Consider the following 57,671-nt stretch of genomic DNA (forward strand, 5'->3'; position numbering starts at 1 on the left):
ACTTCATTCACATCAGAAACAAATCCTTCTTTCAGCTGGGAGATGTGAACCAACCCGCTTTCTTTGATTCCTAAATCTACGAAACATCCGAAAGCCGTGATATTATTCACTATTCCCGGTAAAATCATTCCGATTTTTAAGTCTTTGATGCTTTTTACATTCGGATCAAATTCGAATACTTTTGCAGCTTTTCTTGGATCCAGCCCCGGTTTTTCAAGCTCTTTTAAAATATCTTTAATTCCTAAAATCCCGATATCTTCAGTCGTATATTTTTCAGGGTTGATCTGAGTGATTTTTTCTTTATTGGCAATTAATTCATGGGGTTTAATTCCTAAATCTTTCGCCATTTTTTCAACAATTCCGTATGCTTCCGGATGTACCGCAGAATTGTCCAGCGGATTTTTAGCATTATTAATTCTCACAAATGCCGCTGCCTGCTGAAAGGCTTTTTCGCCCAATCTGGGAACTTTTTTCAATTGTTTCCTGTCTTCAAAAGCTCCGTTTTCAGCACGGTAATTCACGATGTTTTCAGCCATTTTTTCACCGATTCCCGAGACATAACTTAATAAAGATTTACTAGCTGTGTTTAGATTAATTCCAACAGAATTTACGCATTTCATGACTGTCGAATCAAGCTCATTTTTCAGTTGACCCTGATCTACATCGTGCTGATATTGCCCCACACCAATGGATTTTGGATCGATTTTCACCAGTTCCGCCAAGGGATCGGATAATCTTCGCCCGATAGAAACCGCGCCACGAACCGTCACATCATACGTCGGGAACTCGTCTCTCGCTATTTTACTCGCAGAATAGACTGAAGCTCCGGCCTCTGAAACTACAAAAACCTGCAAAGGCTTGTCAAACGCAATTTTTTTAATAAAAAACTCAGTTTCACGGCTGGCTGTACCGTTTCCGATCGAGATGGCTTCGATTTGATAAGCGTTGACCATCGAACGGATTTTTTTCATCGCCATTCCGGTATCGTTCTGCGGAGCGTGAGGATAGAGGGTTTCATTATGCAGAAGGTCACCTTTTTCATCCAGACAAACCACCTTGCAGCCACTTTTATAGCCGGGGTCGATCGCCAGAATTCTTTTTTCTCCCAAAGGCGGCGCCAGCAATAATTGGGTAAGGTTTTCAGAGAAAATTTCGATGGCTTTTTTATCTGCTTTTTGTTTGGCTTCCTGTAAAGTTTCATTCGAAATGGCGGGTTCCAGTAATCTTTTGTAGCTGTCTTTTATGGCTAAAGAAATTTGTTCTGCCGTTTCGTTGTTTGACTTAATAATGGCATTTTCTATAAAATCAATGGCTTCCTCTTTGTCAATTCCGACATTGGTTTTCACAAAACCTTCGGCTTCAGCGCGCAGCATCGCCAAAAGTCGGTGAGAAGGAGTTCTGTTGAGGTTTTCTTCCCATTCAAAATACTGCGAAAATTTTTGGGCGTCTTCTTCGTCTTTTTTTGCTTTTACTACTTTTGAAGTCACGACAGCTTTTCGTTGAAATAATCGGCGGAGGTTTTTTCGGACATACATATTCTCATTGATCCATTCTGCCATGATGTCTCGCGCGCCCTGGAGAGCTTCTTCTTCAGAACTTACCTGTTCATTTACATATTTTGAAGCCAAAAATTCTAAATCCTGAACTTTCTGGCTCATGATCATTTTAGCCAAAGGTTCCAATCCTTTTTCTTTTGCAGCATCGGCTTTGGTTTTCTTTCTTTTTTTGAAAGGCAAATACAAGTCTTCAAGCTCCTGGATATCGAAGCTTTCTTCTATTCTTTGTCGAAACTCCGGAGTTAGGGCATTTTGTTCTTCAACAGACTTTAAAATGGTTTCTTTCCTTTTTAAAATTTCCTCAAACTGTTTACTTATTTTTGAAATTTGTTCGATTTGTGTTTCATCCAGATTTCCGGTTTTATCTTTCCGGTAACGGGAAATGAAGGGGATCGTACAGTCTTCGGCCAGCAACTGAAGGGTTGCATTGATGCTTTTTTCCGATATATTGAGGGTTTGTTGTATATAATTAATGGTATTCATTCTGATTTTTTGAATGGCTAAAATAGGGATTTTTGATTTCGGTTAAATAATAGAGTGGTGCCATATTTTGTTTTAATTAAACTAAAAGTATTTTCATTCTTGATCTATGGTAAGATCACAACTGATATAATTTTCCTATATTTGGTTTTTTGATATTTAAAAATATTGAAATTTATCAAACTTCACTTCGCTTTAAATAAGAATAATAAACTTTTTAAACAATTAGCATAATTATGAAAAAACTTAGTGTAATTGCATTAGTAGCTGTAGGATTATTGGCTGCATCTTGTAACAAAGAAAAATCGGCTGATAAAGCTGCTACAACTACTGAACAGACGGTTGCAGAAGGGAAAGGTGAAGTATTGGCTGTAGATGCCGCAACTTCTGTGGTAAACTGGAAAGCGTTCCATAAAGGTGGTTTTGCGCCGCGTTGGGGAACAATCAGTGTAAAATCTGGTGAATTAAACGTAGAAAACGGACAGGTTGCTGCGGGTAATTTCATTATTGATATGAATTCTATTAAAGTAGATCCAGCTTCTGTAACTGAAAAAGACAAGAAGCCGGCAGATCTTGAAGCGCACTTAAAGAATCCTGATTTCTTTGATACCGCAAAAAATCCTACTTCAGATTTCAAAATCACAAGTGTAGCAGATCTAAAAGAAGCTCCTAAAGATGCTGTTGCCGGAGCTAATAAAACAGTAAGCGGAAACCTTACCTTATCTGGAAAAACAGTAAACGTAACTTTCCCTGCGAAAGTAGATGTTGTGGATAATTCGGCTTCTATTCAGGCTAAATTTACTGTAAACAGAGCAGATTGGGGAATCAAATTCGGTACTTCTGAAGCAGATCCTGCAGAATGGGGAATCAGCAAAGACATCGAAATTGCGGTTGATGTAAAAGCTAAAAAATAATTGTTAGACCATAAAATCAAGCGAAGCTGCCTTTTTACCAGGGCAGCTTTTTTTTATGCTAAATATTTTATTGGAAAAAATTAATTCAAAATACTGGAATTCTTGATCCTCACACAATATTCGCTTCCCAGATACAAAGGATTTCCATGTTTTTCAGACCAAAATCCGTCCAATACATCCTTGCTGAGACAACGGTAGACTGCAACTCCTTTGTAGATTTTGTGATCGTCACCTTCATAGTTAAAATTAATAACCAAAATTTCATCTTTATAGAATCCTGTACCGTTTTGTATATGATCGCCGATCATCCATTGAGCCATAATACGGTTGTTTTCGTCGATGGATAACGTTAAAATGCCATGATAGGAAATATGATCCGTTTCTTCCTGATTGCTTCCCTGAACCGAATAACTTCCCGCCAGATCTTGTATTGTCATTGATTTTTAATTAATGGATCTGCAAAGTTAAAGAATCTTGTTGTAATCACTTTTTATGTTAGATTTGCAATGATGTTTTACTTACTGTTAATCACAAATCTTATCACATTTGCCACTTTCGCTATCGACAAATGGAAAGCGGTCAAGCACAAAAGGAGAATCTCAGAATTGTTTCTTTTGACATTGACATTTCTGGGAGGAACTGTTGGTGCTGTCTTGGCAATGTTGATTTTCAAACATAAAATTTCAAAGAAATCTTTTTTATTGAAATTTGTCTTGATCGTTTCGATTCAACTGATTATAATTTACTTTTTTCAAAAATATTATCATTATTAATAGGTAAAAATCTAATTTATTATTCTAAATATTCCCTTCGTATTATATTCTAAATTGTTAAGATTTAATCGGTTAATGTCTTTGCTTGTTTTAATCTGCTCATTATGAATTTGTTAATTAACAAAACTTCTTGATGAATATTTCATTAAAAATCACTATTTTTGCACCCGTAAAAATCTTATATGCAAAACATTAGAAATATTGCGATTATCGCACACGTTGACCACGGTAAGACTACTTTGGTCGACAAGATCATCCACGCTACCAATATTTTCAGAGAAAATCAGGAGAGTGGGGAATTAATTATGGATAACAACGATCTTGAAAGAGAAAGAGGGATCACGATCTTATCCAAGAATATTTCTGTTACTTATAAAGACACTAAAATTAACGTAATTGACACTCCTGGTCACGCCGATTTCGGTGGGGAAGTAGAAAGGGTTTTGAAGATGGCAGATGGAGTTATTTTGTTGGTGGATGCCTTCGAAGGGCCAATGCCACAGACAAGATTCGTACTTCAGAAGGCTTTGGAATTGGGATTAAGACCATTGGTAGTTATCAATAAAGTAGATAAGCCAAACTGTCGTCCGGATGAGGTTCATGATCAGGTATTCGATTTATTCTTCAATCTTGATGCGACTGAAGAGCAATTGGATTTCCCAACGTTCTACGGTTCTTCAAAACAAGGATGGTTCAACACTTCATTAGAGCAAACTGAAAATATTTTCCCATTATTAGACGGGATTTTACAATATGTTCCTGAACCGAAAATCACGGAAGGTAACCTTCAGATGCAGATCACTTCTCTAGATTATTCTTCTTTCTTAGGAAGAATCGCGATCGGAAAAGTAACGAGAGGGGAGCTTAAAGAATCTCAGTGGATCGGTCTTGCTCAGGCAGACGGTAAAATTGCAAAAGGAAAAATTAAAGAATTATACGTTTTCGAAGGATTAGGAAAGAAAAAAGTAACTGAAGTACAAGCCGGAGATATCTGTGCCGTGGTAGGTTTTGATGCTTTCCAGATCGGAGATTCTTTCGTAGATCTTGAAAATCCTGAACCATTGCCAAGAACTGCAATTGATGAGCCTACGTTGAACATGACCTTCTCGATCAACAACTCACCTTTCTTCGGTAAAGATGGTAAATACGTGACTTCAAACCACTTGAAAGAAAGATTAACGAAAGAATTAGAGAAAAACTTAGCATTAAGAGTTCAGCAGACTGATGATGCCAACACTTTCTTAGTTTTCGGTAGAGGTATTCTTCACTTGTCAGTTCTTATTGAAACGATGAGAAGAGAAGGGTACGAAATGACCATCGGTCAGCCACAGGTTATCTTAAGAGAAATCGACGGGGTAAATTGTGAGCCTTACGAATCTTTGGTTGTAGACGTTCCTGAAGAGTATGCATCAAGAGTAATCGACTTGGCAACGCAGAGAAAAGGTGACCTTCACATTATGGAAACGAAAGGTGAAATGCAGCACATGGAATTCGAAATTCCTTCAAGAGGGTTGATCGGATTGCGTTCTCAGATGTTGACAGCTACTGCAGGTGAAGCTATTATGGCACACCGTTTCACAGAATACAAGCCTTTCAAAGGTGCTATTCCGGGAAGAAACAACGGGGTATTGATCAGCAAAACTCAAGGTCCTGCTACAGAATATTCAATCAATAAATTACAGGATAGAGGTAAGTTCTTCGTAGATCCGGGAGAGGAAATCTATGCAGGGATGATCATCGGTGAACAAAACAAGCCGGGTGACTTGGTGGTAAACATCGTAGAAGCTAAGCAGCTGAACAACATGAGAGCTGCCGGTAAAGATAAAGATACGGGTGTTGCTCCGAAAATCTTGTTCTCTCTTGAAGAGTGTATGGAATATATCCAGGGTGATGAAGCGATCGAGGTAACTCCAAACTTCATCCGTATGAGAAAGAAAATCCTTTCTGAAGAAGATAGAAAAAGAGTGGAAAGACAAGCAAAAGCTTAATAATTTTCCGATTAAAAATAAGTTTAATGAAAAGCTTCGATTATTTCGAAGCTTTTCTTGTATAATTTAAACATAATGCATTAAATATCAGTTAGTTGCATAATTAATGGGATTGTTTTTGTATATTCATAATAATTAAAAAAATGCTAATTGAATTAATAGAATTACATCAAACTATTAATTTAAAAATCGTCAAATTAAAATAGTATGAATCTCACAATTATGAAAAAATTATTTCGTCAGTGTTTAAATAATTACAAATTGTTTTTATTAACACTTCTCCTATGGCTCCCATTTACGGTACAGGCAACGATGAGCATTGTAGCCGTTGATCCTGTAACAGGCAAAGTCGGCAGCGCGGGCTTTACATGTATATGCAATTTTAATTTGAGAAATTATATTGCATTAGTAGTACCGGGAAAAGGAACATTCAATGCTCAGGCAAGTACAAGTTTAGGTACATATCCAAATACGCAAACCTATCTTACTTCAGGTTATAATGCTTTCGAATTGCTTAATGCAAATATTGCCTATAAAGGAGATATAAATGTTACTCAGATTCTCGCGGCAACATTAAATCCCGGAACAGGGCTGAATACAGGAAGCTCTCCCAATGCTTTTGCATTTACAGGAAATGGAAACGGAAACGTAAACTATTATAGATACGGACAGAATTTTGCAATCGCTGGAAATATTTTAATATCCAAAGCTGTATTGGATGATGCTTATAATGCATTTTTGAATACACCCGGTGAGCTTGAAGACAAGCTTATGGCAGCTCTGTTGGCAGCCAAAAGACCCGGAGCAGATTCTCGTTGTTTATCCGCTGATACATCATCACATGTTGCCTATATTTCTGTAGCAAAGCCAAATGATCCTATTGATCACGGTTTTTTAGAGCTTCAATATATAAATCCTTGTGGAGTAAATAAAGAACCGGTCGATATTCTTAATACCATGTTTATCAATTGGAAAAGAGCTAACGCAGGACTTCCGCCTATAAGCATTCCTGTTCTCAATATTACAAGTATCACTACAAACAGACAGCCTTCAGGTGATAGGGGATACACATTAGATGGTGATAGAATGATCGATGCAAGAGCAAAACTTTTGAATGCAGATAATTTCGGAATGTATGGATATACACAAGCCAAAGTTAATATTACCGATGCTTTTGCTGTTCAAGGCTCTATGACACAGGCTGCTCTTAATAATTTATCAACAGATATGCTGTTTATAGGAAGTTTTAATAAAACCATTTTAGGTGCTGCCAATGGTTTTACACCCAATGAAATCAACGAAGTATATAACTGGTCTTTAGGAAATAATAAAACCGTTTTTTTATTTGAAAGCGGTGCAGATTGGAGTTCTTTCTTTTCAAAATGGGGGTATGAAGTAACTCCCGAAGTATCAAACCCCAACAAGCAATTTGCGGCAAACAGCACTCTGGATGTAAGCAAAAAAATATTTAACGGACCTTTTAGAAATGTCGCCGGTTTTAATCAGGGGGGTGGTCTTCAGGGATATTTTTCCAAAATGCCATCCAATGCGATTGTTTTGGCGGTTAACAATTCCAACAAGCCGGTTTTGGTATTTGACTGTAATACAAAGGATATTATTTGTGCAGACACAGATGCAGTGACAGCATTAGGAGGGATTACTGCAGGAAACGTTGTTACTAATGATAACGACAGGTTTTTGGCAAATTTAATTAATCTTGCTCTGGAAATTAAAAATAATCAAATTACGCTGCCTGCCTGTGGAAGCGCTGCAAAACAAGCACAAATACCTGATGAGAAGCCGACTTCTGCTATTTTATCGGATAATAGTGAAGAGATGAAAGTATATCCTAATCCGGCAGGAAATTCATTCACCATCGATCTGCATATATTTAAAAATCAAAAATTAAATATTGACCTCTACAACCAAAATTATATTCTTCTGCGTACAAAATCAGTGCTGAAAAAAGAAGATAAACAAACGGTGAAAATTGATGCACACGACCTTCCGGAAGGCGTATTGTATGTAGTAGTTTCGGATCAGGAAAATAAAAAAGTTACCCAAAAACTTATCATTAAACATTAAGGGAACAATTTCAAAAGAAACTTCCATTTTTCTGAATTAATAATTAAATAAATATTTTTTAAATTAAATATTTTGATAGTATATTATAAAATAAGATTAGCATTTTAAAATAATTTATTATTGAGAACCTTAAAAAATTAAGGTTCTTTTTTTATTTCACTAGGTGCTGCAAATTTTCACATAGATTATTAATTGTACATTTGTCGCTGGAAAAAATACAAATAAAAAAATCTTATCGGTTTAATAGCTTACTTATGAATTTTCAGCCCTTAAAATTAACTCTAATATCAAGTTTTTTAATCGCTTCAGTCGCTTCATGTACGGTTCAGAAAACCAGCCAGCCATCAGTTTCGAAAAAAACGACAGTAAAAGCACCTGTAAATATATCTAAAACTAAAGATTCTGTTACTGTAAAATCAGCAAAACCTCCTATAGAGGAAATTTTCAGAACCAATCTTCCCGAAATCAAAAGAGAATTTCGCGGAGCATGGGTTGCAAGTGTGGCAAACATCAACTGGCCTTCAAGAAATAACTTAACCGTTGATGAGCAAAAAGCGGAAGCCATCAATATGCTGAATATGTTGAAAAACAACAATTTCAACGCAGTGATTTTTCAGGTACGTCCATCTGCAGATGCTTTGTACACGAGTAATCTCGAGCCGTGGTCATATTTTTTAACAGGCGAAACGGGAAGATCTCCTTACCCAAACTATGATCCGTTGCAATTTTGGATCGATGAGGCTCACAAAAGAGGGTTGGAGCTTCATGTCTGGTTAAATCCTTACCGTGCCCATCACACCAACGGTGGTTCACCGAACAGCTTGTCTATGGCAAACAAACTTTCAGATATCGTGGTAAGGCTTAAAAACGGCATGTATTGGTTTGATCCCTCAAATCCTAAAACACAGGGTCACGTCTCGAATGTAGTAAAAGATATTGTAAAAAGATATGATATTGATGCGGTGCATTTTGATGATTATTTTTATCCGTATGCAACGTACAACAAAGGAGCAGATTTCCCTGATAATGCAAGCTGGAACGAATATGTAAGAAACGGAGGAACATTAACGAGGGCAGACTGGAGAAGAGACAATGTGAATAAATTTGTCGAAAGAATCTACAAAGAAATCCACGCAGAAAAAAATTATGTGAAATTCGGAATCAGTCCGTTCGGAATCTGGAAACCTGGTTATCCTGCAGGTATTGTGGGATCTTCTCAATATGACGAGCTGTTTGCAGATGCTAAATTATGGTTAAATAAAGGTTGGGTAGATTATTTTTCTCCTCAATTATACTGGCCGATTGACTCTCAGGGACAAGGATTTGCCGCTTTGTTGAACTGGTGGGAATCGGAAAATACCATAAAACGCCATCTTTGGCCGGGATTAAATACCGTTGAAATTAAAGTTTCAGACCGTCCGACGGAGATTAAAAACCAGATTGATCTTTCAAGACAGATTTTAGGAAAAGATGCAGGGGAAATTCACTGGAGTATTGCAGGATTAACGAAAAATGCAAACATGCTTCCTACTTTGAAAAACGGACCTTATAAAGAGAAAGCCTTAGTTCCGAAAACTCCCTGGCTGAAGGCGATTCCTTTGCAGACACCGACTTTATTCATCACAGATAACGGAAGTTTTGCCAAAACAAATTGGAGTGTAAAAAATATCGGCGATGTTTTCCAATGGGTACTTTTCACCCAATACAACGGTATTTGGGAAACAGAAATCTTGACACTGGATCAGCTGTCTAAAGATATTCCGAAGTTTAAAGATGGTAAAACATTGAATGCCATTGCCATCAAAGCCATCGACAGACTTGGAAATGAAAGCGATTATTTAGCTAAAAAAGTGAAATAATATAATGCTAATCGCAAAATATTAGCTTAAAAATAAATAGAAACCGGTTCAGAATGAGCTGGTTTTTATTTTAGAATAGCTATAAATTATTAACTTAAAATAAAGTATTTCAATAAATTATAAAGCGTATTATTTAATTTGATTTAAAACAAAATCTTCTCGGAATCATTTTTGCATCTGTATATCCATAACCACACAAAAAATATGAATTATGAATACTAACCGACTTTCCGCAACAATGGAAAAAGCATTGAGTGATCAGATGAATAAAGAAATTCTTGCATCACACGTTTTCTTATCTTATGGAATTTGGGCAGATGACAAGGGCTATCAGGGAATCGCAAATTTCCTTTACAGACATGCCCAGGAAGAAAGAAATCACTCCATCAAGTTTATGGAATATGTTTTAAACAGAGGCGGAAAACCAAAAGTAGATGCAATTCCTGCTCCTCCGGCAGACCCGGAATCATTATCGGCCTGTTTCGAAGGGGTTTTCAAGCATGAGGTGGATAATACAACATCCATTTACAGACTGGTAGATCTGGCGATGGAAGAAAAAGACTGGGCAACCTGGAATTTTATGCAATGGTTCGTTCAGGAGCAGATCGAAGAAGAAACGCTGGCTCAGAATTTACTTGATAAGCTGAAAATTGCCGGCGGCGACAGAGCTACAGACGAGTCATTATTTACTTTAGATAAAACGTTACAGGAGGCACCGAACGATGTTCCCCTGGCTCAGGAAGCAACAGGCGATAATCCATAATGGTTGCAAACGGTGAGTAAAATTTATTAAAATCTGTCAGAATATTGGCAGATTTTTTTATTATGAAACTCTCTTTAAAATCACTATCTTTGCACACTCATAATTCAAGGATTAAAGTTCATCAGTTCATGTAAAGCTTGCTTTAATCTTAAACCCAGAACGCAAAACCTTGAATTTTAAATTTAAACTTTGAATTTTACAATATGAAATGTGGAATCGTAGGCTTACCAAACGTAGGTAAATCAACTCTTTTTAACTGTTTGAGCAATGCAAAAGCTCAATCTGCAAACTATCCTTTCTGTACAATCGAACCCAATTTGGGAACGGTTTCTGTACCGGATCACAGATTGTTTGAATTGGAAAAAATAGTAAAGCCGGAAAGAGTTTTGCCAGCTGTTGTGGAGATCGTAGATATCGCAGGTCTTGTGAAAGGAGCGAGCAAAGGGGAAGGTTTAGGAAACCAGTTCCTGGCAAATATCCGTGAGTGCGAAGCGATTATTCACGTTTTAAGATGTTTTGATAATGGAAATATCGTTCACGTAGAAGGTTCGGTAGATCCATTGAGAGATAAAGAAATTATCGATATTGAACTTCAGTTAAAAGATTTGGAAACTGTTGGAAAAGCAGTGGAAAAAGCGAAAAAGTTCATCAAATCTGGAAAAAAAGAAGATATTTTGACGTATGAAACACTTCAGAATCTTCAAAAATTCCTGGAAGACGGTAAAAATGCAAGAGAATTTGCAACTGATGATTTCACAAAAACGATCATTGGTGATGTTCAGTTATTGACCAATAAACCTGTTCTTTACGTTTGTAATGTGGATGAAAATTCAATTAAAAACGGAAATGAATGGATCGGCAAAATTGAGGAGATGGCTAAAAATGAAGGCGCTGAAGTTGTTGTTTTGGCTGCTCAGATCGAAGCTGATATCAATGAACTGGAAACTTATGAAGAAAGAGAAATTTTCCTTGAAGAATTGGGTCTTACAGAGCCGGGAGTTAACCGTCTCATCAGAAAAGCTTACGACCTGTTGAAGCTTCAGACGTATTTTACAGCTGGTGTGAAAGAGGTGAGAGCCTGGACAATCGGTCAAGGTTGGACGGCACCTCAGGCTGCAGGAGTAATTCACACAGATTTCGAAAAAGGGTTCATCCGTGCAGAAGTAATCAAGTATGCCGATTATATGAACTACGGTTCTGAAGCGAAAGTAAAAGAAGCCGGAAAACTTTCTGTGGAAGGCAAAGAATATGTGGTTCAGGATGGTGACATCATGCATTTCAGATTCAACGTATAAGAAAAATATTAAAGTTAGTTATAATTAAAAAGCGCTTTCAATGAATTTTGAGAGCGCTTTTTGCTGCGATTTATTTAAAATTAAATTATATCAGTTTGAATTAAGAAAAATAAAACTTTAGACTTACTCAGCTAAGATTTCCGCTATCATTAGCTGAACAGAGTGCCCTTGCGAACAGAAATAAAAACATTCATTTTAATTATAACCTTGCGGTCGTCACGTTTAAAACTTAATACTTTGTAAAACTAATCTTAACCTAAACCTAAACTAAATAAGTTCGTATATTTGATTTTTACAAATCATCATCATGGAAAAAACGGCTCATACTTCATACACATCCCTGGAAGATTTCTACCAGGAAATGACCGAAAAGCTGGGAAAAGACCTGGAAAGCATTTTTCCCAAAGGACTTCACAAAGATATCGGACATTTTAATGTCTTTGATATTGCCCAAACTATTGAGAAAGCCAGACTGACTTCCGAGATGCCCTACAACAGGAGAAAATATTATAAAATCAGCCTGATAAGAGGGAAAAACAGAGCAGAATATGCCGATAAAATAATTTCTGTAAAAAAGAATGCTTTATTGTTTGCCACACCTAAAGTTCCATACCATTGGGTTCCCGAAGATCCCAATCAGTCGGGGAGTTTTTGTGTGTTTACGGAAGATTTTTTTATTAAAAATAAATCACATAATACGCTGGAAGATCTGCCGATATTTCAGCCGGGAAATATTCCGATTTTTGAGATTGATGATGAGTTGGCAGATGAAATCGAACAGCTTTTTACCAAGATTAAAAAAGAAATAGAATCCGAGTATATTTTTAAATATGACCTGATCAGAAATTATGTTCTGGAGCTGATTCATTACGGACAGAAATTACAGCCTGCTGCAACGCTTTCCACGTCCAATGATGCTTCTCTGCGCGTCGTTTCTTTGTTCATCGAATTGCTGGAAAGGCAGTTCCCGATTGAGTCCACAGAAAACAGGCTTCAGCTGAAAACAGCGAAAGATTATGCCGACAGACTGGCGGTTCATGTGAATTATTTAAATAAAAAATTAAAGGAAAGTACCGGAAAAACCACAACAGAATTCATTGCAGACCGGTTGATTCAGGAAGCGAAAATCCTTTTAAGGCAAACAAAATGGAATGTCTCCGAAATTTCCTATGCCTTAGGTTTTGAGGAAATCGCTCATTTTTCAAACTTTTTTAAAAAGAAAACAACGTTCACTCCACTGGAATTTCGTTCATGATTTGAATTTTGCAAATTTCAGATTGATTCAAGCAAACAAACAGATTGAAAATTGCCGCAACTTTGTATCATCAAAATAACAAAACAAATGAGTACAAAAACAAAAATCGCATTAGTAACCGGTGGAAGCCGCGGATTGGGAAGAAATTCAGCTATTAAAATCGCTCAGAAAGGCTTAGACGTTATCATCACTTACAGAAGCAACAAGGAAGAAGCCGATAAAGTGGTGGAAGAAATTCAAAGGTTGGGGCAGAAAGCAATTGCTTATCAATTAGATACTAAAGATATTAAAAACTTTGATGCTTTTGTAAAGCAGGTGGGTGATCATCTTGAAGAAAATACGGGAAGCAGAAACATCGATTACCTGATCAATAATGCAGGAACTTCTCTGCACGCTTCAATTTCAGACGTTACGGAAGAGCAGCTTGATGATGTGGTAGATATTCACTTCAAAGGAATATTTTTCTTGACGCAGAAATTTTTACCATTCATTAACAACGGTGGAGGAATTGTGAATATTTCATCAGGATTGGCAAGATTTGCTACACCGGGATATGCTGTATACGGTGGCATTAAAGCCGGAATTGAAATGCTTACAAAATATATGGCTAAAGAATTGGGATCAAGACAGATCAAAGCCAACGTTGTTGCTCCGGGTGCTATTGAAACGGATTTCGGAGGCGGAGCGGTGAGAGACCTGAAAGAAGTAAATAATACCATTGCAAGTGTAACCGCTTTAGGCAGAGCTGGTGTTCCAGACGATATCGGTGGAGTGGTAGCGTTTTTGTGTACTGAAGATGCAAGATGGATCAACGGACAGAGAATCGAGGTTTCCGGTGGGATGTTTTTATAAGATTTCTGGAAATTTCCAATAAATTTTTCTCTCGCAGATTTTGCAGATTATTGTGTTAAAAAAAATCTGCTCAATCTGCAAAATCTGCGAGAGTATAAAATATTTTAAAGTTTGCTCAAATTCTCGATCGCCCTTTCCAACGTCTCCTGTTTTTTAGCAAAACAAAGCCTTATCACATTTTCATTCAATTTATTTTTATAAAAAGATGAAAACGGAACACTCGCAACTTTATGAGTAATAGTGAGTTCACTCGCGAAATCAAAATCATTTTTATCAGAAATTTTATCATATTTCAGCGCCTGAAAATAGGTTCCTTCACAATCCAGCAATTCAAAAGAAGTTGAGGCTAAACCTTGTCTCAAAAAATTTCTTTTTTCCTGGAAAAACTGGTTGAGATAGTTGTAATGATCAGGATTTTTCATGTATTCGGCTAATGCCATCTGAATCGGAGTATTCACCGAAAAAACATTGAATTGATGCACTTTTCTGAATTCATCTGTCAACATTTTCGGAGCCGCACAATAGCCCACTTTCCAGCCGGTAACATGGAATAATTTTCCGAAAGAAGCGACTAAAAGACTCCTGTTTTTCAGTTCGGGATATTTGCAGATGCTTAAATGCTGTTTTCCATCAAAAACAATATTTTCATAGACTTCATCACTTAAAATAAGAATTGAAGTTCCTTCTACAATTTTTATCAATTCCTGAATATCATTTTCTTTTAAAATCTTCCCGGAAGGGTTATTCGGATTGTTCAGAATGATCATTTTTGTCTTATCCGAAACGAGATTTTTTACAACATTCCAGTCGATTTCGTAGTCGGGAGCTTTCATTTCAAAACGCTTTACAATTCCTCCGAAAAGCTCTACCGTAGGCTCATAGCAATCATAAGCCGGTTCAAAAATAATGACTTCATCATCTTTTTTCACAAAAGTAGCGATCGCGGTAAAAATAGCCTGGGTTCCACCTGCAGTTACCGTTATTTCCGTGTCGGGATGATAGATCGCCTGATGAGAATTTTCTATTTTTCGGGCAATTTCTTCCTTTAAAACCATCATTCCGCCCATGGGAGCATATTGATTAAAGCCTTTTTTAATGAAATGATCTACATGATCCAACAGCTCAGCATCAGGCATAAAATCGGGGAATCCCTGTGAAAGGTTGATGGCTTCGTTTTCGTTGGCCAATTGAGTCATTTGACTGAAAATAGTCGTTCCTACATTGGAAAGCTTCGATAAAGGAAGTTGTATCATTAAAACAAATTTTTAATTGTTTCGAATTTAATTTATTTTTTTAAAATAAAGATTAATTTGTCTGAACTTTATTTCCTTTTTTGAGCATTGGTTTAAGGTTTAAGATTTTTTAATAAAACGTTTACAAACTAAAAACTACACTTACTCAGTGATCTGTTACACTTATTAAGTCTAGTTTATTTTTAAAGGCTCCATATTCTCACATTTGCAAATAAATAAATTAAAAATACAAAAAATGAAAAAAGTTATTTTATCATTAATAACAATCTCAATTGCTCTTTCTTCTTGTCGTAATGAATCAGATTTATCATCAATGGAAGATCAGAAAGCGATGATTAAACCCAATCTTTCCAGTATGTCGTTGAAAGATAAAAGAATTTATCTTGAATCTATCTTAATGAATACCGCTAAGGACATTATTTCTGAATCTCAGAAAGATGCAAAATCAAGAAGTGTAGTATATGCTGAATTGGAAAAAAATATCGATGGTGATGATAATGCTTTAATTGATGTTTTTTATAAGCAAATACCTGCTTTAAACAATGATGCTGATTTTAAAAATAGTTTGTTAGCCTTTAATGATTTAGAAGGCAGTAAATATTTTCCACAAATTTTTGTTTACAATTATAATCGATTAAAAGCTGCAGGTAAAATAGGTAAGTCAAATCCAATTTTAGCAGTTTTCTATACGGGTGATGAAAAATCTGCATCAGCAAAGGCATATAAACTTAATGCAGCCGGCAATTGGGAATTTGTAAAAATGGTAGATGAAAAAGCCGTAGAAAATGAAGAAGTTTGGGTGTTTTCATTAAATGAAACTTTTGTAAATACCATTGATTTATCTATTTTACCAAAAGAAGCGGTACCTCCTCGTACTTCAAAAACTTTACCAGTTGAGCAGAAAGGGGATGATCGTTGCAAAGATGGAACCCACTATTGGCCATATTTTGAATATATGACCATAAGAGAACATAATGAATCATTCTTAGCTGGGAAAAGTGATATTTGGACGAAAACTTATACAGGATGGAATACACCAAACAGTGTAAATCCCTGTAACTCTTCTTTACCTAAGTTAATGTGGACGAATAATCCTGATGGCGAAGTGTTCATTTGGAAGTACATGAGGTATATGATTCCTAATACAGCAGTAAAGGTCGTTTGTGGTTATGCAGGATCATGGGATCCAGGACCAGCTAATGTAGGTGGATGGCAAGGGGATGCACTTAACTATGTAATTTTTGAAAAAGATACATGGCCGACCGGAGAAAAATCTGCAGACATCAATAATAATGGATTCAATGCATCATACCGATATCGTTCTGCCGATAATTATTATGATAAAGGAATTATTTTACATTGGAGCAGTACGGGACCTCATATGAATGGCTATTCAAGAGATATTAGCGGTCAGATTAAATTCAATTCCAGATTATAATCATGAGTATGCTTTTCTGAAGTAACCTTTTCTGGAAAATCTTGTATTAAAATCAAGAAAAATGATAAAAAAAAAGTCCGTTTCACGAGTTGTGAGACGGACTCTTCTTTTAATTCTACATCAACCACTATTTCGAAATCAAAAGTTTTTGAGAAGAAGTTTTGCTCTCTGATTTTATTTCAACAATATAAGTCCCCTGAATTAATTTTTCAGTATTCAGTTTTATACTTTGGCGACCGCTTTCTACCGTTTCAGAAACGTGCATTACTACTTTTCCGGAAACATCGATGATTTTTACGGAAACATTTCCTTTTTTTGCCAGATTGGTCTGTACATCCACATAGTTTTGCGCCGGATTGGGAACCAGAGAATACTCTTTCACCTCATTCGGAGTTCCGGTTTCTGCTTTTGCAATGGCAGCAATTTCTTTTAAAGGTGAAGTTAATCCTGAATTACCAGCCATTTTACTTGCCTGAAAAGGCTTAGGAATACAGATTTCAACACAGGTTGTACATTTCGGTTTGTCGTTTTCATACTGAGTTACGCAAACTTTGTAAGATCCCGGTGAAACGTACGTATGGGAAGTCATTACATCACCGATGGTTCCATCACCCCAATCCACTTTGTATAAGCTTGGTGAATTTATGCTTTCAAGGAAAATCTGAGCAATGGTAAAGTTTCCTGAAGTACTGGTTGTTGTCTGGATTTTGAAGTTTGAATTACATTCGTTGCAGCCTTCACACGGTTTTACGCAGATATTGTCAAAATATACGATTTCCTGCTGAGTGGAAGTCATATCAGGAGAGATTCCCAACACTTGAGAATTCATGATGATATTGTCAAAAACAGCCGCATTTACAGGGCTCATCGTCCACGCTCCGTCAGAATTGCTCGGAAGAACACCACCGCTGGAAAGCTGGATCGGAGCTTTTATACGAACCCACCCGCTTCCCGGAGTTACCGTAATATTTGCTACGAAAGTCGCACTGTTTGTTCCGTCAGAAAGCGTGATGTTTGGGTGATAAGGCATGCCGTAACCGCTGTCGTTTTCTATATAAAAATCAAAATAAAGGCATTGTCCTAAAAATCTTTTTCCTAAATATTGATAATCTTTCCAGTTTTGATACCATGATCCGCCCGAAAGATCCTTTAAAATTAAAAATTGTGATCCGTCAAAGGTATTTGCCGTACCTACTCCCACACTTACATTTCCGTTTGGAGCTGCTGCGGGAGCCCAATTTCCGTAAGGGTTTGAAGTGTCATTAAAATCTGAACAAGGAGGGATGTCCTGTGCCTGGAACATAAAGCTTCCCAGGAAAAGATACAGGGATAAAAAATACATTCTTACCATAGTGTATGTTGATTTTATGAATCAAAAACCAACAAAAACTTTAATTAATACTCATTTTAAGTGATTTTGGTTTTCACCGTTTTTAGTTTGTCCAGATAAAAGTATCAGATAAAATAATCTCACACCAGAGTGAGTAAGCAAGTGCAATCAGGTTTTTATTAAGTGTTAATTTTTTATTAATAAATGTTTACATCAAAGAAAAAAGGCCGCCCGAAAGCAGCCTCAAGATTAATATTAAATTTGTGTTTTATCCTAATTTTGGATCAGCATTTTTTTACTCTCAATATTTTTTCCGTCAACGGTAAGGTTGTAGACATAAGAACCACCCTGGATTCCCGAAAGGCTGATGCTTCCGTTTCCTTTGTCTTTTAAAAGGATGGTCTTTATTAATTGTCCTGAAATATTGTAAATCCCGATAGACGCTTCTTTGGAAATGTTGGGAAGATAATATTTGATCACCGTTTCTCCGCCTCTTGCAGGATTGGGAGCATTTTGAAATAATTTAGGTTCATTTGAGTCTGAGCTTAGATCAACACTCATTTTATTTTGTTTTAATAAATCTTTCAACTCTTTAATTTCATTTTTAAGCTCATCAATCTGATGCTGAAGATCGGCTTCATTGTTGGCCTGTCTCGTGATGATGCTTGTTGCCACCATTACATTTCCGTCATTGTCAACAACCAAAGCCCGTCCTGTTCCGCTCGGAAGTCCCTGGTGACGGACAGTTCCTACCGTATGGAAGTTGGCGGTCGGAGCATTTGTTCTCACGCCCACCGACTGATCTACGATAAGCATTGTAGAAGTAGGGGACATCCCAAACATGATTGATCTCGGTACGTTGTTAGTCAGTTTTACTCCTCCTGTTCCGGATCCGATAACGAAAGAACGGTCGCCTGTAGCCGCAAGATCAACCCCGAAACCTCCTGAATAGAAATTGGCTAAATCAATTCCCACCCCGATGGCAAACTGATTGGCGTTTCTGATAATGTTTTTCCAGCCCAGTGCTACGGATTTTCCGGCTCCGTTTAATACCGTATTCTGTTGCCCTACCACAATATTTGCACCTCCTGATGCCGACAGATTGTTTTCCCAGCCGGCAACTAACGAGCTTTCGGCACTTGTTCCCAAAACATGGCCCAAACCTGCTACCAGACTTCCTTTAGAATTGATCGTGTTGGAGTTGTTGGCTCCGTCTACCACGAAAGACCCGGAACCCGTAAGTGAAGCCTGTCCCGGATTTGAAGATGAGCCGTTTACTCTTAAAAATAAAGGGGCAACTCCCGTAGTTCCTACATAATTCAAGTTACTGGTCCCGGAATTTCCTGTTATCAGCCATTGTTGTGCATTTACCAATCCTGTTGAGAAGATCATAGCTGCTGCGATAAGGTTTTTCGCATGTAATAGACTTTTTTTCATAATGATACTATTTATTGTTTGATTTGTTTCCCAAAAGTATCAAAGTAGTATGCATCAGCCTATCATGAGTGATCAACTGCCTTTAAGAATTGAGCAGATGCGATTGTTTTTCATTTATGTGTGAAATATTAAGCTATTTTATGTAAAAAATCATTCTTTTTCCGGATAGACACATCCAGAACAGAGTTGTCTGCCATCACAACCTGGCCGCCCTTTCCTTTAATATACTCTTTTAAATGCTCCAGATTAATCAAATGCTTATGATGGATCCTGAAAAAATTATATCCCGAAAGGTTTTTCTCAAAATCATATAAAGTTTTGGAAACCATTACTTTACTTTTATCCAGCAAATAAATGAATGTGTAATTGGAATAAGCTTCACAGCGGATAATTTCATCAACATTTACCCTTTTAAAGCCCTGAAGCGTAGGAAGATTGATCTTATTCTGAACGGGATTGTTAGCCAACGAAAAATTATTTTTCCTGAAATTTTCTATGGCTTTATTAACGGTAAGAACGAAATCCAACTCGTTGATCGGCTTTAATAAATAATCGGGAATTCCATTTTTAATGGCCTGAATAGCAGATTTTTCAGAATCTGTAATGAAAATAATCTGGGAAGAGTTTTTTTTAATTTTTAAAAGAAGTTCAAAGGCAGTTTTATCCACCAGCTGAAAATCTACAAACAAAAGATCGGGAACATTTTTACTGAGGTAATCGGAAGCATGCTCCATGTTGTCGGTCTGAAAAGAGATCTCAAATTCCGGGAACTGATTTTTGAGAAGCAGGGAAATGTAATCGCCGTCATCATGGGCATTGATGATACAGGCGTTTAGGTTATTTTTCATGTGTGAGTTTGGTTTTTAGTTTTTTATTGTTTCGTTAATGGTGTTTAATCATGTTTCTTATTTTTATGGTTTTAAATTAATTTATTATTTGATGATTGATTTTTTTAACTAAAATTTCAAAAAAAAGTAATATTGTTTTTCACTTGCTCTTGAATAATGTAAATATAGAATTTCATTAACAATAATACAAGACTTGCAGATAATATTGATAAAAAATAAACCAAAACATTCGGATAATTTTGTCCAATTTCGTACTTTTGTATGTTTGCTGAAATTATATATGTCACAAGAAATAAACCCAATCTACTCCGAAGATAATATTAGAACCCTCGATTGGCAGGAACATATCCGTCTGCGCCCCGGCATGTATATCGGGAAGCTGGGAGATGGCTCTTCTGCTGATGATGGTATTTATATTTTGCTTAAAGAAATCCTGGACAACTCCATCGATGAGTTCAGAATGAAGGCAGGAAAAAGAATTGAAATAAAAGTAGACGACGGTAAAGTTACCATTCGTGACTTTGGTCGTGGCATCCCGCTCGGAAAGGTGGTAGATGCCGTTTCAAAAATGAATACCGGAGGGAAGTATGACAGCAAGGCCTTCAAAAAATCCGTAGGTCTGAACGGGGTTGGTACCAAAGCTGTAAATGCTCTGTCAGATTATTTCCGTGTGAGGTCTTTCCGTGACGGGAAGATGAAAATGGCGGAGTTTTCAAGAGGGTTGATTACAGAAAATTTTGATGAAAAGGAGACTTCAGACAGAAACGGTACTGAAATTTCTTTCATTCCGGATGCTGAAATTTTCCTTCATTTCAAATTCAGGAAAGAGTATATCGAAAGAATGCTCCGCAATTATGCCTACCTTAATCCCGGGTTGAAAATCCTATTCAATGGCGAAACTTTCTTTTCCGAAAACGGACTTAAAGATTTGCTTGATGAAGAACTGGAAAATGAAACGCTGTATCCGATCGTTCATTTGAGAGACAACGATATAGAAGTTGCCATCACGCATACCGATAAGTCACAGACTGAAACGTATTTCTCCTTCGTAAACGGACAAAATACAACGCAGGGGGGAACACACCTTAATGCCTTCCGTGAAGCGTATGTGAAAACGATTCGTGAGTTTTTCAACAAAAATTTTGATGCTTCAGACGTTAGAAAGTCTATCGTTGCGGCGGTTTCCATCAACGTGGAAGAACCCGTTTTCGAATCTCAGACAAAAACTAAATTAGGGTCAAACGATATCGGACCCAACGGACCGACGGTAAGAACTTTTATCATTGATTTCTTAAAAAGCAAATTGGATAATTTCTTACACCAGAATCCGGAAGTTGCAGAAGCGATTCAAAGAAAAATTTTAATTTCAGAAAGAGAACGAAAAGAGCTTTCCGGAATCCAGAAACTGGCGAGGGAAAGGGCAAAAAAGGTTTCTCTTCACAATAAAAAACTTCGTGACTGCAGACAGCACTACAACGATCAGAAAAACGAAAGAAAAGGGGAAACTCAGATTTTCATCACCGAGGGAGATTCTGCATCCGGATCGATCACAAAATCCAGAGATGTAGAAACACAGGCTGTATTTTCTCTGAAAGGGAAACCTTTGAACTGTTATGGTTTAACCAAAAAAGTAGTGTACGAAAATGAAGAATTCAACCTTCTGCAGGCCGCTCTGAATATTGAAGAAAGTTTAGAAGATCTTAGATACAACCAGGTCATTATCGCCACCGATGCCGATGTCGACGGGATGCATATCCGTCTACTGATGATCACATTCTTTTTGCAGTTTTTCCCTGATCTGATCAAGAATGGACATCTTTATATTCTTCAAACCCCTTTGTTCAGGGTAAGAAATAAAAAAGAAACAAGATACTGCTACTCTGAGCAGGAAAGAATAAAAGCATTAAACGAATTAGGAAAAAATCCGGAAATTACCCGATTCAAGGGATTAGGTGAAATTTCTCCGGACGAATTCAAACATTTCATCGGGAAAGACATTCGTCTGGAGCCGGTGGTAGTAGGAAAAGATCAGACGATCGATCAGCTTCTGGAGTTTTATATGGGAAAAAATACTCCGGACAGACAGACTTTCATCCTTGAAAATCTGGTAGTTGAAGATCCTGATATCGACAAAAAGGAAATATTAAGTGAAGTCATTGATGAAAATTAATTTTTAAACTTATTTTTAAAAAACACAACACACTAACACTAATAGCACAAAATGAGACTAAGTAACCGTAATAAAACCTCGGTTTACAGCTTCGTAAATACACTCCTGCTTATGTTTTTAGCAGCAGGCGTCGGAGCTTATCTGTTGGAAGAATACAGATTTAATATTTTAGGTAAGGAAAGTATATTACTGATCATTGTTCCGATCATGTTTTTAGGATTTTTTTATCTCAACGGAAGACAAATTTTTGAGTATGATAGTGACGGAGAAGCTATCCATTTCAGAAATAGGAATATCATCCCTTTTTTGAGCAAGCCATTAAGCGATGAATTTCCAAAATACAAACTGCTGAAATTTGAGGTGATCGATCTTTTTTTTATGAAAAGACTTTACATCACGATTTCCAGCAAAAATAGCGGATCAACCATTTTGAAATATGAGATTTCATATTTAACCAGAAAAGAAATTAATGATTTAAAATTCTCCTTAAATAAAGTAATAAAAGCTAATAACGAGAAAAAGAGTTAATAAAATAGATGATGACAGAAGAATACTCGCATGAGGGTGAGAGCTTAAAAAAAGTTTCCGGGCTGTACAAAGACTGGTTTCTGGATTATGCCTCTTATGTTATTTTAGACAGGGCAATTCCGTCGGTATATGACGGTTTTAAGCCTGTTCAGCGAAGAATCATGCATTCCATGCGAGAGCTGGAAGACGGACGTTACAACAAAGTTGCCAATATTGTAGGAAACACCATGAAATATCACCCTCACGGTGATGCTTCCATTACAGATGCCATGGTGGGAATCGGGCAGCGAGAGCTGTTGATCGATACTCAGGGAAACTGGGGAAATATCTATACAGGAGATTCTGCGGCGGCGGCGAGATATATTGAGGCGAGATTAACTCCTTTTGCACTGGAAGTGGTTTTCAACCCAAAAACTACAGAATGGGCAAAATCCTATGACGGCAGAAACAACGAGCCGATCGACCTTCCCGTAAAATTCCCGTTGCTTCTGGCACAGGGTGTTGAAGGAATCGGGGTGGGACTTTCCACGAAAATTCTTCCGCATAATTTTAATGAATTAATTAATGCTTCTGTTGCTTATCTTAAAGGTAAAAAATTTGAGTTATTCCCGGATTTCCTTACAGCAGGCTATCTCGATGTTTCCGAATACAACGACGGTCACAGAGGCGGAAAGGTAAGGGCAAGAGCAAAAATATCACCTGTTGATAAACATACGTTGATTATCACCGAGCTTCCTTTTTCTAAAAATACCGGCGATCTTATTGATTCTATTTTAAAAGCGAATGAAAAAGGGAAGATCAAAATCAAAAAAATTGAAGATAATACTTCTGATAAGGTAGAAATCCTGATTCACCTTCCTAATGATTCGTCACCGGATAAAACGATCGATGCATTGTATGCCTTTACCGATTGTCAGGTTACGATTTCTCCGAATGCCTGTGTGATTGTCGGTGACAAACCGATGTTCCTGAATGTTTCCGAGATTTTAAGAATGAATACGGATCATACGGTTTCATTGCTTAAAAAAGAATTGGAAATCGAACTTCACGAATTGCAGGAAAGCTGGCATTTTTCTTCATTGGAAAGGATTTTCATTGAAAACAGAATCTATCACGATATTGAAGAAGTAAAAACATGGGAAGATGTTTTAAAAACAATTGATGTAGGCTTAAAACCTCACACCGGACATCTTTTGAGAGCCGTTACGGAAGAGGATATTTTAAGACTGACGGAGATCAGAATCAAAAGGATTTCCAGATTTGATTTAGATAAATTTAAAGAAAATATTGCCGCTCTTGAAGGTAAAATTGAGCAGGTAAAATATAATCTTGCGAATCTTGTTCAGTATGCGATTGATTATTATTTAAATATTCAGAAAAAATACGGAAAAGACAAGCAAAGAAAAACAGAACTTAGGATTTTTGATACCATTGATGCTACAAAAGTTGCGGTGGCCAATGAGAAATTCTACGCTAATTTTGAAGAAGGCTTTATCGGAACTTCTTTGCGAAAAGACCAGTATCTGTTCGACTGTTCAGACATCGATGATATCATTACTTTCAGGAAAGACGGAAGTATGAAAGTCGTAAAAGTGGAAGCCAAAACCTTCATCGGGAAAGATATCCTCCACGTTGCTGTCTGGAAGAAAAATGACAAAAGAACGGTCTACAACATGATCTACCGCGAAGGAAAAGAAGGTCCTTATTATATGAAGCGTTTTTCTGTAACGGGAGTTACCAGAAATACAGATTATCCTCTGGCTTCGGATAAAAAAGGCTCGGAAGTTCTTTATTTCTCAGCAAATCCGAATGGTGAAGCTGAAACGGTAACGGTACTTTTAAAACCAAACCCAAGAATCAGAAAAAATAAAATGGATGTTGATTTCTCAGAATTAGCGATCAAAGGTCGTGATTCGAAAGGAAATCTGGTGACGAAATATGCCGTAAAAAAAGTTGATTTAAAAGAAGAGGGAGTTTCCACCTTAGCGCCGAGAAGAATCTGGTTTGATGATACGGTAAGAAGACTGAATGCAGACGGAAGAGGAACTTTATTAGGAAGTTTTAAAGGTGATGATAAAATATTGACAATCAATACAAACGGAGAAGCGAAACTGGTTTCTTTTGATCTTGGCAACCGTTTTGATGATGAATATCTGGTACTGGAAAAATGGAAACCGGAGCAGCCTGTAACGTGTATTTATTTTGATGGCGAAAAAGATATCTACTTCATTAAGAGGTTCTTATTCGAAAATACGCCGAATATACAGACGTTCATGCCTTCGGAACACCCGAAATCTTTTATCGAAAATGTAATTGTTGCCAATGGAGCAACGGCGGAGATTATTTTTGCCAAAGATAAAGGGAAAGACCGCGATCCGGAAACGGTGCATATTGATGAATTTATTACTGTAAAAGGAATTAAAGCGATTGGAAACCAGTTTACTAAGTTTAAGGTAAAAACCATTAACGTGAATATTCCTGAGCCTGAAGAAGAAGAGCCTGAAGTCTACGAAGATCCGGAACCGATGAGCGGAATGGATGAAGACGGAATGATTGGCGACCTTTTCCAAAGTGATGAGAATACGGACAATTAAATGTTGAGAAAATTATGAATATTTTAATATTAATCATAGCAATTACTGCAATTATCAGCTTTATTGCACCGAATGGCAGCAGTAATTTTGAAAAATACAAGTTCAGTGTGGGAGCCATCCTTAACCGGAAAGAATATATACGTTTGCTGTCGGCAGGTTTCCTACACGCGGATATTTTTCATTTGGTCTTTAATATGCTTACCTTATATTTCTTCGGACCTATTGTTATACAGGGGTTTGGGAATGTTGGATTTTTAATCATCTATTTCGGATCGATTTTACTTGGAAATATATTTTCACTGTTTATCTATCAAAAACAGCCCTGGTATTCTGCGATTGGAGCGAGTGGAGGAGTTTCAGGGATTTTATTTGCTTCGATAGCAATGCTTCCTAATTTGGGAATTTACCTTTTCTTTATCCCGATTCCGATTCCAGGTTTTATTTTTGGGTTAATCTATTTTGGATATTCCGTTTATATGATGCTGAATCCCAGACAACACGATAACATCGGTCATGCCGCGCATTTAGGAGGTGCGTTTTTCGGTTTGGTGTATGCTGTGGCAAATCAACCACAGGCTGCAATGGCCAATTCATTATACATCGGAATTATGGCATTACCATTACTTTATTTAAGCTATGAGATTTTTGTAAGGAAAAGAATAGGTTAAAATAATGAACTATAAAATAGAAGTCAGCAATTATTTTGCTGACTTTTTTTATTTTTAAATTGAAAGTTTTTCCAGGGCTTCGGCTATGTTTTCGACAAAATGAATATGCTTCGTCTTATTACTCTCGAAAATAAAATCTTTAATACTTTTACTTTCATATTTGGAAAAATCTCCTACAATTGCCAGTCTTACGCGATAATTTGAAAATTTCTGTAGAATATCGCCTGCGATTTTTGTTTTTAAATCAAAGAATTCCGGGGTCATATTTTTCTCATACATAATGATTTTATCAAAATCCTGATAATAGATATTCCCCAAAAGATCCAGCCCATCCTGAGCCGAATTGATGATAATCCCGTCCGAAATTACTTCTGCAATTTTTGTATTGTTGAAATGGTGAGTTTTAATTTCCATACTAGTTATTTTCGACCAAAAATAAAACGATCATTCTCCGATAAATCTTTTATTAATAGGGCTTCAGAAAAATCGTTTGTATACAACTCCAACGTTTCAGGTCCCAGTTTTTGATTAATTTCTAAGAATAAAAGTCCGTTTTTATTCAAATATTTTTTTGAATCTTCTGCAATTTTCCGGTAAAAAATCAAGGCATCGGAAGTGGGTGAAAAAAGTGCCATTTTGGGCTCAAATTCTTTCACGGAATCGGCAATTTCATGTTCTTCTTCAATCCCGATATAAGGCGGGTTTGAAATAATAATATCAAAATTCTGATTGAAGTCAAAATTGAGATAATCGTTATGAATAAAATTAATTTCCAGCTGATGAAAATCTGCGTTTTTTTTCGCGATTTCCAAAGCTTTTTCAGAAAAATCAATGGAAGTGACTTCAGCCTGTGGAAAATATTTTTTTAGAACCAAAGGGATAATTCCGCTTCCTGTTCCAATATCAAGAATTTTTAATTTGTCAATTGTCAATGCTGAATGGTGAATTTTTTTTATCGCAAATTCCAGCAATTCTTCCGTTTCAGGCCGCGGAATCAGCACATTTTCATTGACGAAAAAAGTCATTCCGTAGAAATCTGTTTCCCCTAAAATCTGTTGATAAGGTTTATTGGTTTTTAGCTCTGAAATGATCTGCCGGAGCTGTTTTTCATCATCTATCAGCAATTCCTGATCAGCAAATCTGCGTTGCTGAAAACTGTCAAACCCGACAATTTTATGAATGAAAATTGAAGACAGAAAAGCGCTTTCCGAGTCTGTATAAAGATTCGAAAGTTCTGTTTTAAAATAATTTTTAAAGGCTGAAATTGTCATTTATCTCGTGAAAACCAGTTTTGTATCGGTCGATTTTTCCTCGTCGATTAAGTAACCTTCATAGTTAAAGGCCTTTACATCATCCAACGTCTGAGCATTGGTTTCGGCGCAGAATCTTACCATCAAACCTCTTGCGTGTTTGGTGTAAACGACGATGGTTTTCAGTTTTCCGTCTTTTAATTCATAAAAATCAAAATCGATCACTTTATGGTTCAGTCTTTTTCTGTCGATTACTTTTCCATATTCGCTGCTTGCCAGATGAAGGAGAATTTCGTTCTTTTTCATCTCAGAATTAAGCTGTTCTGTGATTTTTTTCCGCCAGAATTCATAAAGATTTTTATAGGTATCAAATTCGAACGGCCTTCCCATTTCCAGTCTGTAAAGCATCACTTTATCCGATGGTTTCAATAGACCGTACAATCCGGAAAGCATTCTGTAGTTTTTCTGTAAATAATCTATGGCCGATTTTTCTAACGTTTTGGCATCCAGTCCTCTATAAACTTCTCCGGTAAACGCAAACATTGCCGGAGCAGATTCTTTTGCGGTAGGTTTTGCCTTCCATTTTTGATTTCTCTCCCAGTTTTCGTCGGCCAGTTTTGTCGAAATTTCCATCAGCTCAGAAAGATATTTCGGAGATTTTTGTTTTAAATAAGATTGTATAAATGCTGCATCATCAATGAATTTCGGCGTAGTAGCTTTCAACAGATCGGTTGAGTTTTCTACGTTCATTAACTTGGCAGGAGATGTTACTATTTTCATAATTAAAATACAGATAAATGTTTAATATCCATAAAATTCATCATCATCAGTGAAACAAAATCATACATGAAATGGCAGATGATTAAAATTTTAATGTTCGAATAAATTTTATAAAACATCGCAAAAACGACGCCGATAAAGAAAGGCACCAAGACCTGACCAATCGTTCCGTAAGTGCTGTGAAGAATTCCAAAAAGGATGGCGGAAATTATAATTCCAAAATACTGATTTGCATAAATTTTTTTCAACTCTGGTTTGGATATAGCCGCGCATCAGAAGTTCCTCAACAACACCCGCCGTTAAGCATGTAAAGATAATTAATAAATAATTATTTTTAAAAAGAGAAGTCATCTGTAAAAGCTTACCACTGAATTTTTCCTGGGTTGCAATCTTAACTAAAACATTTAAAAATGCTCCTCCAAATGCACAAATGAAGTATAAAGAAATGACAGATCCGATGTAAAATAAAAAGGAATATTTTCTCTCTTTCCATAGAAGGAAAGAATTTTTTTCAATTAAAAAACTGTACAGAAATGTAATAATCAATACAAACCAAAGAGCAACTCTGGAATAAAAAAACTTTTCCGCCGTAAGAGTTTTTGTTTCAAAAAGTGAATTTAAAAAAGGAAAAATGTACAACATCGTCATGGCGAGCAATGCAAAAGTAAGTACAATTCCTATAGAATATTTTCCGTTCAGACTCATAATTAAAAACCGTCAACCATCAAATTTAACTTAAAAATCAGAACTTTAAGCTTAAATATTTCCTTTTCCCTGTCTGATAACCTCAGGCTCTCCCGAAGTAAGATCCACAATCGTAGACGCTACATTATCTCCATAACCGGAATCAATGACAATATCTACCAGATGGTCGTATTTTTCTGCAATTAATTCAGGATCAGTGGAATATTCGATGATTTCATCGTCGTCTTTAATAGAAGTTGAAGCGATCGGATGTCCCAGTTTTTCAACAATAAGCTGCGGAATCGGATGGTCCGGAACACGGATACCGATGGTTTTATGGTTTTTATAGGCTAAAGGCAGGCTTTTATTGGCGTCTAAAATAAAGGTAAAAGGTCCCGGAAGATGACTTTTTAAAAACCTGAAAACAGAAGTTTCGATGGGTCTTGTAAAGTCTGAAAGATGGCTTAGATCATTACAAATTATGGAAAATTGTGCTTTCTCCAGCTTTATTTTCTTGATCTGAGCCAGCTTTTCCATGGCTTTCAGGTCAAAAATATTACAGCCCAAGGCATAAACCGTGTCTGAAGGATATATAATTAATCCGCCATTATTCAAAGTTTTAATTACCTCATTGATAAGATTTTCCTGTGGATTTTCCGGGTAAATTTTCAATATTTTTGCCATAGTTCAAAGATACGAATATTAAAATAGTTTTCATAAAAGTCCTTTATTTAAAAGAAAAATTAGGATTTTAAAATAATTGTCGTATATTTGCAATCCAATATCGCGGGATGGAGCAGTAGGTAGCTCGTCGGGCTCATAACCCGAAGGTCATCGGTTCGAGTCCGGTTCCCGCTACTAAGATTAATAAACGTCTGCGGTGACGTTTCTAAAAAATATACCGCGGGGTGGAGCAGTAGGTAGCTCGTCGGGCTCATAACCCGAAGGTCGCACGTTCGAGTCGTGTCCCCGCTACTAAGACAACGCTTCGGTGGCGTTCTAAAAATATACCGCGGGATGGAGCAGTAGGTAGCTCGTCGGGCTCATAACCCGAAGGTCATCGGTTCGAGTCCGGTTCCCGCTACTATCTTAAAGAGTATTGCATTTTTTGTGATACTCTTTTTTATTTCTCCCTATCGTGAATTAAATAAATTGCTTTAAAATGGCTTGATTTATGCAATTCATTCTTTATAAACATCAATTTAAATCAGAATATTATAGACAAGAAAATCATTTTTTATCCAATATATAATGATAAAGATTTATTCCTAATCCAAAAAAAAGAGAACCATTGCGGTTCTCTTTTATAGTTAAATTCACTCTAAATTTTACAGGGTCTTATCCAAACATTCCTACCTTATAATCTCCCGGAACCTGTTGAAAAGCGATATTGAATCTGTTCCATACATTAATCGCATTGACAGCCAAAGTAAGATCGAGGATTTCTTCTTCAGAGAATTGTTTTTTGGTATTTTCATATACTTCATCGGAAACGTGAAAAGTGTTCACGGCTTCAGCATATTCGAAAGCAGCCCTTTCTCTTTCTGTGTAATACGGAGTTTCTCTCCATGCACTCAGTCCGTAAAGACGCTGCTCTGTTTCACCCATAGCACGAAGTTCTTTGGAGTGCATATCAAGACAGTACGCGCATTGGTTGATCTGTGAGATTCTGAAATCAATAAGTTCTATCAAATGTCTGTCGAGTGAACAATGTTTCAGGTATTGGCTGATTCCAAAGATTGGGGTAATTGCTTTTTTTCCTTTTTCGAATAAATTGATTCTTGGTTCCATAAACATTTAAATTTTGATTGTTATACCTTAAAGACAATTGAATTTTTGTTTTTGGACAAGATTTAAAAAAAAATTAATAAAAAAAAATCCCGCTTCGGAAAAAGCGGGATTTCATATCATTTAACTAAAAAAAATAATTATGGCGCCAATTGATTAAAAGGCGTTAATTTATAATCATCTGCCATTGTCTGGCCTACGAAATCTGTTTTTTGTGCTCCCTTCATTCTTCCTGCAGCGTCGTTTGCATTGAAGTATGCTTCATTTAGCTTAGTAGCTGTTTCAGCAGGGTTAAGCTCAAATTTTGTATCACCTTCTACTCCAAGATATCCGTTCTTTCTGGTAAGATTTGTAATATAATTGTTGTAGTTGATCATTGTATCTCTAAACATGGTGTTGTGATACTCCATGCATTTTTTAGCTTTTTTAGAAGAATTGTTCAGAATACAGTTATTCATATTTCCTCTGTAAAGACGCCATTCCAGCTCTACTTTTCCGTATTCTTTCGCTAAGGCAGTTTTACCGTTGGCAAGAATATTAGGATCAGATTCCTTTTCGCTGATTTGCTGTAGATGCTTGATAACTAATGGAACTGTATTTTCAATTTTGGTTTTAGCTTCTCTTACCGCACTGAAATCGGCAGCCGGAGAGCCCTTCTTTTGAGCTGTAGTAACGTTAAAAATGAATAGTAATAGTACAATCAATAAATTATATCTTTTCATGAGAAATTTTTAAAGCACTAAAATAAATATATTTTCTCAGTTTAAACAAATACATTTTAATTTTATTTAATAAAAATTAACAAGTTTTAAGAATTTCTTTTATAAATAAAGATTTTTCTGACGATTAATGAGGCGAAAAATTACTGTCTTTAAAAATTTAACAAATTTTAATAAAATTTATTTCGCTGATTTTCAGATATTTACGTTAATTAATTTTTTATCACTAGAAAAATAGTTGTTTCGAATGATTTTATTTCTACATTTGTATAACTAATTTCTTAGTGATATAGATTAAATTAAAAATTATAATTAATTCAGATTGATTTAAATATAATTGAAAAGACTTCGAGAGCCTCAGCCTGACAGTGTAAGTAAAAATGTTTAGTAGCAGAGTTGTCAATAGAGATTATCGAAGTATAAAAAAAATTAAACAAGTTTTAATATTAACAAACGGGATATATGAAGATTCAGACTTTGACAAAAGCAGAAGAGCAAGTGATGCAGTACCTTTGGAAATTGGAAAAAGGATTTCTAAAAGATGTTCTTGATTTGTTTCCTGAGCCCAAACCGCACACCAATACGGTCTCTACTATTTTAAAAGTATTGAAAGATAAAGAATTCGTAGACTACAACGTGTACGGAAGACAGCATGAGTATTTTCCATTGATCTCGAAAGAGCAGTACAGCGGAAAAACAATGAAAAGCCTTGTAAAAAACTATTTTAAAGGTTCTTACAAAAGCGCCGTTTCTTTCCTGGTGGAGAAAAACGAAATGACGGTGGAAGACCTTGAAATGCTATTAGACGAACTCAAAAAGAAAAACTAAGACCTATGGAAACCGTACTTCTATACTTCGGAAAAGTAATTTTATGTTCTGGTGTAATGTTTTTGTATTATCAGTTGTCTCTTAAAGACAAGACGTTCCATCACTACAACAGATTTTATCTTTTGTCGGCGATGCTGATCTCGTTGCTGCTTCCCCTGATAAAGGTTGAAGACTTCGCTATTGAAGTGAGCAATGATATCTACAGGCTTATAGATACGGTACAGAATTTTAAAACAACTAAAAACATCAATAATGACCACATTTATCTTAGAATTATTTTTTCAGCTTTGGGATTGGTTTCTTTCTATTTTTTAGGAAGGTTTATCTACGGGATTTTCAGAATCCAGCAGCTTAAAAATCAGTTTCAAAAAGAAAGTTTTGATGGTATCAACTTTTACCATACAAACCTGACGGAAGCTCCGTTTTCCTATTTTAAAAATCTATTCTGGAAGAATTCCATCACATTGAATTCCGACGTCGGAAAGCAGATTTTAAAGCACGAAATGGTGCATATTGAGCAGAAACACTCATTCGATAAAATTTTTATTGAGATTATCACTTCTGTTTTCTGGTTCAATCCATTCTTTCATATCATTAAAAAAGAAATTAGTTTAATTCACGAATATCTGGCTGATAAAAAAGCCGTAAAACAATCGGACACAAAAGCATTTGCGCAGATGCTTTTAGCAAGCCACTTTTCCGGAACACAGTTGCCTGCGACCAGTCCGTTCTTAAGTTCAAATCTAAAAAAACGACTCAAAATGTTACAAAAACCTCAAACCAAATTCGGATATGCGCGTAGAATTTTTGCATTGCCGGTTGTATTTTCAGTAGCGTTTGCTTATCTGGTAAATGCTAAGAATCAGGAAATCAAAGCTACGAATGTAGAAATAGAGAAAGCGGTTTCTCAAATTAAAAAAGAAAATAAGATCGAAAAGGATACCATCACTCCTAACGCATCTAAAAATATTGTTGTAGCTCCAAAAGTATACAAAAGAGAACATGATGATAGAAAGATCGCTGATCTGAGTAAAAAAATACAGGAAAAAAGTCAAGCTTTAAAAAATCTTAAACCTGAAAGCTCAGAATACAATAAAAATCTTGAAGAAATCGGAAAATTATCCGGTGAAATCGGAAAAATTGCAAGCTCTGAAGACTTTTTGAAAAGAGCGATGGTCATCAGAATGGATGGGAAAGACGTCAATATCAACGAGTATTTCAAATCAAAAGAATGGAATGATAAAGTAAAAAATCTTGAAGATTTAAATGTCGAAATTCCCGAAATTCCTGAAATGCATTTTGATTTTCCGGATGCTCCTGCACCTCCTCCTGGCGCTCCCAATGCACCAATGGCTCCCAAAGTAAAAGTATACAGCTACAGAGGAATGAACGATATGAGATGGTCTCCCGAAGCTGATATGGCTTACAAATCTGCGGGAAGAGCCCAGGAATCTGCAGCAACAGCGAAGAAAAGAGCTAAGCTTGATAAAGAAAGAGCCAGATTAGAAGAAAAAAGAGCTAAGCTGGAAGGTGAAAGAGCCAAGCTGGAAGTGGAGAGAAGAGCTTTAGACGGCAATAGAAGAGTGTATATCTACAGCAATTCTATGAACAAGCCAATGAAGGTGAACAATGTAAGGGTGATGAAAATGGATAATAATGCGATGGGAGGTCCCGGTATGAAAAAGATTTCAGGTGACCTGAGTAATATGAAACTGTACATCGACGGAAAAGAAGTGACAAGACAGGAAATTGATGCTTTGGATCCCAATAAGATCAAAAACATGAATATTAATAAAAGAACGACCGACGGCGACAGTTCGGGAGAAATAAGAATCGAAACTAAAAAATAAAGTTCCAATCAGCTCTGTCAATAAATTGAAAGGGTAAGACTCGAAACCCGAAACTCGAAACCAATTTATTAACAGAGCTTTTTTTAATTTAATTATGAAAAATAATATTCTACTTTTTTTGCTTTTAAGTGTATGTACCAATGCACAGATTAATCGATTCTTCTATGAATACAAATTCATTCCGGATTCCAACGACAAAGCCGATGTGAAAAAGGAAATGATGCTGTTGGATATTGACAAAAATGGTTCAAATTATTATAGCCGTGACAAATTTGTTGCAGATTCTACCTCAATGGCAGAAGTACAGAAACAGATCAAGGGTGGGTCGGGAAACATCAATATCAGCAGAAGAGACAGTCCGGGACAGGTGAATTACAAAGTCACCAAATCTTATCCTGATTTTAAAACCTATCTGTTTACGAGGGTTTCGATGGATCAGTATAAAGTAAAAGAAGACCAGAAACCGGAATGGAAAATTCTTCCCGAAAAGCAGAAAGTTGGCGAATACAACGCCCAGAAAGCAACGACAACTTACGGTGGAAGAGAATGGATCGCATGGTTCAGTACAGATATTCCGTTTCAGGATGGGCCTTACAAATTTTATGGACTTCCGGGATTGATTGTAAAACTGGAAGATACCACAGGTTCTCATATCATGACATTGGTGGGAAACAAAAAAATCCAGACAGAAGTTTCTATTGGTGAAGTTGATATGCCTGGAAATGTAAGGTTAATGGGAATCGGAGGAAAAGAGATCGAAGTGACGAAAGATCAGTACAAAAAACTTTGGAAAGATTATGTAAATGATCCTTCTAAAAATATGAGAGAAATGATGATGCGAAATGGCGGCGGAGACAATACAAGAGTAGCTTTCAAAATGAGAACCCAAGACGGAAAGGAAATCTCTGACTCAAACCAGGTGTTCAGGGAAATGGAAAAAAGAACAAAGGAAACATTAGCTAAAAATAATAATCCGATCGAACCGGATTTAACAAAATAAGTAAAGACGTAACTTTTTTAATTTTTTTAACAGGATAAAAGCAATTTTATCCTGTTTTCTTTTTATCTTGAAATATCAAAAAACAATATGAAAAAACTAGTAATTTTTTTGGCTTTCTTTTTAGGAATGGCGATCAATGCCCAGAATCAACGGTTTGTATATGAGTATAAATTTGTTTCAGATTCTACAAAAAAAGACGAATCCAAAACGGAATTAATGTTTCTGGATGTTGCGAAAAAAGGGTCAAAATTTTTTAGTAGGAATCTATTTGTTTCCGACTCATTACTTCAGGTACAGAATAAAGGCGGAAACAGAGATTTTTCCAAAATAAAATTCGGTATGATCGGTTTTAAAGTTGAAAAATCTTATCCTGATTATAAGGTTATATTTTTCAATCGTTTAGATATGGATGAATATAAAGTTTATGATGAGAGAAAATTGAACTGGAAAATTTTACCGGATAAAGAAAAAATAGGTGAATTTAATGCACAGAAAGCAATAGCAGATTTTGCGGGAAGAAAATGGATAGCCTGGTTTGTTTCCGATATTCCTATTCAGGACGGGCCTTACAAATTTCACGGTTTGCCGGGACTGATTGTGAAAATAGAAGATGAAACAAAATCGCATTCTTTTGTTTTAAAAGAGATTAAAAATTTAAAGCAAAATGAAGAATGGATAAGTGAAGAAAAGAAACAGAGACTCGGAACTTTGATTACTTTGAGTCAGGAAAAATACAAGAAACAATTTTTAGACAATAGAAATAATCCGACAAAAGGGATTCGTCAGTTAATGGCAAGCGGAAGAAAAGTAATGATGACCGATGAAAACGGCAAACAGATGGATGTGGAAGAAATGCTTAGAAATCAGGAACGAAAAGTAAAGGAAGAAAATGCAAAAAACAATAATCTTCTTGAACTGGATTTACTAAAATAAATTTCGGGGCGGAAGCTTTGCTTCCGCCCCGAATTATATTTTAAATTGCAATCGGTTATTAAGACAATTTCTGAGAATCTGCAATAAACTGAGCCAATCCGCTGTCTGTTAATGGATGTTTTAGCAAACTCAAGATCGGAGGAAGTGGAGATGTGATCACATCAGCACCGATTTTAGCACAGTCGATAATGTGCATTGAGTGACGGATAGAAGCTGCCAAAATCTCAGTTTCATACATATAATTATCGAAAATCAATCTGATTTCCTGGATTAGGTTTAATCCGTCAGTTGAAATATCGTCCAATCTTCCCAGGAATGGCGAAACATACGTTGCTCCGGCTTTAGCAGCCAAAAGTGCCTGTCCTGCAGAGAAAATCAAAGTACAATTGGTTTTGATTCCTTTATCGGAAAAATATTTTAACGCTTTGATTCCGTCTTTGATCATCGGGATTTTTACCACGATATTCGGGTGGATTGCTGCCAATTCTTCACCTTCTTTGATCATTTCCTCGTAAGTTGTAGAAAGAACTTCTGCAGAAATATCTCCATCTACGATTTCGCAAATTGCTTTGTAGTGATTTTTGATCGCTTCAGCTCCCTGAATTCCTTCTTTTGCCATCAATGAAGGGTTTGTCGTTACTCCATCAAGGATTCCAAGATCTTTAGCTTCTCTGATTTGCTCTAGATTAGCAGTGTCAATAAAAAATTTCATTTGTTTTACAGATTTATTTTCGTACAAAGATAATCATTCCATTTTGAGTGTGAAATTTTAATTGAGGTTCGGGGGGCGAGTTTCGGGTTTTAAGTTTTGAGATGCGAGTTGCGGGTTTAAAGTTTGTTTCGAGTGTTGGTCATATATGATAAGAGTTTCAAGGCATATTTGTCATTCTGACGAAGGAAGAATCTATTATCCTCAATCATGTAAACTTCCATCTCCCATCATCCATCTTCCTTTCTTTTTGGGTTAGTTTTTTTATTTTCATTTAAAATTTTCTCTATTAAGTCTCATTAATAAAGGAAACCAACATTTTTGTTAATCATATGTTTAGCTTGATTATGACTTGCTTTGTACTTTATCAAAAGTAGCCGGATACCTATATGGTGCTGGAGATTGTAAAGTTAATCTAGTTTCGGAAATGGTGGTGATTTTATAGCTCCTAAATATGCCTTCTAAATTGATTTCTAAATCATAGTCATGAGGTCCGGGATCTTGAAATTCACGCTGGATAAAAGATCCACTCTTATAAAGAGTTCCTGCCCTAAACATATCCACTTTTCCTACCGCAGGATTTGATGGATTAACATTATACTGAAAATGCCATCTATCGCCAATTTGAACATCAAAAAAGGCAGGCTCATATCCAGTAATAAATTCCCAAATACCTTGTAGATTCTTTTGAGGTAACACTGTTTTTTCCATAGTTGTAAGTTTTAAATTAAAATTATAAAGTCTTTAAATATATTGACTATAAATAAATCAATCATATGAGAAATATAAATGTAAGAATTTTTTTTTATTTCAAAAAAGTTTTTTTTAATGATCTAAAAAGCCTGGGATACCTACGGAACGACATCGCGAAATCCTTAATTTATAAAAACTAAACTCAAAACTCAAAACTCAAAACTCAAAACCCGAAACTCGCACCCCGCAACTCTCACCCCAAATTCCTAACTTTGCACCATGAACCACCATTTCACAGCCCAGCTAGAAATCATTGGAATCAATCCATTTGTTTTCATTCCTGAAGAAATTTTGAATCATATTTTCGAACAATCGGGAAGGAATAAAAGCCCCATTCCGGTAAAAGGAACCGTAAACGGGAAAGAATTTCAGCAAAACCTAATGAAATATTTAGGAGAATGGCGTCTGTATATTAATTTAACCATGCTAAAAGATTCCCCGAAAAGAATTGGTGAACAAATTGAAGTTTTTGTTGAGTACGACGATTCAGACAGAACAATTCCTATTCATCCGCAATTGGAGAAAGCGATTAATGAAAGCTCGGTTGCTTTGCAAAATTTTGAAAGTTTAATTCCCTCAAGGAGATTGGAATTAATTCGTTACATCAATAATCTTAAAACCGAAGAAAGCATCCAAAGGAATATCGAGAAAATCATCAGACATTTGCACGGCGAAACCGACTTTTTCGGGAAGAAAATTAATTAAAAAAAAATTTTGGATTTAAAAAACAAACCTTCAAGATTTTCCATACCTCGAAGGTTTAATATCTGTAAAATTTTCTAAAAAAGATAAGATCCAAAGAAAAATTTCCTTGGATCTTATTTCACTATGAATTTAAAACTTTGCTGAGTTTGATAGCATCCTGATTGGTAGGGTCATACTGTAATGATTTTGCAATATGTTCCTTCGCTTTGTCAGGATTACTTTGCTGTTCTGCAAAAGCAATATAGAAATAGGCGTAAGCCAGATTCTTTTTATTCTGTTCCACTTCTTCAGGTTTTACAGTTGCTACGTATTTTTCGTATGCTAGCTTTGCATTGGCATCATCTTTAGCAGATTGATAGGCGTAGGCCTGACTGTAATATGATGGAGCCCAGTCTGGTAACAGGACAGATATCTTTTTCCAGGTATCAATAGCGTTCGTCCAGTCTGAAGCTTCCTGATAAGCTGTAGCCAGTTTTGCTAATGCATCCGTATCCTTTGGATTGGCCTCAATTTGCTTTTTTAGCCCGTCAATAGTAGGATTACCGGTTGCCTGCGTTGTGGCTGCTGTTGTCGTCGTATTTTTTGCACTATCTGTTGGAGTGGTTTGCGCATTGATCGCACTTGCCCCTCCTATAAATATCAAACCTAAAAACAGGCTTTTGATACTAATTTTAATCATTTTCATATTCTTACATTTAAAATTATAACTGATTTTCTAAAATTCAAGAATAATTCCATAAAAATTTAAATTTTAGAACCGTTAAGTTTTTTTAGAAAATATTAACGAATAGAATGTTTTTTTTATCTTAATTTTTGATTCGTGGGTGTTTGAGTTATCTTTGTCATTCAACTAACTTTTAATTAATACCATTTGTATGAATATCATATTGGCCTCAACTTCCACACTTTTTGGAGGAGAATATTTAGAATATTTAAGAGAAGAATTAATTAAGCTTTATGACGGAATCGACGAAATTATTTTCGTTCCGTTCGCCAGACCGGGCGGAATTTCTCATGATGATTATACCTCAAAGGCACGTTCTTTCTTTGAAACCATCAATATAAAGGTAAAAGGACTTCACGAATTTGAAAATAAAATCGAAGCTTTACATCATGCTAAGGGCTTTTTTACAGGCGGCGGAAATACCTTCCTGTTGGTGAAAACATTGCATGAAGAAGGTTTAATGTCAGCTTTAAAACAAAATGTTGAAACTGGAAAACCTTACCTCGGATGCAGCGCAGGGAGCAATATCGGCGGGCAAAACATGAAAACCACGAACGATATGCCGATCGTTTATCCACCGAGTTTCGATTGTATGGGATTGGTTCCTTTTAATATCAATCCGCATTACCTCGATCCGAATCCGGAGTTGAAGCATAATGGCGAAACCAGAGAAACAAGAATTAAAGAATTTTTAACGCAAAATGATCTGAAAGTTGTCGGTTTACGCGAAGGAAACTGGATCAGAAGAATCGGAGATAGGATTACTGTCGAAGGAAGTGAACTGACAAGGATTTTTGAGAAAAGCAAAGAACCTTATGAGATAGAAGCCGGCTCGGAACTGTGAATTTTATTTTAATTATATTTGAATAAAGGTTTATAAAGATGCTTCGACTTCGCTCAGCATGACACCGCTACAAATGACGGTTAGTATTAGGACTGTCATGCTGAGCGAAGTCGAAGCATCTCTAAAAAAATAATTTACAAGAGATTAAAACGCAATGAAAAAAGCATTTGCCATTCTTACTTTATCCACACAAATTTTTTTTGCACAGAATATTTCTCAGAAATTGGATGCCGCAACCAAAAATCTGATGGATTCTTCGGGAGCAATTTCTTCCAGTTTGTCTTTCTATGTTTCCGATGAAAACGGAAATTTTATTTACGAATATCAGGGAAATAAAGGACTTTCTACAGCTTCTACGCAAAAGATATTTACCGCAGCAGCTGCTTTGGAAACGTTAGGGAAAAATTATACCTATACAACCACTTCCAGCTATTCCGGGACTGTTTCAGGAGGAGTTTTAAAAGGAAATCTTTTCATCAGTTCAAACGGTGATCCTACATTGGGAAGCTGGAGATATGATGCTTATAAGCCTGAAAATTTTAGACAAAAATTAATTGAAGCCATAAAAAAATCCGGAATTACAAAAATTTCGGGTGATGTTATTATAGATGACTCTTATTTTGATCATCAGACGATTCCCGGAGGCTGGCCTTGGGATGATCTGGGAAACTATTATGGAGCAGGAGTTTGGGGCATCAACTGGAGAGAAAATCAGTTTGATATTAATATTAACGGGAAGGATTTTAAAGGATTTTCCTATCCTTTGGAAGGCGTCAATTGGCTGAATGATTTGAAAGTGGGCGGAAGTTCAGACCAAAGTTTGATTTTCACGGCACCACATTCCAATGTCGCGTTAATTAATGGGACTTTACCTTCAAAAACGGTCACCGTTTCAGGTTCTACACCGAATCCGCCACTGCAGTTGGGTGTTGAAGTCAAACAATGGTTAAAAGAATCAGGAATTGATTTTTCAGGAAAAGTGGTCACGAATTCCCAGCTTGAAATCGAAGGAAAAAAAGTGTTGGAAGCTCCAAAAGAAAATGTAATTTTTACGTATCAGTCGCCGACTTTGGATAAAATTATTTACTGGTTTTTAAGAAAAAGCATCAATCTTTACGGTGAAACGTTAATTAAAACATTAGGAAAAGAGAAAAAAGGAAACCCAAGTTTTAAAAGTGGAGTCGCTTTTCTGAAAGAATTCTGGAAGTCGAAAGGAATCAATACGAATATGATCAATTTTGCCGACGGGAGCGGGCTTTCACCACAGAATTATGTTTCGTCAAAAGCAGAAGTTCAGGCTTTATTATATGCCAAAAAACAGCCTTGGTTTGAGTCTTATTACGATGGTTTCCCGACCCAGGACAACGGCATGAAAATGAAAAGCGGAACAATGAGGGATACAAAATCTTTTGCAGGCTACCACACCTCGAAAGATGGAAAAAAATATGTATTTTCAATCATTATTAACAATTATCAGGGAAGCGGAAGTTCGGAGCTGCAGAAAATTCTGAATGTTTTAAAATAAATTACTTTGAGAAAGTCAATATTTGCAAGACTTAATAACTGGATTATTTTTACTTTAATGACAATTGTTGTCCTCACGATTGTCATCGCTTCGACTGTTATTGTCAGTTTTCTTCGTAAAGAAGAGGTAAAAAGGGTGGATATTTTGGTAAGTGCCCTGAAATTTCAGCAGGAAGTGACAAACCCCAATCTGGAAGTTCAGGCATTGCTTCTTCAGATTTATAGCTCAAATACAACGATTCCCCTGATCATTTTAGATCAGGACGATCAGATTATAGAACATAAAAATCTTCCCCAGGATATAGGGAATGATCCCATAAAAATAAAGGCTTTGGCAAAAAAAATGGCCAAAAGCTATGCTCCCATCGAAATTGAAATTGTAAAAGGAAATAAACAGATTGTTTACTATGATAACTCTCCGTTGCTTAATAATCTTCAGTATTCACCTTATATTTTAGGATTTTTTATTCTTTCTTATTTTGGATTTTCTTTCTGGTTTTTCAGGACGATCAAGAAAACGGATGAAGGATATCTCTGGGCTGGATTGGCCAAAGAAACAGCCCATCAAATCGGAACTCCTTTATCTTCTATGATTGGCTGGATGGAGATTATGAAGCTCGATACACCTGATTCTGAAGGGGTTCGTGAGATTGAAAAAGATATTGAACGATTAAGAACTATTTCTGAAAGATTTTCAAAAATTGGTTCTGTTCCAGAGCTTAATGACAAAAATTTTAATGCCACGATCCGGGAGAATTACGATTATTTAAAAACAAGAATTTCAAGGAAAATAAACTTTGGACTGCATCTTCCGAATTACGAAATTTCAGTTCCTCACAACAAAATCCTGATGAGCTGGGTAATTGAAAATCTGGTGAAAAATGCTGTAGATGCGATGAAAGGCGAAGGTTCAATCTCCATTTCCGTTTTTGAAAGAAACAAAAATATTTTGGTTGAAGTGCAGGATAACGGAAGCGGAATGACCAAGCAACAGGCCAGAAATGCCTTCAAACCTGGATATTCTACAAAAAAAAGAGGTTGGGGATTGGGGTTGTCTTTAGCAAAAAGAGTTATTCAGGAATATCATAACGGGGACATTAAAATCGTACAGACGGAAATAGGAAAGGGAACGACTTTTAGAATTATGATTAAGAAAGCTTGATATATTTAAACACGAATAACATTAATTTTTTCACCAATTACCACTAATTTTTAGATACTAAAATTAATGATTGTGTTTATTTGTGAAAAAATTAATGTTATTCGTGTTAAAAGAAAAAATTAAAAATTATTTTTTCCCGGTTAGCCACTGATCCTGCAATTTTTGTTCTGCCGGAGTCGGATTTGGTTTAAACTGAAGCGTTTCCACGGTCATTTTATCCAAAACAGCTTTTCCTTTAAGGTCGATTCTGTCTGTTTTATCACCGTTCTTTCTTAGAACAGTTACCGTTACATTTTGTCCTTCTTTAATAGTTTTAGCATAGCCAATAAATTCCTGAATGTTCTGGATGTTGATTGTTTTCCCGTCCAAAGCAACGATTTTGTCTGTAATTTTGAAGCCGATACTTTTTGAGAAAGGAGATAACGCTGAGCTTTCATCAAACACAAATGCATTGTCCTTATCGTCGTATCCTGTCTGTTGTGGATCTTTAATGAACCAGAAAATAGGCGGCGTTTCTTGTGATTTCAGTTCTACACCTACCATACTCAGGTATTGTGCGTAAGGCGTCGGCTGATCTCCTGCAATATATTTGTTGTAGAAATCTTTTACCTGCGGATAGCCTGTAACTGCCACTAATTCATCAACTAGCTTATCATCTTTGAAAGGTTTGTTTTCACCAAATCTCTGAGATAATTTTCTGATCATATCGCGGTAGCCCATTTCCCCGTTGGAAAGTTTTCTTAATTCAATATCAAGACACATCGCCAGAAGAGCTCCTTTTTCGTAAACGTTTCTGTACTGATCTTTGTATTCATCTTTAAGAACGTTTTTACTCATCACCGTAAAAGGCATCGTGTCGTTGTAGTTCTTAGAGTTGGTGATTTTTTCGTTCATTCTTTGAAGGAATTCATCTTTGGTGATCAAACCTTCCTGAATCTGGAACAAATTGGCAAAATATTCCGTTCCGCCTTCATACATCCAAAGATGCTGAGACATTTTAGGATCTGCATAATCGAAGTAATGGATCTCTTCCGAATGTGTTTTCAAAGGATTCACCGTATGGAAAAACTCGTGAGAAACAACATCTGTGATGGTTTTGTCAATCGCTTCTTTTGGCATCATTTCAGGCAAAACAACACTTGTCGATTCGTGGTGTTCCAATGCTCCGAAACCTTTTATCTGCGGGCCTTCACCTCCTGAAAGGTAAAGCATGATCGCATATTTTTTATTGGTATTCATATCCCCCAAAAATTTCTTCTGAGCGATTACCATTTTTTCTAAATTTTCTTTAAAATCTGCCGCTTTATATTTCCCTGTCGGAGAATAAACGCCCAATACAAGATCCATTCCTCCTGCATTGAAAGTGATATAATCCGGCTTGGTGTACATGAGCGGAGAATCGGTAACTTTTGCATAGTTGGCTAAAGTATAAGTATCCGTAGATTCAGATTTGTCCTGATCTACCAAAGCTGTTGTTCCGTAGAAATCATTCGGTTTCTGAATCACGAGCTGATAAGGAACATCCTGCATATTGTCGATATACCCAATGAAACCGTGGGTGTTGATTAAATAGATTTTCCCGGCTTCAATATCTGTTCCTGAAGGTGAAAATACCGCTTTATGTTTTGAATTATCCAACTCATCATCGAAACTGTCGTTTACCAGATAAGTAACTTTGCTTAGATTCTGAGCGTTTTTTAATGAATATGTATTGTCATTTACTTTAGTGAAAGCGATTTCTTTTCCTTTGTTATCCAAAAATTTGATTCCTTCTACGAATCTTCCGTAGTCATCTACAGAATAGGTTCCGGGAACGGTTTTTGGAAAATGAAATTTTACATCACCGGATTTCATTTTTGGAAATTCCATCGTCACGGCAACTTTATCGTCTTTTACATTCACCAGATCGATTGTCGTTTTAATTGACTGGGCATTCACCATAAAGGCAGTCAATACACCCAAGCTTAGTGCTATTTTTTTCATTGAGTTCAAATTATAACTAAGTAGTTGACGAAAAATTAATTTTGTTACAAAGGAAATATTAAACTTATCTTAAATCTGATCAAAATATCATACGAAAAGCTTTAAATATTTATAAATTATAAAAGAAAAAGGGCAATATTAATGTCTCAATATTGCCCTTCTTAATTTACTGTACTTTTTTATAATGAATAAAATAGTTCTTGTTAAACTGTACCGGAGTTCCTTTTTTCAGTTTTACGGTCTGCCATTGTTCGGTTGGGGTAATGGTTTGTTCGCCGTCAATTCTCACAGGAAGCTTAAGGTTTTTTACAATATCGGTATATCGGAATTTCAGCTCTTCTCCTTTTTGAGAATACTCCAAAGTAGGAACTTTTGTTGATCTTAAATATTGATTGAAAACGCTCGAAAAATCAATTCCCGATTTCTTTGAAATATAATCTTCAACCTGCTGTGTCGTTACGGTCTGATGATAAAAATCTTTATTTAAACCTCTTAAAATTTGTCTAAATTTTTCATCATTATTAATGACCTGACGAATGGTATGAAGCATACTTGCTCCTTTTGGATACATATCGCCGCTTCCTTCATTTCTCACCCCATATTTTCCGATAATAGGAATATCGTTGTCGACTGTTTTGTGGATTCCCTGCATATAGGTATCTGCAGATTTTTTATCCATAAATTTTTCTGTGAAAAGAACTTCAGAATACATGGTAAATCCTTCGTGAACCCACATATCTGCCTGATCTTTTGCCGTAATATTATTTGCAAACCATTCGTGGCCGCTTTCATGAACGATGATATAGTCCCAGTTTAATCCGACTCCCGTTCCTGAAAGATCATTTCCTAAATAGCCGTTCTGGTAGCCGTTTCCGTACGCAACATTACTCTGATGCTCCATTCCCAGATAAGGTGAATCTACCAATTTATAAGAATCTTCGTAGAAAGGATATGGGCCAAACCAATATTCAAACGCTGAAAGCATCGGTTTTACCTGCTGGAATTGTTTTTTTGCTTTATCTAAATTATAATCCAACACCCAGTAATCGAGATCCAAATTGCCTTTTTCACCCTTATATTTATCTTTAAAATTCACATATTTTCCAATATTCGGGATAATGGAGTAGGCGTTGATCGGGTTTTTCACTTCCCAGGTATAAGCCATTTTATCGCCCTCGGCTTTTTTATCGATTAATCTTCCGTTTCCGACCCCAACTAAGTCTTTTGGGGTAATGATTTTCATGATAACTCCATTATCCGGTTCATCGCTCCAGATATCTTTTGTAGGAAGCCAGATGGAAGCTCCGATGCCTTCATCTGCAACACTCATCCAGGGATTTCCTTTCTCATCCGTTGTGAAAACCCAGCCTCCATCCCAAGGCGCACGTTTGGCGATCGTAGGATTTCCGGAATAGGTAATATTGATGGTATATTTTTCTCCTTTTTTGAAGTTTTTATTGGTTTTAATCCAAATAAAATCACCGTCCTGCTGATAGTTTGCAATCGGGAAACTGGCCTCAACTTTATCAGCTTTCATGGGCTGCTGAAGATCAATCTGAAACGTAGGATTCGTAACGTCTTTTATGATTTCAAAACTGATGGTATTGTTCCCTTTAATGCTTTTCTGTGCAAAATCGGGCTCAACGGACAAATCATATTTTTTCACATCCCAAAAATTTCGGAATTCTGTGTTGGAACCTTTTAAAGTATCTTGTTTTGTATAAACTTTATCTTTTTCAAAGAATTGCCCGAAAACCAATCCTGATGCAAATAAAAGTGTGTACGACAGCTTTTTCATTCGAATTAAATTAATCTTTCCAAAAATAGAAAATTAATCAATAGTAAGGTCTTGAAATTGAAAAATTGTTGAATTGCTTTCTTGTTTATTAATTTTTTAAACCGGATGATGCTTTATTAACCGATGTCATTCTGAATGACGTGAAGCATAGTGAAGGAGAATCTATTTCCATCACACCAAATTTAAGATTCTTTAAGGATGACAAAAATTGTGGTTTTCTGAATGTTGAAATGAAAGACGAAGACGCTAGCCCCGATTGGACTAGCGGTTGAATTTACATGAATCTTAACGCATTATAAATCCCTGTAAATATGGGGATTTATATCTAATTGAATACAACTGAATATAATTGAATTTAACTATATATCAAGTTAATTCGGGAGTAAATCGGAAATATTAATTATCTTTGAGTACACCTAAAATAAGCATTTTATGGCAAATATAGAATTTGGAGTTTATAGTAAAAAAGTTCCTGTGAATCTGAATATACGATTTTATCACAACAAAATCGATATTAATGCAAAAACGAACATCTTTATTTTTGATTCGGATTTTAAATTCAAGAAAATATCAAAAGGAAAAAAGAGTTCCAGAAGTGTTGATATTGTCAATGCAGATGTCAGAGAAAAAACGGATAAGCTCAAAAGAAACGTTTTTGACCGATTTATCGAAGATTTTCCTAAAGGCAATAAGATTGATTCTGATTGGCTAATCAAAATCATTAACGACTTCCATGAAAGACCAGAAGGAGAAGACGACCCGAGATATTATTTTTATCCGTTTGCCAAACAGTTTATCAAAGAATCAGAAACTAAAATCAATCCTAGAACAGGTACTTTGCTAGACCACAAAACCATCACGAGACATTATTATACGCTCGGACTTATCAATGATTTTCAGGACTATTTAGGTCAAAAACTGAGAATCACAGATATTGGTTTAGATTTTCATAACAAGTTTATCTATTATATGAAAGAAGTATGTACTTCTTATAGCAATACTACGATTGATAAGCAGTTGACAACCGTCAAACAGTATATCAGAGAAGCTGAGCAGAAAGGATACAAAATTAATCCTGAAATCAAAAGCAGAAACTTTACCATAAAAAAAGATGAAACGATTGATACTTACCTGAATGAAGAAGAAATAGACCTTATTTTTAACTATGACCTTTCGGGCAATGAGGAATTGAACGAAGTTAGAGATTTATTTATTACAGGGCTGTGGACGGGACTCAGAATCTCGGATTTGAAGCGAATTAACAGTTTTGATATTTCCAATAACAGAATTAAGATTGTGGAAACGGAGAAAACAGGCAGTTTTGTCGAAATTCCGATACATCCGCATTTAAAGCAGATTATCGAGAAAAGAGAGGGTGTTTTGCCGAAAGTTACTCAACACAAGTTTAATGAAGATGTAAAGGTACTGTGCGAATTAGTGGGAATTACGGAAGTTATTTTGGGTGGTTTAAAGAATCCTGAAACCAACCGAAAAGAAAAAGGATATTATCCAAAATTCAAACTCATCTCTTCTCACACCTGCCGTAGGTCTTTTGTATCGAATCATTATGGAAAACTGGACGATAAAACGGTTATGGCGATTACAGGACACAAATCGCATAGTACATTCTTAGATTATGTCAAAACGTCCAAAAGAGAACACGCTGAAAAGCTCGAAAAGTATTGGACGGAACAGGAAGAAACCAAAAAAGCAAAAAGAACTCAGGTAAAACCGAAGAAAAAATAACATTTGGCACAGTATTTGAATTCGATTTGAGAGTTTTAAATCTGAAAAATAAAATATATCACTTAGTAGTGATTAATGTGTAAGTAAGAGGAGAAACGAGCGAAAAAGTTCTTTAAGGTTATTTCAAGTATGTGATATTAGAAACACTAATTATCAAAACAAGTCCAACTCATGGAACGACCACGCCAACGCTTTAAAACCGTAAACAGTGGGGGGATGGCAGAAACATTTTGTTTCATGTGGGATAATTATGTCTTGTAATGTCAAAAAGTCGGTAAATTGAGGATTAGGCTTTCCTTGCAGAAAAAAGCACCGCAACGAATATTTTTCAATGCGGATAATCCCGACCGAACTAAATCATACTTACAAAAAGTCCTCATTGGTGCGACCCTACCGAGCAGATGCTAAATATTGGGAGGGGCAGGAATTTATTCAGGGGGATAATTATGTCTAATCAGGAAATAATCAACATTTTTAATATAAAAAATCTTAAAGGCTTCGGCTTGGGGATGCACCCGTATAAAACGTATTCAGTAGGAAACTGAAAAATATCTATTTTCAAACTCAGGAGGATAAATATATCCGAATAACAAAATTTTAATAATTATTATAACTAACATATAGACTCAACCTTAACGGTTGGGTCTTTTTTTATATCTAAACATCAACGAGACTGTCCAAAAAGGGCAGTTTTTTTTTATGTCTGTATGTCAGGTAATTGAACAGATAAATTAACAATATAACAAACAATAAATTATGAGTAATAACAGTAACAACGGTAGTAATAGCACATTACTAGTCCAAATGACAAAAGAAGAACTAATCCGAGATTTTGAGCAGGTAGTTCGTAAAGTAGTCAATCAAATGCAGGTTGAACAGCAAGCATTGAAGAATGAGAAACTGACTTATACCCGTGATGAAACTGCTGAAATTTTAAATGTTAGCTTAACAACGCTTCATAACTGGAATAAGCAGGGAGTTTTTAAGCCTTCTGCAAAGGTCGGTAAAAAAGTGTACTATTCTAAAAATGATATTCAAGCAAAACTAAAGATTAATTAAAATAATTTTATCATTTTGGGGTTGGCTTAAATCTTTTTACTCTCACAAACTGGAGAGCAGAATCTTTTTACTACTACATCGCATCTCTCTGCGTACGCATACTTTAAAAGCCTATAAACGCCCGAAAAATCAACTAAAACAATTCGTATAACAAAATCCTGAATGCATTGCAAAAAAGCCATGTACAGCCCTTGCTATGCCTTTTTTTAAACAACATTATTATGAACAAATATTATATCTTAGTACCAAAAAGCCTGAATCTTGAACAAAGATTGTCTAAATTTCCTCCTGATTTTGAACTGAGCCGAGATTATTGTCATTATTTTATCTCTGAATTGATAAAGCAGGTTTCTAATCAAAATAATTCTGACGAATTTAAAGATTTCAAAACTGCAATATCTCATTTTATCTCAAGATGCGCAGGAATTAATCAATCTATTTATAGAAATTCAAAACTGCACATAGATTATCTTTATCAGAACTTCGGAGGTGAAGGGAGGGTGTTGTGGAAAAATAATTACAAACCTGGCAGCTGTTATTCGTACTATTTGCCCAGACACTTTTGGGGAGATGGTGAGCTGGAACTGATTTGTATAAGTGAAAAAACTTTGGTTGATAAGGTTAAAAGGCTTAACAAACCTCAGATTGATAATACTGTCAGAAAACATCTTAACTTTACATTGCAGTACTTTGATACTAATCGTATCGAATTAGATGCAGAATCAGCTTTAAATGAACTGTATCAAGACTATGGGCGGACAGGAGATTATGCGAAATACTTGAAAAATGCAGTCATGATAATGAATCTTAAAAATGAGGGATATAACTTTCATTACAATCCTGAAACGGACGGGAGGTTACATACAGCATTATCACAGTTTCCTAAGATAGGTCGAAAATATCTAAAATATGACGGGGAACACATAGCCGAAGTCGATTTATCATCTTCAGTACCTTTTTTCCTGTCTTATTTACTTTCACTACCTACATCTAGTAAATCCGCCACACTATCCGTACAGTTACCATACAGTGAAAACATATTATACCATTATATGCTAGTAGAATCTTTGGTAAGTCCCTCTGTCAGGGAGATAGCGGATTTCAGGCAACTTGTCCTAAATAACAAACTTTATGGGGAGTTTATGATAAGTTTTACAGGCTTACAAAACTTTGATTTTGGTTTTAAAAATATGTTTGGAAGAGCATTTGACGGTGATGAGGAAGAGTTAAGAAAGTATACTAAAAAAAGATTCTTATCGATGCTCTTTGCTAGTCCTGGCGAATACATGCAGGAACAAGCTGTATTTTATCGTAAATTCCCGACGATACACCAACTTATCAAAAAATTTAAACAGTCGAAATTTCGGGGTGTTCCAAGGTCTGAAAGGCACAAAAGGTTTTCACATTTATTGTTTCAGTTAGAATCTCATTTTATGCTGAATATTATTGCACGGGAAATAAACAACAGATTTAGAAGAACGATACCATTTTTTACACTTCATGATTGTTTAATGGTCAGAGAATCTGATTTAGAACAAGTTTATGAATTGATGCATGAAATATTTGTCCGTGAGATTGGGTATGCTCCAAATATGATTAAAAAGGTTTGAAGATAAGGATTGTATCTAAGATAATCCTGTAACTGGCTACATAGGTTTAGATATTGTTAAAAATAATTATTATTATTTTAATATACTCTAAATATTATGATAATTTTTATTAGTATTCGCAATTGTATTATTTTTTTTTTGTTAACTTTGATATGAAAATTAAAAAAGCCAAACATGAAAACATTCTTCTTTTCTTTATTAGACTAAAAGTACATTTCCTATGAAAATTCACTCAATTTTAGATATCCCTCTAACTACTATAAGTAAGATGATTATAAACACACAAAAGAACAAAAAAAATCAAAAAAATGAAAAACACACTTTTTACATTAGTAGCTATCACTTTTTCAAGTTTAGCTTATTCACAAATCGGTATTAATACCCCAAATCCGCAAGGGGTTTTTCATATTGACGGAGCCAAGGATAATCCTGTAACAGGAGTTCCCAGTGCAACCCAACAAGCGAATGACATTACGGTGCTTAATTCAGGTTTTGTGGGTATAGGTACTACATTACCTAAACAAAAATTACACATTACTGAACTCAATACTACGAGTGGAATACTTAATAGTTTTGTTTCAGGAATAGCATTAACAGGAATTGGGTATGGTTTTGACGGTAGCGGACCAGGTTTTTATCTTGAGAATACGAATGCCCCAGTCGGACAAAGATTATTAAAACTTAATTATTCTCTAAATTCAACTGAACCTGTTTTAAATTTTCAAGGAGTAAGTGATGATGCTGGAAGTGTTGGAGCTCAAATGTTGTCTATAACACGTTCTGGAAAATTGGGGATAAATTCCGTAAATAACCCCCAAAATAATCTTACCGTAAATGGTAATGCTTCAGTAGGTAATGCTTATACCAATGTTGTTGCACCTATAAATGGGGCAGTTATACAGGGAAATGTAGGAATAGGAACAGCCGCCCCCAACAGCAAGCTTGATTTGGGAACTTCTTTAGGAACTAACGAGACTGATTTTGCAGGAAAAAAACTTGCAGTTTATAATAATGCTGGAGGCACCGATTTTTATGGATTAGGAATCAGTTCAGGACTTCTTCAGTTTCACGCAGCTTCTACTGCTGCGGAAGCGCCGAGTATGGTTCTTACAAGTGGCGGAAATGTCGGCATAGGTACAAACTCCCCGTCACAAAAGCTACATGTAATTGGAAATATTCTTGCATCAGGTACAATTACTCCTTCCGATATAAGGATTAAAAAAGATATTACTGATAATGTCTATGGTTTAAAACAAATTCTAACCCTAAGAACTATTAATTATAAATATAAAAATGAAGAATTGGGTAAAGATAAAAAAATAGGATTTATTGCTCAAGAAGTAAAAGCTACAATGCCTGAACTCATAATTACTGCAAATGATGAGATGAACACACTCGGAGTTAATTATGCTGAAATTACAGTAGTCCTTACAAAAGCTATACAGGAACAGCAAAAAGAAATAGAATTTTTAAAAAAAGAGATAGAAATTTTAAAAAAAGCTAAATAAAAATACTAAATAGCTCACAATACTGTTAATTTTGACACTATCCCACTAATGTGTAAGTTAAAAGGTTAGGCTTGGATTTTATAATCTGAGTCTTTTTTCAAAAATAAGAATAATTGGTTTAAAACAATTCCCCATTTTTGAATAGACATTGTCCATTTTTAGAAGCTTCTTTAGGTTATTAAAAACTGAAAAAATATTAATAAAAACTGTTGGAAATTTATTTTTAGTTAACTTTATCAAACCCGATTAAATAAGATAATATCTTCATTATTGTTACAATTTATTTGTGGTAATATTGTTTTAAAGATGGAGGTTGTTGAAAAAGGTAGGGAAATCAAGTCTTACTGTCTTATTTACTCGTTATACCCTCAAATACGTATACGTCAGCTAAAGAGTGTTGCACTATGCAGATAGCTAGCACAGACCCAGGATAATCAAGTGTGAAATTTTATAGTAAATGCTGAATTAGTATTATTTTTTATTTAAATAGTGAAATTCATGTGTTTTTCTGGCAAAATCTGAAAAATTGGTAAATTGATTTGAATAATAAGTTACATATTTTCAAAAAGAATTTAATTTTTTTATTACTTTGTGTTTAGAAGGTCCTCCCTTTTTGAAAACTTTTTTATAATCAAGACCAATGCAATTGCATTGGTCTTGTTACTTTCAACTCAAAATCTGGGACTTTGCAGAATATTTACTCATAATTCTTAAAAAGAAGTAATTCTATAAAAAGATTAATAAAATCAAAGACTTACTTATTGTTGTACTTTTTTAAAATTACCTGGGTATCTATATGGAGAGACTGATTGTAAAAATAATGATGATTCGGAAATATTTTGAATCGTATAACTGGCTCCAAGATTTTCCATATAAATCTCTAATTCATAGCCACTAGGTCCAGGGTTTTGAATTTCATATTGCTTAAAAACTCCACTATTATATAGAGCCCCATCTGCTCTAAACATTTCCAATTTTCCTTCGGCAGGGAATGATGGATTAATGTTATATTGAAAATGCCAGGTGTCGCCAACTTGAACATTAAAATAAGCAGGTTCATATCCAGTGACAAATTCCCAAATACCTTGTAAATTCTTTTGAGGTAGAATTATTTTTTCCATAGTTTGTAGATTTAAAGATTTTTTTAAAACTCATTATTGAGTGATATAAATATATAACATTTTCTTATTTCAGAAAGATTTTTCTTTGGTAAGTCTTAAAAAGCCTGATAAAACTAGTTATGTTCTTATTTAAAAAATGAAAAAAAGGGAAGAAATGATTTAAGCAAAACGCCTTACGAAATTTGATAACGAATTTATTATCTTCTAAAATATTAAAAAAAGTATAATAATTAATTAAAAATATTCGTAATTTTATATAATATTAACATACACATGAAACAACTGAAAATAATTTATTGCCATGAAACATTTACTTTTACTAACCATTTTAGGGCTGACTGCCCTTACAGTAACAGCATGTAAACAGCCTGGTAAGGTGAAAGCCTTTACAGCTGAAAACTCAGTGAATACCGATAATATTGTTAAAAGTGTTTATACTGATGATGAATTTGGAGAAAGTGATATGGAAGTTACGATTAATCACAGTAAAAATACAGCAACTATACATCTGGAAGGACAAACATATCAACTCAAAAAAAGTAATGATTTGCCTAATTACACAGCTGAAAATGACGAATATAGATATACAGATATCAATGGTGAGATAACTCTTTTGAGAAAAGATTTTGATATGGTTGTTTTTCATCATGAAAGAGAGCCTGATGGACAAAAAACAAGTAAAATGAGTTTGTATTAAATTTATTTTTTTTCTCATCTATAATGATTTTTGTTTTTTTTACTACTGTATTACTACTTATTATTTAAATTAACAATATGGCTCTAAGCTACTTAAATGATTCAGTAGAATTGAAGTAATAATTAAAATTTACGATTCTAACTAACACACACTTAAGACAATGAAAAAATATTTTATTACACTATTAGCAATGCTTTTATCAAACACTGCTTTTTCTCAAGTGGGAATTTATACACCTAATCCGCAAGGTATTTTGCACATAGATGGGGCAAAAGATAATCCTATAATGGCTATTCCTAATGGAATACAAGCTGCAAATGATGTTGTGATTACTAGTACGGGGAATGTAGGAATTGGAACAATAAATCCAAATGGAGCTTTACAATTTAGGAATAATGAAAATAGCCGCAAAATAGTTTTATATCAAAACGCTGTTAATAATGACCATCAGTTTTACGGTTTTGGTGTTAATTCAGGGATATTACGATATCAAGTAAATAGCATTGCAAGCAGTCATGTTTTCTATGCTGGTGCAAATGATACTACCTCTAATGAATTAATGCGGATAAAAGGTAATGGTAATGTAGGAATTGGAACTGACACTCCTAATTCAAAATTAGAATTAAATTCAGGAACAAGTAATGTTTCTGGACTTACCTTTACTAATCTAACCTCAGCAAGCCCTGTTTCTAATGGGGCAACACTCGGGGTGAATGCAGAAGGAGAAGTAGTTACAGTTCAAGGTTCTTCTTTTACCCCTGCATTTGGGAGGCTTGTTTTATCTGGAGGAACTATAGCGATTCCTCTCACTGCTCCTAATTATAATATATTAAGTGTTGAAATAACTGAACCAGGTACTTATCAAATTAATTATACTGTGAGAGGTCAAATGTTAAACACAGGGGGAAATACTAGTGGGCAAGGATTTGCGACTGCGTTTCTTAGTACTGCTCCAACAGCAGGCACTATAATTTCAAATACAGAAATTTTAATATACAATGTTAGTACAGTACAAGATGGTGGGTCAGCTACAGGAATGTTTATTACAACTATAAATACTCCTACGACTTATTATCTAGGTGTTAGAGCTGGTGGTATTGGGGATGCACAAATAATAAATAACAGTAATGGAAGGACTTCTATTTCTTATATTAAGCTTTCGCCTTAATAATAATTTGATTGCCATTTCATTCAGAAAAAAAAGCAAAATTTTATAAATGAAGTAAATCCTATTAATTGAATAATTTTTTCAAAAAATAGTTACAAGTTTGTATAATAGATTATTAATAATTGTACTATTATTTAATTTTATTGCTAGCTTTTTTATCTGAGTATATAAATATGAGCATGTGATTTATTAATGAGTTTAAAGAATAGGTTAGAATTGATGTTTAACTTCTTGTTAGAGTGTTTCGACGAGGTAAATATTATAGATAGTCTCGCCACTCAGGAAATCCGCGGGGAAGAAAAAACAGATATTGAGCTAGGCAAAAGTCCCCATTATTGGCGGGAAATAAAAAACAGTAAATCATCTAGCTATTATTATGACCTAAGAAAAAGTTATAACAACCTACTAAGAAAGTATAACCTAGATACCATAAAATTGGAGTTACGGGATTTACTTGTGGCTAAGTTTCAAAGTTTGATAGGGGGTAGTAGAGATGTGGAGTGATTGAGGGTGAAAAAGGACAAAATCGGTCTATATATTAAGAGTAATTTGTACTGTAAATAAAAAAGATTGGCTTTACCTTGATGTTGTGATAAAGCCAATCGTTTATTAATTTGATTTTTTACTTTTAAACAAAATGTAAATAAGTAAAACTATCCAAATGCAAAATATTGAATAATGCAAATAATTTGCAGATTCAAGAACGTTAATATTATATTTAAAAATAAAAAATATTAATACTAACAAGGATAGTATTACAATACTAACAAGGATAATTTTAAAATTTGAACTTATACCACTATCATTATTTTTTTTCTTTTTCCACTGCTTATACAATATGAAAAAAGTAATTAACGATAAAATTGTTTGTATGTAAATTATACCTGACTCCATTATTTTATTATTTATGACATCTAACTGCTTGAGCTACAGTTGAAGCATAATAACCTGCTGTACTAACGGCCCCAATTGCTGCACCAACACCTGTTGGAGAAAATATTGCTGTTGCGGCTGCTGAAAGACCAGTATCTAAAACTCCTGCTGCAACACCCCATCCGCAACCTTTTGGATTAATAATTGAAACTAAAGCCCCAAATATCAATTTACTTCCAGATGATGCAGTTGAATTATAAATTTCTGCTTCATTTGCAATTGCTTCTTGGAGTACTTCTCTATCGGTTTTTGAAATCAATTCTCTATTTTCAATAAATACGTTTAAAAAATCTACTGTAGCATTTTTATCAATACCAAAATAATTTTGAAAAACTTCGCCCATTTCTTCAGGTGTTACGTGTTCAGATTTGAAAACAATTCCTTTCTCGAGGTCATCTTTAAATCTTTGTTCATTTGTTTCAATTATATAATCATCAAGCATAATTTTTGAAGATGCTATAACAATTTTTTTTGCAAGATTTTCAACTTCTAAGTTATAAGATTTGTTTGAAGAGTTTAGATTATTGTTTTCTAAATTGGTTTTTTGTACTAAATCTTCTTCATTGTTAGCATTTGTACATGAGTTCATTGTAATTGAAATAACACAAATGCTTAATAAAATCTTTCTCATTTTTAAATAATTTTTAATTTGTTTTTTATAATGTTTAAATAATTGTGATTGGTTTGTTTAAATTTTGCAAATAATTACCAAACCTTAAATTACTTGCTTGAATGCCCTAAGACTCTCATTATTTCACGAATTTAAAAAATTTATAATATAAATCAAAATATTTCTTTGATTATTGAATTATTTGATATTGCGAAGATATAGGTTCAAAGCGACAAAACTTGACGTATTATATTTTCATTTTTACCAAGTCAAACCATGTTCCGTTACTGTTATCTTTCCACTGAATCTGAGTTGCTGAAACTTTCCTGAACTCAAAACTTTGTGTTGTGGTTGTGATGTTGTATTTTACGGTAAAGTTATATTGTGTACCACTGTTAACGGTTTCATCAACACTTCCACCGTTAGGAGTTGATTTGATTGTTCCCGTCATGCTTTGTTCGCTTACACCTGTTACTAGTAATATAAAATCATCTGCTGTAAACTTATACAGCTTGTTTGAAGTTGTCCCATTGGTTACGCCCCATATTCCCTGAATCCATATTGGTGGGTGAAAATATTGAGTTGTTGCAGGTTGTTGATTGTTTGGTGTAGTGTTGTCTTCATCACTGCTATTTGAACAACTTATGATTGTAAATGTTAGTGATAGTGCTACCATTGTAGCTTTGAAAGAAAGTTTTTTCATAATAATGTTATGGTTTTATGTTAATATATCTTGTTCCATCTCCTGTGAGATTCATAATCTCTAACCTGTTTTTGTTATAGGAAAAAAAGTTGAGTTTATTTTGTTTGTCTCTTATCATACAATTGATAGACGGTGTGGTAATATCGCAATAGCTATCAATCTTGAAGACATACGGAGTGGGAAATTCAGAATCTATTACGCTGATTGTGTTTTTAGATTTGTTAATGACAATCTTTGTTTTTCGTGTAGCGAGTTCTGTTACATTCATATTCTTGGTAATCTGAACCATATTGTAACTAAATGTTTTTGTCTGCGCGGATAGCTGTAATGTCATGCTTACTGTCAGACCTAATAAAATCTTTTTCATACTATGCTCATTATTCGGTGATTAAAAAT

The 57,671-nt window shown here is 35.2% G+C and carries 50 protein-coding genes, 3 tRNA genes and 1 pseudogene (2 of these 54 running past the window's edge); 31 read left to right on the forward strand and 23 right to left on the reverse strand.

Translation table 11 applies throughout. The features are described from left to right. Nucleotides 1-2,039, reverse strand: partial view of a Tex family protein gene (locus BMX24_RS04960; RefSeq protein ID WP_089790948.1) — the 5' portion only. It extends 85 nt beyond the left edge of the window; 2,039 of the gene's 2,124 nt are visible here — the first part of the coding sequence; it begins with the start codon at nucleotides 2,037-2,039; its stop codon lies off the left edge, out of view. Between the two features lie 233 nt (nucleotides 2,040-2,272). Between BMX24_RS04960 and BMX24_RS04965 the strand changes: the two genes are divergently transcribed. Further along, the gene (locus BMX24_RS04965) at nucleotides 2,273-2,950 is read left to right on the forward strand and encodes a YceI family protein (protein WP_089790949.1); all 678 of its coding nucleotides are present in this window, start codon (nucleotides 2,273-2,275) and stop codon (nucleotides 2,948-2,950) included. Nucleotides 2,951-3,030: 80 nt separating this feature from the next. On the opposite strand, the gene BMX24_RS04970 is transcribed toward BMX24_RS04965, so the two are convergent. Beyond that, the gene (locus tag BMX24_RS04970; protein ID WP_089790950.1) at nucleotides 3,031-3,387 is read right to left on the reverse strand and encodes a hypothetical protein; all 357 of its coding nucleotides are present in this window, start codon (nucleotides 3,385-3,387) and stop codon (nucleotides 3,031-3,033) included. A 72-nt stretch (nucleotides 3,388-3,459) separates the two neighbouring features. On the opposite strand from BMX24_RS04970, the gene BMX24_RS04975 reads away from it, so the two are divergent. The 8 genes from BMX24_RS04975 (at nucleotide 3,460) to BMX24_RS05010 (ending at nucleotide 13,820) form a co-directional block, all read left to right on the forward strand. Further along, entirely contained in the window at nucleotides 3,460-3,723 is a 264-nt protein-coding gene (locus BMX24_RS04975; protein WP_089790951.1) for a DUF1294 domain-containing protein, read from the forward strand. A 182-nt stretch (nucleotides 3,724-3,905) separates the two neighbouring features. Further along, the gene (typA, locus tag BMX24_RS04980) at nucleotides 3,906-5,711 is read left to right on the forward strand and encodes a translational GTPase TypA (RefSeq protein WP_089790952.1); all 1,806 of its coding nucleotides are present in this window, start codon (nucleotides 3,906-3,908) and stop codon (nucleotides 5,709-5,711) included. Nucleotides 5,712-5,933: 222 nt separating this feature from the next. After that, the gene (locus BMX24_RS04985) at nucleotides 5,934-7,796 is read left to right on the forward strand and encodes a DUF1028 domain-containing protein (protein ID WP_170835659.1); all 1,863 of its coding nucleotides are present in this window, start codon (nucleotides 5,934-5,936) and stop codon (nucleotides 7,794-7,796) included. Nucleotides 7,797-8,050: 254 nt separating this feature from the next. Further along, on the forward strand, nucleotides 8,051-9,655 hold the full coding sequence (locus BMX24_RS04990) for a glycoside hydrolase family 10-like protein (RefSeq protein WP_089790954.1): 1,605 nt from the start codon (nucleotides 8,051-8,053) through the stop codon (nucleotides 9,653-9,655). Between the two features lie 211 nt (nucleotides 9,656-9,866). Then, the gene (locus tag BMX24_RS04995; RefSeq protein ID WP_089790955.1) at nucleotides 9,867-10,418 is read left to right on the forward strand and encodes a ferritin; all 552 of its coding nucleotides are present in this window, start codon (nucleotides 9,867-9,869) and stop codon (nucleotides 10,416-10,418) included. 203 nt (nucleotides 10,419-10,621) lie between these two features. Next, nucleotides 10,622-11,713, forward strand: a complete 1,092-nt coding sequence (ychF, locus tag BMX24_RS05000) for a redox-regulated ATPase YchF (RefSeq protein WP_089790956.1) — start codon at nucleotides 10,622-10,624, stop codon at nucleotides 11,711-11,713. A 307-nt stretch (nucleotides 11,714-12,020) separates the two neighbouring features. After that, entirely contained in the window at nucleotides 12,021-12,968 is a 948-nt protein-coding gene (locus tag BMX24_RS05005; protein WP_089790957.1) for a helix-turn-helix domain-containing protein, read from the forward strand. Nucleotides 12,969-13,055: 87 nt separating this feature from the next. Beyond that, on the forward strand, nucleotides 13,056-13,820 hold the full coding sequence (locus tag BMX24_RS05010; protein ID WP_089790958.1) for an SDR family NAD(P)-dependent oxidoreductase: 765 nt from the start codon (nucleotides 13,056-13,058) through the stop codon (nucleotides 13,818-13,820). Nucleotides 13,821-13,924: 104 nt separating this feature from the next. Here BMX24_RS05010 and BMX24_RS05015 read toward each other — a convergent pair whose 3' ends face one another. Beyond that, a complete protein-coding gene (locus BMX24_RS05015) occupies nucleotides 13,925-15,073 on the reverse strand; it encodes a methionine aminotransferase (protein WP_089790959.1) in 1,149 nt (382 codons plus the stop codon). Nucleotides 15,074-15,308: 235 nt separating this feature from the next. On the opposite strand from BMX24_RS05015, the gene BMX24_RS05020 reads away from it, so the two are divergent. Continuing rightward, nucleotides 15,309-16,511 carry a hypothetical protein gene (locus BMX24_RS05020; RefSeq protein ID WP_089790960.1) on the forward strand — a complete coding sequence of 401 codons (1,203 nt, stop codon included), beginning with the start codon at nucleotides 15,309-15,311 and terminating at the stop codon, nucleotides 16,509-16,511. 127 nt (nucleotides 16,512-16,638) lie between these two features. On the opposite strand, the gene BMX24_RS05025 is transcribed toward BMX24_RS05020, so the two are convergent. The 3 genes from BMX24_RS05025 to BMX24_RS05035 all read right to left on the reverse strand — a co-directional run bounded on the left by BMX24_RS05025 (nucleotide 16,639) and on the right by BMX24_RS05035 (nucleotide 20,126). Further along, on the reverse strand, nucleotides 16,639-17,853 hold the full coding sequence (locus BMX24_RS05025; protein WP_170835660.1) for a T9SS type A sorting domain-containing protein: 1,215 nt from the start codon (nucleotides 17,851-17,853) through the stop codon (nucleotides 16,639-16,641). Nucleotides 17,854-18,114: 261 nt separating this feature from the next. Then, a complete protein-coding gene (locus tag BMX24_RS05030; protein WP_089790962.1) occupies nucleotides 18,115-19,278 on the reverse strand; it encodes a T9SS type A sorting domain-containing protein in 1,164 nt (387 codons plus the stop codon). 128 nt (nucleotides 19,279-19,406) lie between these two features. Further along, on the reverse strand, nucleotides 19,407-20,126 hold the full coding sequence (locus BMX24_RS05035) for a LytR/AlgR family response regulator transcription factor (protein WP_089790963.1): 720 nt from the start codon (nucleotides 20,124-20,126) through the stop codon (nucleotides 19,407-19,409). 280 nt (nucleotides 20,127-20,406) lie between these two features. On the opposite strand from BMX24_RS05035, the gene BMX24_RS05040 reads away from it, so the two are divergent. Genes BMX24_RS05040 through BMX24_RS05055 form a run of 4 tightly spaced genes read left to right on the forward strand, consistent with a single transcriptional unit; the run spans nucleotide 20,407 to nucleotide 26,086 of the window. Further along, nucleotides 20,407-22,296 carry a DNA topoisomerase IV subunit B gene (locus BMX24_RS05040; RefSeq protein ID WP_089790964.1) on the forward strand — a complete coding sequence of 630 codons (1,890 nt, stop codon included), beginning with the start codon at nucleotides 20,407-20,409 and terminating at the stop codon, nucleotides 22,294-22,296. A gap of 51 nt (nucleotides 22,297-22,347) precedes the next feature. Continuing rightward, complete coding sequence (locus BMX24_RS05045; protein ID WP_089790965.1) at nucleotides 22,348-22,824, forward strand: hypothetical protein; 477 nt, start codon at nucleotides 22,348-22,350, stop codon at nucleotides 22,822-22,824. An 8-nt stretch (nucleotides 22,825-22,832) separates the two neighbouring features. Next, entirely contained in the window at nucleotides 22,833-25,418 is a 2,586-nt protein-coding gene (locus BMX24_RS05050; protein WP_394332527.1) for a DNA gyrase/topoisomerase IV subunit A, read from the forward strand. Nucleotides 25,419-25,432: 14 nt separating this feature from the next. Beyond that, on the forward strand, nucleotides 25,433-26,086 hold the full coding sequence (locus BMX24_RS05055) for a rhomboid family intramembrane serine protease (RefSeq protein ID WP_089790966.1): 654 nt from the start codon (nucleotides 25,433-25,435) through the stop codon (nucleotides 26,084-26,086). A gap of 54 nt (nucleotides 26,087-26,140) precedes the next feature. Here the strand turns inward: BMX24_RS05055 and BMX24_RS05060 are convergent, their stop codons facing one another. From BMX24_RS05060 to BMX24_RS05080, 5 genes and pseudogenes are all read right to left on the reverse strand, one after another. Continuing rightward, entirely contained in the window at nucleotides 26,141-26,500 is a 360-nt protein-coding gene (locus BMX24_RS05060) for a DUF4180 domain-containing protein (protein ID WP_089790967.1), read from the reverse strand. A 5-nt stretch (nucleotides 26,501-26,505) separates the two neighbouring features. Continuing rightward, the gene (prmC, locus tag BMX24_RS05065; protein ID WP_089790968.1) at nucleotides 26,506-27,357 is read right to left on the reverse strand and encodes a peptide chain release factor N(5)-glutamine methyltransferase; all 852 of its coding nucleotides are present in this window, start codon (nucleotides 27,355-27,357) and stop codon (nucleotides 26,506-26,508) included. Next, nucleotides 27,358-28,116 (reverse strand): peroxide stress protein YaaA, encoded by a 759-nt coding sequence (gene yaaA / locus BMX24_RS05070; protein WP_089790969.1) that lies wholly within the window; start codon nucleotides 28,114-28,116, stop codon nucleotides 27,358-27,360. Nucleotides 28,117-28,118: 2 nt separating this feature from the next. Beyond that, nucleotides 28,119-28,821: pseudogene (locus tag BMX24_RS21330) on the reverse strand (CPBP family intramembrane glutamic endopeptidase). 51 nt (nucleotides 28,822-28,872) lie between these two features. Beyond that, nucleotides 28,873-29,484 (reverse strand): L-threonylcarbamoyladenylate synthase, encoded by a 612-nt coding sequence (locus BMX24_RS05080; protein ID WP_089790971.1) that lies wholly within the window; start codon nucleotides 29,482-29,484, stop codon nucleotides 28,873-28,875. A 101-nt stretch (nucleotides 29,485-29,585) separates the two neighbouring features. Between BMX24_RS05080 and BMX24_RS05085 the strand changes: the two genes are divergently transcribed. The 3 genes from BMX24_RS05085 (at nucleotide 29,586) to BMX24_RS05095 (ending at nucleotide 29,884) form a co-directional block, all read left to right on the forward strand. Continuing rightward, nucleotides 29,586-29,658, forward strand: a tRNA-Met gene (locus BMX24_RS05085). Nucleotides 29,659-29,702: 44 nt separating this feature from the next. Then, a tRNA-Met gene (locus BMX24_RS05090) sits at nucleotides 29,703-29,775 on the forward strand. 36 nt (nucleotides 29,776-29,811) lie between these two features. Then, a tRNA-Met gene (locus BMX24_RS05095) sits at nucleotides 29,812-29,884 on the forward strand. A 254-nt stretch (nucleotides 29,885-30,138) separates the two neighbouring features. On the opposite strand, the gene BMX24_RS05100 is transcribed toward BMX24_RS05095, so the two are convergent. Both BMX24_RS05100 and BMX24_RS05105 read right to left on the reverse strand, forming a co-directional pair. Beyond that, complete coding sequence (locus BMX24_RS05100; protein WP_089792758.1) at nucleotides 30,139-30,591, reverse strand: carboxymuconolactone decarboxylase family protein; 453 nt, start codon at nucleotides 30,589-30,591, stop codon at nucleotides 30,139-30,141. A gap of 137 nt (nucleotides 30,592-30,728) precedes the next feature. Continuing rightward, on the reverse strand, nucleotides 30,729-31,310 hold the full coding sequence (locus BMX24_RS05105) for a hypothetical protein (protein ID WP_089790972.1): 582 nt from the start codon (nucleotides 31,308-31,310) through the stop codon (nucleotides 30,729-30,731). A gap of 459 nt (nucleotides 31,311-31,769) precedes the next feature. On the opposite strand from BMX24_RS05105, the gene BMX24_RS05110 reads away from it, so the two are divergent. The 4 genes from BMX24_RS05110 (at nucleotide 31,770) to BMX24_RS05125 (ending at nucleotide 35,918) form a co-directional block, all read left to right on the forward strand. After that, entirely contained in the window at nucleotides 31,770-32,135 is a 366-nt protein-coding gene (locus tag BMX24_RS05110; RefSeq protein ID WP_089790973.1) for a BlaI/MecI/CopY family transcriptional regulator, read from the forward strand. A gap of 5 nt (nucleotides 32,136-32,140) precedes the next feature. Further along, the gene (locus BMX24_RS05115; protein WP_089790974.1) at nucleotides 32,141-33,985 is read left to right on the forward strand and encodes a M56 family metallopeptidase; all 1,845 of its coding nucleotides are present in this window, start codon (nucleotides 32,141-32,143) and stop codon (nucleotides 33,983-33,985) included. Between the two features lie 94 nt (nucleotides 33,986-34,079). After that, a complete protein-coding gene (locus BMX24_RS05120) occupies nucleotides 34,080-34,985 on the forward strand; it encodes a GLPGLI family protein (protein ID WP_089790975.1) in 906 nt (301 codons plus the stop codon). Between the two features lie 87 nt (nucleotides 34,986-35,072). Next, on the forward strand, nucleotides 35,073-35,918 hold the full coding sequence (locus tag BMX24_RS05125; RefSeq protein ID WP_089790976.1) for a GLPGLI family protein: 846 nt from the start codon (nucleotides 35,073-35,075) through the stop codon (nucleotides 35,916-35,918). A gap of 58 nt (nucleotides 35,919-35,976) precedes the next feature. Here the strand turns inward: BMX24_RS05125 and fsa are convergent, their stop codons facing one another. Together fsa and BMX24_RS05135 are read right to left on the reverse strand one after the other, a co-directional pair. Beyond that, nucleotides 35,977-36,630 (reverse strand): fructose-6-phosphate aldolase, encoded by a 654-nt coding sequence (fsa, locus tag BMX24_RS05130; protein ID WP_089790977.1) that lies wholly within the window; start codon nucleotides 36,628-36,630, stop codon nucleotides 35,977-35,979. A gap of 342 nt (nucleotides 36,631-36,972) precedes the next feature. Continuing rightward, nucleotides 36,973-37,338 carry a hypothetical protein gene (locus BMX24_RS05135; protein WP_089790978.1) on the reverse strand — a complete coding sequence of 122 codons (366 nt, stop codon included), beginning with the start codon at nucleotides 37,336-37,338 and terminating at the stop codon, nucleotides 36,973-36,975. Nucleotides 37,339-37,599: 261 nt separating this feature from the next. Here BMX24_RS05135 and BMX24_RS05140 point away from each other — a divergent pair, with 261 nt between their 5' ends. Further along, nucleotides 37,600-38,085 (forward strand): YdeI/OmpD-associated family protein, encoded by a 486-nt coding sequence (locus BMX24_RS05140; protein WP_089790979.1) that lies wholly within the window; start codon nucleotides 37,600-37,602, stop codon nucleotides 38,083-38,085. Between the two features lie 121 nt (nucleotides 38,086-38,206). On the opposite strand, the gene BMX24_RS05145 is transcribed toward BMX24_RS05140, so the two are convergent. Beyond that, nucleotides 38,207-38,770 (reverse strand): tetratricopeptide repeat protein, encoded by a 564-nt coding sequence (locus BMX24_RS05145; RefSeq protein ID WP_089790980.1) that lies wholly within the window; start codon nucleotides 38,768-38,770, stop codon nucleotides 38,207-38,209. A 190-nt stretch (nucleotides 38,771-38,960) separates the two neighbouring features. Between BMX24_RS05145 and pepE the strand changes: the two genes are divergently transcribed. The 3 genes from pepE to BMX24_RS05160 all read left to right on the forward strand — a co-directional run bounded on the left by pepE (nucleotide 38,961) and on the right by BMX24_RS05160 (nucleotide 42,339). Next, nucleotides 38,961-39,653 carry a dipeptidase PepE gene (gene pepE, locus BMX24_RS05150; protein WP_089790981.1) on the forward strand — a complete coding sequence of 231 codons (693 nt, stop codon included), beginning with the start codon at nucleotides 38,961-38,963 and terminating at the stop codon, nucleotides 39,651-39,653. A gap of 154 nt (nucleotides 39,654-39,807) precedes the next feature. Continuing rightward, nucleotides 39,808-41,178 carry a D-alanyl-D-alanine carboxypeptidase/D-alanyl-D-alanine endopeptidase gene (gene dacB, locus BMX24_RS05155; RefSeq protein WP_089790982.1) on the forward strand — a complete coding sequence of 457 codons (1,371 nt, stop codon included), beginning with the start codon at nucleotides 39,808-39,810 and terminating at the stop codon, nucleotides 41,176-41,178. Further along, nucleotides 41,179-42,339 carry a sensor histidine kinase gene (locus BMX24_RS05160; protein ID WP_228404800.1) on the forward strand — a complete coding sequence of 387 codons (1,161 nt, stop codon included), beginning with the start codon at nucleotides 41,179-41,181 and terminating at the stop codon, nucleotides 42,337-42,339. A gap of 126 nt (nucleotides 42,340-42,465) precedes the next feature. Here the strand turns inward: BMX24_RS05160 and BMX24_RS05165 are convergent, their stop codons facing one another. Further along, nucleotides 42,466-44,322, reverse strand: coding sequence for a M61 family metallopeptidase (locus tag BMX24_RS05165; protein WP_089790984.1), 1,857 nt, complete (start codon nucleotides 44,320-44,322; stop codon nucleotides 42,466-42,468). 166 nt (nucleotides 44,323-44,488) lie between these two features. Further along, complete coding sequence (locus BMX24_RS05170) at nucleotides 44,489-46,120, reverse strand: M1 family metallopeptidase (protein WP_089790985.1); 1,632 nt, start codon at nucleotides 46,118-46,120, stop codon at nucleotides 44,489-44,491. A gap of 432 nt (nucleotides 46,121-46,552) precedes the next feature. Here BMX24_RS05170 and BMX24_RS05175 point away from each other — a divergent pair, with 432 nt between their 5' ends. The 4 genes from BMX24_RS05175 to BMX24_RS05190 all read left to right on the forward strand — a co-directional run bounded on the left by BMX24_RS05175 (nucleotide 46,553) and on the right by BMX24_RS05190 (nucleotide 52,043). Beyond that, entirely contained in the window at nucleotides 46,553-47,866 is a 1,314-nt protein-coding gene (locus BMX24_RS05175) for a phage integrase SAM-like domain-containing protein (protein WP_089790986.1), read from the forward strand. Nucleotides 47,867-48,670: 804 nt separating this feature from the next. Continuing rightward, a complete protein-coding gene (locus BMX24_RS05180; RefSeq protein WP_170835662.1) occupies nucleotides 48,671-48,925 on the forward strand; it encodes a helix-turn-helix domain-containing protein in 255 nt (84 codons plus the stop codon). A gap of 221 nt (nucleotides 48,926-49,146) precedes the next feature. Beyond that, nucleotides 49,147-50,535: a hypothetical protein gene (locus tag BMX24_RS05185; protein WP_089790988.1), complete on the forward strand. Its 1,389-nt coding sequence runs from the start codon at nucleotides 49,147-49,149 to the stop codon at nucleotides 50,533-50,535. A gap of 308 nt (nucleotides 50,536-50,843) precedes the next feature. Next, on the forward strand, nucleotides 50,844-52,043 hold the full coding sequence (locus BMX24_RS05190; RefSeq protein ID WP_089790989.1) for a tail fiber domain-containing protein: 1,200 nt from the start codon (nucleotides 50,844-50,846) through the stop codon (nucleotides 52,041-52,043). Nucleotides 52,044-52,801: 758 nt separating this feature from the next. Here the strand turns inward: BMX24_RS05190 and BMX24_RS05195 are convergent. Further along, nucleotides 52,802-53,164 (reverse strand): hypothetical protein, encoded by a 363-nt coding sequence (locus BMX24_RS05195; RefSeq protein WP_089790990.1) that lies wholly within the window; start codon nucleotides 53,162-53,164, stop codon nucleotides 52,802-52,804. Between the two features lie 301 nt (nucleotides 53,165-53,465). Here BMX24_RS05195 and BMX24_RS05200 point away from each other — a divergent pair, with 301 nt between their 5' ends. Both BMX24_RS05200 and BMX24_RS05205 read left to right on the forward strand, forming a co-directional pair. Then, complete coding sequence (locus BMX24_RS05200) at nucleotides 53,466-53,861, forward strand: hypothetical protein (protein ID WP_089790991.1); 396 nt, start codon at nucleotides 53,466-53,468, stop codon at nucleotides 53,859-53,861. A 160-nt stretch (nucleotides 53,862-54,021) separates the two neighbouring features. Beyond that, the gene (locus BMX24_RS05205) at nucleotides 54,022-55,029 is read left to right on the forward strand and encodes a hypothetical protein (protein ID WP_089790992.1); all 1,008 of its coding nucleotides are present in this window, start codon (nucleotides 54,022-54,024) and stop codon (nucleotides 55,027-55,029) included. 901 nt (nucleotides 55,030-55,930) lie between these two features. On the opposite strand, the gene BMX24_RS05215 is transcribed toward BMX24_RS05205, so the two are convergent. The 4 genes from BMX24_RS05215 to BMX24_RS05230 form a co-directional block, all read right to left on the reverse strand. Further along, nucleotides 55,931-56,593 (reverse strand): hypothetical protein, encoded by a 663-nt coding sequence (locus tag BMX24_RS05215; RefSeq protein WP_139176742.1) that lies wholly within the window; start codon nucleotides 56,591-56,593, stop codon nucleotides 55,931-55,933. Nucleotides 56,594-56,819: 226 nt separating this feature from the next. After that, nucleotides 56,820-57,275 carry a hypothetical protein gene (locus BMX24_RS05220; RefSeq protein ID WP_089790995.1) on the reverse strand — a complete coding sequence of 152 codons (456 nt, stop codon included), beginning with the start codon at nucleotides 57,273-57,275 and terminating at the stop codon, nucleotides 56,820-56,822. Between the two features lie 7 nt (nucleotides 57,276-57,282). Then, complete coding sequence (locus tag BMX24_RS05225; protein ID WP_089790996.1) at nucleotides 57,283-57,642, reverse strand: hypothetical protein; 360 nt, start codon at nucleotides 57,640-57,642, stop codon at nucleotides 57,283-57,285. A gap of 10 nt (nucleotides 57,643-57,652) precedes the next feature. Then, on the reverse strand, nucleotides 57,653-57,671 hold the 3' portion of the coding sequence (locus BMX24_RS05230) for a hypothetical protein (protein WP_089790997.1). 425 nt of this gene lie beyond the right edge of the window; only the last 19 of its 444 coding nucleotides appear in the window; its start codon lies off the right edge, out of view; it ends in the stop codon at nucleotides 57,653-57,655.

This window comes from Chryseobacterium wanjuense (genome assembly GCF_900111495.1).
GTDB classification, from domain to species: Bacteria; Bacteroidota; Bacteroidia; order Flavobacteriales; family Weeksellaceae; genus Chryseobacterium; species Chryseobacterium wanjuense.

Coding starts and splice junctions, on each gene's coding strand:
- BMX24_RS04995 (WP_089790955.1), top strand. CDS start 9,867: ATGAATACTAACCGACTTTCCGCAACAATGGAAAAAGCATTGAGTGAT.
- BMX24_RS05195 (WP_089790990.1), bottom strand. CDS start 53,164: ATGGAAAAAATAATTCTACCTCAAAAGAATTTACAAGGTATTTGGGAA.
- BMX24_RS05055 (WP_089790966.1), top strand. CDS start 25,433: ATGAATATTTTAATATTAATCATAGCAATTACTGCAATTATCAGCTTT.
- BMX24_RS05100 (WP_089792758.1), bottom strand. CDS start 30,591: ATGGAACCAAGAATCAATTTATTCGAAAAAGGAAAAAAAGCAATTACC.
- BMX24_RS05215 (WP_139176742.1), bottom strand. CDS start 56,593: ATGAGAAAGATTTTATTAAGCATTTGTGTTATTTCAATTACAATGAAC.
- BMX24_RS05080 (WP_089790971.1), bottom strand. CDS start 29,484: ATGGCAAAAATATTGAAAATTTACCCGGAAAATCCACAGGAAAATCTT.
- pepE (WP_089790981.1), top strand. CDS start 38,961: ATGAATATCATATTGGCCTCAACTTCCACACTTTTTGGAGGAGAATAT.
- BMX24_RS05165 (WP_089790984.1), bottom strand. CDS start 44,322: ATGAAAAAAATAGCACTAAGCTTGGGTGTATTGACTGCCTTTATGGTG.
- BMX24_RS05125 (WP_089790976.1), top strand. CDS start 35,073: ATGAAAAAACTAGTAATTTTTTTGGCTTTCTTTTTAGGAATGGCGATC.
- BMX24_RS04990 (WP_089790954.1), top strand. CDS start 8,051: ATGAATTTTCAGCCCTTAAAATTAACTCTAATATCAAGTTTTTTAATC.
- BMX24_RS05020 (WP_089790960.1), top strand. CDS start 15,309: ATGAAAAAAGTTATTTTATCATTAATAACAATCTCAATTGCTCTTTCT.
- typA (WP_089790952.1), top strand. CDS start 3,906: ATGCAAAACATTAGAAATATTGCGATTATCGCACACGTTGACCACGGT.
- BMX24_RS05040 (WP_089790964.1), top strand. CDS start 20,407: ATGTCACAAGAAATAAACCCAATCTACTCCGAAGATAATATTAGAACC.
- BMX24_RS05185 (WP_089790988.1), top strand. CDS start 49,147: ATGAACAAATATTATATCTTAGTACCAAAAAGCCTGAATCTTGAACAA.
- BMX24_RS05010 (WP_089790958.1), top strand. CDS start 13,056: ATGAGTACAAAAACAAAAATCGCATTAGTAACCGGTGGAAGCCGCGGA.
- BMX24_RS05170 (WP_089790985.1), bottom strand. CDS start 46,120: ATGAAAAAGCTGTCGTACACACTTTTATTTGCATCAGGATTGGTTTTC.
- BMX24_RS05110 (WP_089790973.1), top strand. CDS start 31,770: ATGAAGATTCAGACTTTGACAAAAGCAGAAGAGCAAGTGATGCAGTAC.
- BMX24_RS05205 (WP_089790992.1), top strand. CDS start 54,022: ATGAAAAAATATTTTATTACACTATTAGCAATGCTTTTATCAAACACT.
- BMX24_RS05105 (WP_089790972.1), bottom strand. CDS start 31,310: ATGAAAAGATATAATTTATTGATTGTACTATTACTATTCATTTTTAAC.
- BMX24_RS05200 (WP_089790991.1), top strand. CDS start 53,466: ATGAAACATTTACTTTTACTAACCATTTTAGGGCTGACTGCCCTTACA.
- BMX24_RS05225 (WP_089790996.1), bottom strand. CDS start 57,642: ATGAAAAAGATTTTATTAGGTCTGACAGTAAGCATGACATTACAGCTA.
- BMX24_RS04965 (WP_089790949.1), top strand. CDS start 2,273: ATGAAAAAACTTAGTGTAATTGCATTAGTAGCTGTAGGATTATTGGCT.
- BMX24_RS05045 (WP_089790965.1), top strand. CDS start 22,348: ATGAGACTAAGTAACCGTAATAAAACCTCGGTTTACAGCTTCGTAAAT.
- BMX24_RS05175 (WP_089790986.1), top strand. CDS start 46,553: ATGGCAAATATAGAATTTGGAGTTTATAGTAAAAAAGTTCCTGTGAAT.
- BMX24_RS05120 (WP_089790975.1), top strand. CDS start 34,080: ATGAAAAATAATATTCTACTTTTTTTGCTTTTAAGTGTATGTACCAAT.
- prmC (WP_089790968.1), bottom strand. CDS start 27,357: ATGACAATTTCAGCCTTTAAAAATTATTTTAAAACAGAACTTTCGAAT.
- BMX24_RS05115 (WP_089790974.1), top strand. CDS start 32,141: ATGGAAACCGTACTTCTATACTTCGGAAAAGTAATTTTATGTTCTGGT.
- BMX24_RS05145 (WP_089790980.1), bottom strand. CDS start 38,770: ATGAAAATGATTAAAATTAGTATCAAAAGCCTGTTTTTAGGTTTGATA.
- dacB (WP_089790982.1), top strand. CDS start 39,808: ATGAAAAAAGCATTTGCCATTCTTACTTTATCCACACAAATTTTTTTT.
- BMX24_RS04970 (WP_089790950.1), bottom strand. CDS start 3,387: ATGACAATACAAGATCTGGCGGGAAGTTATTCGGTTCAGGGAAGCAAT.
- BMX24_RS05220 (WP_089790995.1), bottom strand. CDS start 57,275: ATGAAAAAACTTTCTTTCAAAGCTACAATGGTAGCACTATCACTAACA.
- ychF (WP_089790956.1), top strand. CDS start 10,622: ATGAAATGTGGAATCGTAGGCTTACCAAACGTAGGTAAATCAACTCTT.
- BMX24_RS05005 (WP_089790957.1), top strand. CDS start 12,021: ATGGAAAAAACGGCTCATACTTCATACACATCCCTGGAAGATTTCTAC.
- BMX24_RS05140 (WP_089790979.1), top strand. CDS start 37,600: ATGAACCACCATTTCACAGCCCAGCTAGAAATCATTGGAATCAATCCA.
- BMX24_RS05025 (WP_170835660.1), bottom strand. CDS start 17,853: ATGTATTTTTTATCCCTGTATCTTTTCCTGGGAAGCTTTATGTTCCAG.
- BMX24_RS05180 (WP_170835662.1), top strand. CDS start 48,671: ATGACAAAAGAAGAACTAATCCGAGATTTTGAGCAGGTAGTTCGTAAA.
- yaaA (WP_089790969.1), bottom strand. CDS start 28,116: ATGAAAATAGTAACATCTCCTGCCAAGTTAATGAACGTAGAAAACTCA.
- fsa (WP_089790977.1), bottom strand. CDS start 36,630: ATGAAATTTTTTATTGACACTGCTAATCTAGAGCAAATCAGAGAAGCT.
- BMX24_RS05190 (WP_089790989.1), top strand. CDS start 50,844: ATGAAAAACACACTTTTTACATTAGTAGCTATCACTTTTTCAAGTTTA.
- BMX24_RS05035 (WP_089790963.1), bottom strand. CDS start 20,126: ATGAAAAATAACCTAAACGCCTGTATCATCAATGCCCATGATGACGGC.
- BMX24_RS05135 (WP_089790978.1), bottom strand. CDS start 37,338: ATGGAAAAAACAGTGTTACCTCAAAAGAATCTACAAGGTATTTGGGAA.
- BMX24_RS05060 (WP_089790967.1), bottom strand. CDS start 26,500: ATGGAAATTAAAACTCACCATTTCAACAATACAAAAATTGCAGAAGTA.
- BMX24_RS05030 (WP_089790962.1), bottom strand. CDS start 19,278: ATGAAAAAAAGTCTATTACATGCGAAAAACCTTATCGCAGCAGCTATG.
- BMX24_RS04975 (WP_089790951.1), top strand. CDS start 3,460: ATGTTTTACTTACTGTTAATCACAAATCTTATCACATTTGCCACTTTC.
- BMX24_RS04985 (WP_170835659.1), top strand. CDS start 5,934: ATGAAAAAATTATTTCGTCAGTGTTTAAATAATTACAAATTGTTTTTA.
- BMX24_RS05050 (WP_394332527.1), top strand. CDS start 22,833: ATGATGACAGAAGAATACTCGCATGAGGGTGAGAGCTTAAAAAAAGTT.
- BMX24_RS05015 (WP_089790959.1), bottom strand. CDS start 15,073: ATGATACAACTTCCTTTATCGAAGCTTTCCAATGTAGGAACGACTATT.